The following is a 56402-nucleotide window of genomic DNA, read 5'->3' on the forward strand; positions in this document are numbered from 1 at the left end:
CAGGGAAAGACTGATCCATGAATACACCCCTTCGCCCCCTCGACGGCATCACCGTCGTCTCGCTCGAACACGCGGTGGCCGCGCCGTTCTGCACACGCCAGCTGGCCGACCTGGGCGCGCGCGTCATCAAGGTGGAGCGCCCCGGCAGCGGCGACTTCGCGCGCGGCTACGACCAGCGTGTGAAGGGCCAGTCCTCGCACTTCACCTGGCTCAACCGCAACAAGGAAAGCCTGGCGCTGGACGTGAAGCAGCCGCAGGCCAAGGCCGCGCTGCTGCAGCTCTTGAAGACCGCCGACGTGCTGGTGCAGAACCTGGCGCCCGGCGCGGCCGCGCGCATGGGGCTGTCGTACGAAGCCCTGAAGGCGCACAACCCCCAACTGATCGTGTGCGACATCAGCGGCTACGGCGCCGACGGCCCGTACCGCGACAAGAAGGCCTACGACCTGCTGATCCAGAGCGAGGCGGGGTTTCTGTCCGTCACCGGCACACCCGAGGTGCCCAGCAAGTCCGGCATCTCGGTAGCCGACATCGCTGCCGGCATGTATGCCTACACCAACATCCTGTCGGCCCTGCTGCTGCGCGGCAGGGCGGGCGAGGGCAGCCATATCGACGTGTCCATGCTCGAAGCCATGGGCGAATGGATGGGCTACCCGATGTACTACGCCTACGACGGCGCGCCGCCGCCACCGCGCACCGGCGCATCGCACGCCAGCATCTACCCCTACGGCCCGTTTGTGGCCGGCGACGGCAAGACCGTGATGCTGGGCCTGCAGAACGAGCGCGAGTGGAAAGCCTTTTGCGACACCGTGCTGCAGCACCCCGAGGTGGCCACCGACCCGCGCTTCTGTTCCAACGCCCAGCGCAACCAGCATCGCGAAGCCCTGCAGGCGCTGATCCTGCAGGTATTTGCCAACCTCACGGCCGCGCAGGTGGTCGAGCGCCTGGAGCTGGCCGGCATTGCCAACGCCCGCGTGAACGACATGGCCGACCTGTGGGCCCACCCGCAACTGGCCGCGCGCCAGCGCTGGCGCACCGTGGGCACGCCCGCGGGCGAGGTGCCCGCCCTGCTGCCGCCGGGCGTGAACAGCGCGTTCGATTACCGCATGGATGCCGTGCCCGCCGTGGGCCAGCACAACGCCGCCATCCTGGCCGCACTGGGCTGGAGCGCCGAGCAGATCGACGCGCTGCAGGTCCCGCAAGCCATTTGAATAAAAAACACAGCTGGCAGCGCTTATTCCACCTACCTTGGAGCCCCAAATGAAGCAAGAAACCCAAGCCACCATCCACCCCCTGGCGCAGTTTGCCGCCACCCTGCAATGGAGCGACGTGCCCGCGCCCGTGCAGCGCCGCGCCGAAGACCTGTGGGTGGACTGGTTCGGCTCGGTGCTGGCCGGCTGCAAGGCGCGGCCCGTGGCCAGCATCACGCGCTTTGCGCTGTCGCAGGGCCCGGCACAAGGCCCGGCCGAGGTGATCGGCCATGGCGGCGTTACCAGCAGCCCCATGATGGCCGCGCTGGCCAACGCCGCGGCCAGCCATGTGGCCGAGCAGGACGATGTGCACAACGGTTCGGTGTTCCACCCGGCGGCCGTGGTCTTTCCGCCCGCGCTGGCCGTGGCGCAGCAGATCGGCGCCAGCGGCGCGCAGCTGATGGCGGCCTGCGTGGCGGGTTACGAGGTCGGCATCCGCGTGGGCGAGTTCCTGGGCCGCAGCCACTACAAGATTTTTCATACCACGGCCACGGCCGGCACGCTGGCGGCGGCCGCCGCCGTGGGGCGACTGCTGGAGCTCACGCCCGCGCAGATGCAGCACGCCTTCGGCTCGGCCGGCACGCAGTCGGCGGGGCTGTGGGAATTCTTGCGCACCGCGGCCGACAGCAAGCAGCTGCACACCGCGCACGCCGCCTCTGCGGGGCTGATGGCCGCCTTCCTGGCCAAGGACGGCTTCACCGGCGCGCAGGACATCTTCACCGGGCCGCAGGGCCTGGCTGCGGGCATGTCCACCGACGCCAACCCGGCCAAGCTCACCGAGGGACTGGGCACCCGCTGGGCCACGGCCGAGACATCGTTCAAGTGGCATGCCTCGTGCCGCCACACGCACCCCGCCGCCGACGCGCTGCAGCAGGTGATGCGCGAGCATGGCCTGGCGCCCGCCGACATCGCGCAGGTCACCTGCCATGTGCACCAGGGTGCCATCGACGTACTCGGGCCGGTGGTCTCGCCCACCACGGTGCACCAGAGCAAGTTTTCCATGGGCACCGTGCTGGCATTGGCCGCGCGCTTTGGCCATGCGGGTTTGACCGAATTCGACGCGCAGTTCCTGGCACCGGATACTGTGGCCCTGCGCGAGAAGGTGCGCATGGAGCTGGACCCCGAGGTGGACGCTGCCTACCCGCAACGCTGGATTGGCAAGGTCACGGTGCAGACGACGGACGGCCGCCAGCTGGCCGGCCGCGTGGAAGAGCCCAAGGGCGATCCCGGCAACACCCTCTCGCGTGCAGAGCTCACTGCCAAGGCGCTGCGCCTGGCCGCCTATGGCGGCGCCGTTGGCGCACCCCAAGCCGATGCCGCGGTACAAAATCTTTGGAATGTAGCCGCCTGGCCGAAGGTCGGCGCCCTGCTTTGAATTGAAAGTTTGGAATGAGTGATTTTTCCGCCTGGATGGCGAACCGCCAGGACGAATATGTCCGGCAACTGGAACAATTGGTCAACATCGATTCGGGGAGTCACAACAAAACCGGCGTTACCAGGGTGCTGGACTGGGTGGCCAGTCATCTGTCCGCACAGGGCATCGCGGTGGAGCGCCATCTGGACGGCGATCGGCTGGTGTGTGTATCGGCCACGGTGAACCCCGGCGCGGCGCGCGAGCGCTCGGCGCTGCTGCTCGGGCATTGCGATACCGTTTTTCCCGACGATGAAACCCAGCGCCGCCCTTTTCGCATGGATGGCCCCGTGGCCTACGGCCCCGGCGTGGCCGACATGAAGGCGGGCGTACTGATGAACGCCTATCTACTCCAGGCATGGAAGGCCATGGGGAACCCGCAGATCACTCTCTCGGCGCTGTTCACCTGCGACGAGGAAATCGGTTCGCCCAAAAGCGGAGAAGTCATCGATCGCATCTGCCGCCAGCACAAGTACGCATTCAACGCCGAGCCGGGCCGGCCGAATGGCAATGTGGTCGTGGGCCGCAAGGGCGGCGTGTTCCTCGATGTCGAGGTGCAAGGCAAGGCCGCGCATGCGGGCGGGAATTTCTACGAGGGCATCAGCGCCATCTCGGCACTCGCCAAGAAGATCCAGAGCCTGGAGCAACTGACAAACAAGGATGAAGGCATCACCCTCAACGTGGGGCTGATCCGTGGCGGCCTGTCCGTGAACACCGTCGCACCCTCCGCAGTGGCCGGGGTGGATCTACGCATCCATACGATGGCGCAGCGCGAGAAATGCCTGAGCGAGGTGGCCACCATCTGCGGCCAAAGCCTGCAAGGCGAAACGGCATCGTGGAAGGTGCGGGGCGAATTCAAGCCCTTTGTACAAAACGAGGGGTCACGCCGGCTCGCCGAGAAATACCTGGAGATCTCCGTCGTGCAAGGCATTCCGGTCAAGGGAGAAATGACGGGCGGCTGCTCCGACTCCGGTATCGCGTCGGAATGCGGGTGCGACGTCATCTGTGCCGTGGGGCCTATCGGCGGCGGGTTCCACACGGAGAACGAATATGTGCGGCTCGATTCCGTCGTCGGCAAGGCCACCGTTCTTTTCAAGACTTTGCAATCTATTGGGGTGTAATTCATGCGATTTTTCAAATGGCTCATGGTGACCTGCGCCATCATCGTTTCTGCCAACGGACTTGCCCAGGAACGGATCCTGGTTCCATACCCTGCCGGCGGGCCCAGCGACGCCACGGCCCGGGTAGTGGCCAACTCCCTCACCAGCCAAGGAAAGACCTTTATCGTCGAGAACCTGGGCGGCGCCACGGGCCTGCTCGCGGTCAACAAGTTCCTTGCGAATCCCAAGGATCAGGTATTCCAGGGAACGCAGAACGAGCTGATCCTGCCGGTGCTGCTGAACAAGGCCGTGAAGTTCAAGTCCGAGGAATTCGTGCCGGTGCAATACGTCACGCAGACCTATCTGGTGCTGGCCATACGCAAGGGCCTGGATGTCAAGAATTTCGATGAGTTCTTCGCGTTGGCGAAAAGCCGCAAGGACAATCCGCTCTCCTACGGCACGGTGGGAGTGGGCTCGCTCTACCACGTGATGGGCGAATACCTCGCCAAGAAGAAAGGCGTTGCGCTCAACCACATCCCGTACAAGGGCGGCGCGCCCGCCATGCAGGATCTGATCGGGGGACAAATCGATTTTTCCATCATTCCCTACCAGACCACATTCGATGACATGGTGGCCAAGGGCATGTTCCAGATCATCGGCATCTTCTCGAACGACAAGCCACCCTCCCTGAGCAAGCTACAGGCCGCAAGCAGCGTTCAAGGGCTGTCGGACTTCAACTTCTCCAGCTATGCGGGTTATTTCCTCAAGAGGAATGCGTCCGGCGAGGACAAGCAGAAATACAACGCGTTATTCACATCCGTTCTGACGGATGACAGCGTAAAGAAGAGCCTGTCGGGCGACGGCCGACGCGTGCTGGCCCCCAGTTCGCTGAAGGCGGCGGACGCCATGTACATGGAGGAAATCGCGCGCTACAAGAAACTGCTGGAGACGGTGGGGCACATCAATCTCGAATGACCGGTGCTCGACGATAAATGACGCGTCCGTGGATTCGCAGCAAAAATTCCAGATTCAACGAGGAGACTTCATGACGGCTTTCCTGAAAAAAATTTCCCGCCGCGCCATTGCGGGCGCCTGCGCGGCACTCGCCCTGGGCCTGAGCGGCAACGCCCTGGCCAGCACCTGGCCAGAAAAGACCGTTACCCTGGTCGTGCCCTACAGCGCGGGTGGCCCCACCGACGTGGTGGCGCGCCTGCTGGCCGTGCCCATGGGCCAGTCGCTGGGCCAGACGGTGGTGGTGGAAAACACCGTGGGCGCGGGCGGCACGCTGGCGCCCGCGCGCATCGTCCGCTCCAAGCCCGACGGCTACACCATCCTGATCCACCACATGGGCATGGCCACGGCACCGGCGCTGTACAAGAAGCTGCCCTACGACCCGCTCAAGGACTTCGAGTACATCGGCCAGGTGCTGGATGTGCCCATGACGCTGCTGTCGCGCAAGGACTTTCCTGCGAACAACTTCCAGGAACTGCAGGACTACGTCAAGAAGAACCAGGACAAGGTATCGCTGGCCAACGCGGGCATTGGTGCCGTGTCGCAGCTGTGCGGCATGCTGCTCATGCACCAGCTGGGCGTGAAGCTGACCACCGTCCCCTACAAGGGTGCCGGTCCGGCCATGAACGACCTGATGGGCGGCCAGGTGGACCTGCTGTGCGACCAGACCACGCAGACCGCGCCCGTGATCCAGGATGGCAAGCGCGCCAAGGTCTTCGGCGTGACCACGCCCAAGCGCCTGTCGTCCATGCCCGGCATTCCCACGCTCGATGAGCAGGGCCTCAAGGGCTTTGACGTGAAGGTGTGGCACGGCATGTATGCCCCCAAGGGCACGCCCAAGGACGTGATGGACAAGCTCAACAAGGCATTGAACGTGGCCATCAAGGACGACAACGTGAAAAAGCGCATTGCCGAGCTGAGCTCTGACCTCGTCACGCCCGACAAGGCCACCCCCGAGGGCCTGCGCAAGCACCTGGAGGTCGAGGTGGTGCGCTGGGACAAGGTCATCAAGGCCGCGGGCGTGAGCGCCGAATAAGCCGCGCTCCGCTTCCGGTCTGCACACCGCAGGCTGGGGCCTTTTCCCTATGAACCCAAGGCACCGCATGATCGACCGGCTCGACCACCTTGTTCTGACCACCGCCCACGAGGCGGATTGCGTGCACTTTTACTGCACCGTGCTGGGCATGGCGCTGCAGACCTTTGGCGAAGGCCGCAAGGCCTTCGTGTGCAATGGCCAGAAGATCAATCTGCACATCCAGGGCCGCGAGTTCGAACCCAAGGCCCGGCACCCCATGCCGGGCGCGCTGGACCTGTGCTTCATCGCCTCGGAGCCTTTGGCGCAGGTGCAGCAGCGCCTGGCCGAACATGGCGTTGCCATCGAGTGCGGTCCGGTGCCGCGCACCGGCGCGCGTGGCCCCATTGTCTCGGTCTATGTGCGCGACCCGGACCACAACCTGATCGAAATCTCCCAATACACCTGACCGCCCCCTGCAATGACTGACTCCGTGCGCAATGCCTGCTCCTTTCTGTTCGTTCCCGCCACCCAGCCGGATCGGTTGCCCAAGGCCCTGGCCAGCGGTGCCGACATCGTGATTGCCGACTGGGAGGACGCCGTCGCTCCCGCGGACAAGGAGCGTGCACGCGCGGCCCTGCTGGAGGCCGTGGCCGCGCTGACCGCCGCGCAGCGCGCGCGCCTGCTGGTGCGCCTCAACAGCGATGGTTCGCCCTGGTTTGCCGCCGACCTGGCCGCACTGGCGCAGCTCGCGGCGCAGGGCCTGGCCGGTGCCGTGGTGCCCAAGGCCGAAAGCGCGCCCACCCTGCAGGCCGTGGCCCAGGCTGCCGGGCCGGGCGCCATGCTGGTGCCGCTGGTCGAAAGCGTGGCCGGCCTGGCCGCTGCCGACGCCCTGGCCACCGCGCCGCAGGTGGCTCGGCTGGCCTTCGGGCACCTGGACTTCCAGGTGGACGCAGGCATGGCCTGCGCCGAAGACGAGCAGGAACTGCTGCCCGTGCGCATGGCCCTGGTGTTCGCCGCGCGCCGCGCAGGGCTGGCCGCCCCCATCGACGGCGTGACGGTGGACACGCGCAACCCCGAGCGCATGGCCCGCGACAGCGAGCGCGCACGCCGCATGGGCTTTGGCGGCAAGCTGTGCATCCACCCGGCGCAGGTGGCGGTGCTGCATGCCGCCTTCGACCCCGACGAGGCCGCCGTGGCCCACGCGCTGCGCGTGCAGCAGGCGCTGCAGCAGGCCGGTGGCGGCGTCTGCGTGCTGGACGGCCGCATGGTCGATGCGCCGGTGCTGGCGCAGGCCCGGCACACCTTGCTGCGCCACGCGCGGGCGCAGCAGCGCCTTGCTACCGCCAGCTAACAACCTCTTATCGATCAGCTAACGATCAGCTAACGGCCCGCCAGCACCGGGCCTCCGTCCGGCAGCGCACCCGCGCCGTCACCGCGATGCACACAACGTCCTCAATCCTTAAGTGACTTCCTCGCGCACCACACCGCTTTGGATGATGCTGCTGGCACTGTTGTCGGGCTTTGCGCTCAGCCAGGCCTATCGCACCACCACTGCCATCCTCGCCCAGGGCCTGCAAGCAGATTTCGGCCTGCAGGCCTCATCGCTGGGGGCGTTTGCCGGGCTGTTTGGCTTGTCGTTCGGCGTTGCGCAGCTGCTGATGGGTATTGCGCTGGACCGCTACGGCCTGCGCCGCACGGTGCTGGCAGCCGCGCCCCTGGGAATTGCCGGTGCGGCCCTATCGGCCCTGGCGCCCAGCTATGGCTGGCTGATGGCCGGGCAGGTGCTGATCGGGGTGGGCTATTCGCCAGCCTTCGTGGCCTGCACGCTATTCATTGCGCGCCATTTCGCGGTCGACCGCTTTGCCTTCTTCTCGGGCCTGAGCATGGGCGTGGGCGGACTGGGGCTCCTGTTCACCGGCACGCCGCTGGCGTGGGTGGTGCAGCACTGGGGTTGGCGCATGGGCTTTGGCATTTTGGCGGGCTTGAGCGTGCTGTCGTGGCTGGTGATTCACTTCGTGGTGCACGAACCCGCACCTGCCGACGCCGTGCACCGCCCGGCATCCAGCTGGGGCGAGGCGCTGGTGGGCATGGGCCGGCTCTTTGCCGTACCGCACACCTGGGGCATCGTGGTTCTGGGCATGTCGTGTTACGCGGCTTTTTTGTCGCTGCGCGGCCTGTGGCTGGGGCCGCTGCTGATCAACCGCTACGGTTTTTCGCTGGTGGACAGCGGTAACGTGGCGCTGGTGCTGTCGCTGATCGCGCTATTCACACCGGCCGCGTTTGGCCGCATGGACCCGGGCGCACCCCGGCGCCGTGCCTGGGTTGGCCGCGCGTCGCTGCTGATGGCCGGCCTGTTTGCGGCGATGGCCCTGGTGCAAAACGCCAGCGTCACCGTGACGCTGATGATTGTGATGGGGCTGCTGTCGGGCTACAGCATCCTGCAGTACGCCGACGTGCGCTCTTCCTACCCTGCCGAGCTGACCGGACGCGCCCTGTCGCTCTACACCATGGCCATGTTCCTGGGCGTTGCCTTCATGCAATCGCTGACCGGTGCCGTCGCCGCCTGGGCCGCAAGCGCGGGGCTGGAGCCCTACCGCACCGTGCTGCTGACCATCGCCGCTTGGCTGGCGCTGGCCTCGCTGGCGTTCCGGTGGCTGCCCGCGTCGCCGCTGCTCAAGCAAGGTTGATAACGCCCGCCGCGCATACCGCGGGCGCATTCCGGTCAGCGTTGGCGCCACACGGCCCGTGCGCCGGAGTGGCCCAGGCTTTCCATGACCGACTGCGTGTGCGCGCCCGGCGCGCAGGCCTCACCTGGCGCATAGGCTGCGCCACCGAAGCGCGGCGCAGGAGCGGCCTGCAGCACACCCTGGCGTTCGGCGTACACGCCACGTGCCTGCATGTGTGGATGCCCTGCGGCCTCCACGGGGCTGAGCACGGCACCAAAGCAGGCGTCGGTGGGCTCCAGCAGGGCCTGCCAGTGCGCACGCGGCTGGGCCAGGAACAGGGCGGCCAGCCGCGCGCGGCGCGCGGGCCAGGCCGCCTTGTCCCACTGCGGACCGGTGAAATCCGGGTCGCCTGCCAGTCCCAGGACCTCCAGCAGCAAGGCATGGAACTGCGGCTCGATGGCGCCCACGGTGATGTGGTGGCCGTCGGCGCAGACGTAGGTGTCATAGAACGGCGCGCTGTCGTGGATGCTCTGGCCACGCACATCGGCCACCAGGCCGCTCTGGCGCGCGCTGAGCATCAGGTTGAGCATATGGGCTGCGCCGTCCACGATGGCGGCATCCACCACCGTGCCGCGGCCCGTGGCGCGCGCCTGCACGATGCCCGACAGCAGGCCCGTCATCAGGTACAGGGCGCCGCCGCCGATGTCGCCCAGCACGGCGAAGGGCGACACGGGCCGCGCGTCCGCCGGGCTGCAGCCCCACAGCGCGCCGCTGACGGCGGCGTAGTTGGTGTCGTGCCCGGCGCGCGGTGCCAGCGGCCCGCTCTGGCCCCAGCCGGTCATGCGCCCATACACCAGGCGGGGGTTGACCGCCAGGCACTCCTCGGGCCCCAGGCCCAGGCGCTCCATCACGCCGGGGCGCATGCCTTCGATGAGCGCATCGGCCTCGGCCACCAGCGCCAGCACCAGCTGGCGGCCTTCCTCGGTCTTGAGATCGGCGAACACCGAGCGCTTGCCACGGTTGAGCAGCGCGCCGGTGGTCTCGCGGCCCTTCGTCTCGCGCACCACGGAGATCACGTCTGCACCCAGGTCGGCGAGGTGCATCGCACAAAATGGCCCCGGCCCCAGGCCGCCAATCTCCAGCACGCGTACGTTGTCCAGTACCTTCACGGTGTCTCCTTGGTGGGTGTTGTGGGTTGCTTTGGACCGCATCAGGTCAGGCCCGATGTCCCGAGCACGCTCTCCACCGAGCGCACCAGCGTGCGCAGGCGCGGTCCCAGGTCTGTCTCCAGCCGGGTGTATATGGGGCTGAACACCGGCACCGAGACCGCGAACACCCAGAGTTCGCCGTCTTGCGGCTGCGACATGGGCACGGCGATGGATTCGATCTCGCGGTGCAGGTCGCCATGGCTGCGGCAAAAGCCGTGGCGGGCCAAGTCGTCGCGCGCGTCCGCCAGGCGTTGCTCCAGCCAGGCGGCGCGCTGCGGGTCTTTGTGCTGCAGGTCCTGCAGGTAGGCCTGGCGATCGTCCTCTGCCATGCCCAGCAGGTAGGCACGGCCCGTGGCCGTGCGCGAGAGCGATGTGGACACGCCGATTTCCTGGCGGAACACCGTGTTGCCCATGCCGTTGGCCAGCTCCACCAGGCACAGCTCGCGCCGGTGGCCCACGGCCAGCTGCACCTGCCCCTCGGTCAGGTCGGCCAGCGCCTGCATGTGCGGCCGGGCGAACTGGCGCAGGGCCATGCGCGTGAGCACGGGCGAGGCCAGCTGCAGCAGGCCCAGGCCCGGCACGTACTTGGACAGGCGCTCCGAGTAGCGCAGCAAACCCAGCTCGCACAGCGTGTCCGTCAGGCGAAACAGCGTGGGCTTGGGCAGGCCGGTCAGGTCCATCAGCTCCTTGGCGCTGAGTTCCTGGCATTTGTTGGAAAAGCACCGCAATATGGAAACGCCACGCACCAGGGCGTTGACCAGTTTGCCGTCCGGATCTGCGTTCACGTTCACATGGACCTCAAAAACTCAAAAAAACCAGAGATTTTCGCCTGTTTCAACATCAGGCCTGCGGCCACTGGAAGGGCATGGGTCGTTTTTCCAGGAAGCAACGCACAGCGTCCCGGTGCTCGGGCGTGCCCATGGCCAGGGCCTGGGCGTTGGCCTCCTGCTCCAGCAGCGAGGGCAGGTCGGTGGCGGCCAGCGCGAGCGAGCGCTTGATGAGGCTCAGCGCCACGGGCGATGCGCCCACGAAGCTGCGCGCAATCGCCTGGGCGCGGTCCTGCAGCGCGTCGGGCGCGGCCAGCTCGGTGGCAATGCCCAGCCGCAGCGCCTCCTCGGCCAAGACCTCGCGGCCCGACAGCATCAGCTCGCGCGCACGCTGCACGCCGACCACGCGCGGCAGGGTGTAAAACGCCGCGCAGTCCGGCACCACGCCGACGCGGATGAACGACATGGCAAAGCGCGCCCGGGTGCTGGCGATGATGAAGTCCGCCGCCAGCGCCAGGCTGAAGCCCGCGCCATAGGCCGCACCGTCCACGGCGGCGACCACCGGCTTGTCCAGCAGCATCAGGTCCTTGAGCCAATCGTGCAGGCTAGAGAGGCGCCGGCGCCAGCCGCCGTTGTCCAGCCCGCTGGCCGCGATGTTGCCCAGGTCGCCGCCCGAGCAGAAATGCGCGCCCGCGCCCGTCAGCACCAGGGCGCGGATGGCGGGGTCGGCCTGCACCTGGCGCACCACCTCGGCCATCTCCACGCGCATGGCGGGGTCGAAGGCGTTGCGCTTGTCGGGGTTGTTGAAGGTCAGCGTGGCCACGCCGTCCTGCACGTCGAAAACGATGCGTTCGTAGGTGCGGGTCATGCCGCGCTCCGGGGCGTGTAGGACGCGCGCATGTCGCGCCCGCCGCGCAGCGACGAGCCGCCATCCACGGGAATCACCGCACCCGTCACGTAGCCCGCCTGTGGTGACGACAGGAACAGCGCCATGTGGGCGATGTCGTCGAGCGTGCCCATGCGTTGCAGCGGCACGGTGGCCACGGCGTTGGCCAGCGCCTCGGGTGTGGGCGCGAGGCGCCGCATGCCCTCGGTATCGCCAATCGGGCCGGGGGCGATCGCGTTCACGCGCACGCCCACCTCGCCCCATTCCATGGCCAGCACGCGCGTCATCATGTCGATGCCGGCCTTGGCCGCGCAGGCATGCACCTGGTACATGGTGGGGTTGACGCCCTGGGGCGCCGAGATGTTGATGACGCTGGCGCCCGGTTTTTTGAGCATCGGGTAGGCCAGGCGCAGCACGTGGAAGGTGCCGTTCAGGTCGATGTCGATCACGGTCTTGAAACCGTTGGGCGACAGATCGGCCGCGGGCGCGATGAAGTTGCCCGCTGCGCCGGAGACCAGCACATCAATGTCGCCAAAGCGCTCATGCGCCTGGCGCAGCGCCGCCTCCACCGCGGCCGGGTCGCGCACGTCGGCGCTGATGCCCAGCGCCTGCGCGCCCAGGGCCGTGAGTCCTTCGGCGGCCTGCTGTACCTTGTCGGGCGAGCGGCTGATCACGGTGACATGGGCACCCGCGCGCGCAAACGCCTGGGCAATGCCCAGATTGATGCCGCTGGTGCCGCCGGCGACAAACACATGGCGGCCGGCAAAGGAGGGAGATTCAGACATGGGTGGCTTCTTTCTGCGCCGCCTCTTGCAGCGGGCGCCATGGATTTTTCGGTTGCGGGGACTGGGGTCAGGGATCAACGACGCCGCCCCGGCGCGGCGCCCTGAGGGGGTTTCAAAAAGGGGGGGCATGGCGCTAACCCACCTGCCGCGCCTGCCCGTCCCAAAAGCGGGCGCGCAGGGCTTTCTTGTCGATCTTGCCCAGGGGGGTCACGGGCAGCGCCTGCTCCAGCCACAGTTGCTTGGGCGTGTGCAGCGCGCCCTTGCGCTCATGCACGAAGTCCATCAGCGCCTGGGGCTCGGCGCTGGCGCCGGGCTTGAGCACCACCAGGGCCACGACCGCCTCGCCCCATTTGGCATCGGGCATGCCGATGACGGCGGATTGCGCCACGGCCGGATGCAGCGCCAGGCAGGCCTCGACCTCGCTGGAATACACATTGAAGCCGCCGGTGATGACCATGTCCTTGGCGCGGTCCACCAGGTATAGGTAGCCATCGGCGTCGCGGCGCGCCATGTCGCCGGTGTGCAGCCAGCCGCCGGCAAAGGCTTCTTCGGTGGCGTCGGAGCGGTTGCGGTAGCCCTCCATCACCAGCGGGCTGCGCACGCACAGCTCGCCCACCTCTCCAGCAGCCACCTCTCGGCCCTGCGCATTGAGCAGCCGCACCTGGTTGCCCGGCAAGGCCTGGCCGCAGGACTGCAGCCGCTCGGGGCGCCCCAGGTCGTGCGCATGCTTGCGCAGGTAGGCGATGGTCATGGGCGCCTCGGCCTGGCCGTAGAGCTGGCCAAAAATGGGCCCGAAGCGTTGCAGCGCCTCGGCCAGCCGCGCCGGCGCCATGGGCGAGGCGCCATACAGCACGTACTGCAGGCTGGAGCGGTCCCACTGGTCCAGACCAGGGTGGTCCAGCAGGCCATAGATTTGCGTGGGCACCAGAAAGGTGGCGGTGATGCGGTGCTGCTGCACGGCCTGCAGGAACGCGTCGGGCGAGTATTTGTCCAGCAGCACCAGCGTGCCGCCGCGCAGCAACGTGGGCAGCACCATGGCGCCACCGGCGTGCGATATCGGCGTGGCGATGAGAAAACGCAACGCCTCGGGCCATTCCCAGCAGGCCAGCTGCTGCAGCAGCATGGTCAGCGTGGTGCGGCTGCGGTGGACCACGCCCTTGGGCCGGCCCGTGGTGCCGCCGGTGTAGGTGATGCGGTAGATGTCATCGGGCTGTGCGGCGATGGGCAGCGCACCGCCATCAAAGGCCAGGCTGGCGGCGATGGCGTCCTCGCCCAGCGCCGAGGGGCCCAGGCCCAGCACCTGGGGCACGATGCCGCGCTCCTTGAGAGCCAGGCCGCGCTCCACATGCTGCGTGCCCACCACCAGCGCGCGGATGTCCGCATCCTGCAGCACGAAGACCTGGTCATCGAGCGCACTCAGGGGATGCAGCGAGGTCTGGCGCAGGCCCAGCCAGGCGCAGGCCATGATGACCACCAAGGCCTCGGGCTGGTTGCCGGCCAGCACCGCCAGGCCGTCCTGGTGCTGCAGCCCGCGCGCTTGCAGGTAGCGCGCCATGGCATGCACGCGCCGCTGCAGTTCGGCGCAGGTCCAGTGGCTGCCATCGGGCAGCACCAGGGCCACGCGTTCGGGGAAGGACTGCAGCGCCGTTTGAAAGACTTCGGCCACCGTGGCGCCGGTGTGCAATGCGCTCATGCTGTGTTCTGCCATCAAGCCGCCTGGTACAGCGTGACCACGCAGGCGCCGCCCAGGCCCAGGTTGTGCTGCAGCGCCAGACGCGCGCCCTCGACCTGGCGCTCGCCGGCCTGGCCGCGCAGCTGCCAGGTCAGTTCGGCGCATTGCGCCAGGCCGGTGGCGCCCAGCGGGTGGCCCTTGGACAGCAGGCCGCCCGAGGGGTTGGTGACCACGCGCCCGCCGTAGGTGTTGTCGCCGTCGAGGATGAATTTCTCGGCCCCGCCCTCGGGGGCCAGGCCCAGGGCTTCGTAGGTGATCAACTCGTTGGCCGTGAAGCAGTCGTGCAGTTCGACCACCTGCACGTCCTCGGGGCCGACGCCGGCGGTCTCATAGACCTGGCGGGCTGCCGCCGCCGACATGTCGTAGCCGACCACGCGGCGCATGTCGCCGCTGTCGAAGGTGCTGGCGGTGTCCGTGGTCATGGCCTGGGCGGCAATGGTGACGCGCCGGTCCAGTCCGTGTTTTTGGGCAAATTCGGCCGAGCACAGCACGGCCGCCGCCGCACCGCAGGTGGGCGGGCAGCATTGGTAGCGCGTGAGCGGACCGAACACCTGCGGCGAGGCCATGACCTCTTCGAGCGTCAGCGTCTGGCGGAACACCGCCAGCGGGTTGCGCGCCGCATGCTGGCGTGCCTTGACCGAGATGCGGCCGAAGGTGTCGGCACGGATGCCATGCTGCTTCATGTAGTCCAGCCCGGCCCCGCCGAAGAACTGCGCTGCGCGCGGCGCTGCCGGGTCCAGCCCCTGGTGGGCGACCATGGTGTCGGCAAAGCGTGCCATGGGCGAGGGACGGTCGTCCCAGGCGCCCTTGAGCGCGCCGGGCTGCATCTGCTCGAAGCCCAGCGCGACGGCGCATTCCACCATGCCGCTCTCTACCGCCTGGCGCGCCAGGTACAGCGCGCTGGAGCCGGTGGCGCAGTTGTTGTTGACATTGAACACCGGGATGCCGGTCAGGCCCACACCGTAGATCGCTGCCTGGCCCGCGGTGGAGTCCCCATAGACATAGCCGACATAGGCCTGCTGCACCTCCGCGTAATCAACGCCCGCATCCTGCAGCGCGAGCTGGGCGGCACGCGCACCCATCACGGGGTAGGGTTCGCTGGCACCGGGCTTGGTGAAGGGGATCATGCCGACACCGGCGACATGGACGGCACGCTGCATAGGGCGCATGGTGGGCTCCTGAAAATCAAGGGTTGTGGTCTGGGGCGAGGTGGGCAAGCTGTTCGCGCAGGCGGTTCTTCAAGATCTTGCCGGTGGGCGACAGCGGCAGCGCGTCCAGCACATGCACCACGCGCGGGCATTTGAAGCCCGACAGTTGCGTGCGGGCATGTTCGCGCAGCGCCTCGGGGGTGCAGGGCTGCTGCGGCCGCAGCACCACGGCGGCATGCACCGCCTCGCCCCATTGCGCATCCGGCACGCCGACCACGGCGCACAGGGCCACGGCGGGGTGGCGCATCAGCGCGGATTCGACCTCCAGCGAGTACACGTTCTCGCCGCCGCTGATGATCATGTCCTTGAGGCGATCGACCAGGTGCACGTGGCCAGCCTCGTCCATCCAGCCGCCGTCGCCGGTGTGCATCCAGCCGTCCTTGAGCACCTGGGCCGTGGCCTCGGGCTGGCGCCAGTAGCCCTGCATCACGCTGGGGCCGCGCACGCAGATTTCGCCCACGTCGCCCAGGGGCAGGGCCTGCCCGTCCGGCCCGGTGATGCGCAGCTCGCTGCCCCAGCTGGCGCGGCCCACGGAAGTCAGGTGCGCCAGGTGCGCGCCATGGTTGGCCAGGGTGTAGGGGCCGTTCAGGCTGGCGCTGGCGGCGGTTTCGGTCATGCCGTAGGCGGTGGCAAATTCGACCTGCGGCAACGCCTGCATGGCACGCAGCAGCAGCGCCTGGGGCATGGGCGCGGCCCCGTGGACGATGCGCTGCAGCGAGGGCAGGCGGGTGGCGTCAAACTCCGGTGCGTCCAGCAGCATCTGCAGCATGCTGGGCACCAGCATGATCTCGCTGACCCCATGCTCGGCAATCGCCTGCAGCACCTGCGCGGGGCGGAACTGGGTTTCGATCACGCAGGTGCTGCCCTGCACGATCTGCCCCACCAGCCGGCCCAGGCCCGCCACATGGAACAGCGGTGTGGCCAGCAGCGAGGTACCGGTGCCGGGCAGCTGCGCCAGCCGGGCCACGGTAGCCGACCACAGGTTGGCGTGCGAGAGCATCACGCCCTTGGGAAAGCCGGTGGTGCCACCGGTAAACAGCACGATGGCCAGCGCATCGCCGCCTTGGCGGCAGTCCTCCATCGGCCGGGCCGCGGCCAGCAGGGCCTCGGTGCTGGCGATGCCGGCATGGGCCGGGTCGGCGCCTGGCCCCAGCAGCAGCACCGGGGTGTGTTCGGGCAGCGCGGGCGCGCCGGGCAGCAGGGCGGCGTCGGCCAGCAGCAGCCGGGGCTGCACATCCTGGAGCGCGTGCTGCATCTCGGCGCGGTTCCAGCGGGTATTGAGCGGGCAGACCACGCCGCCAACCCACCAGATGGCGAGGAAGGCCTCGACGCAATAGTCGCTGTTGTGCGCCAGCAGCGCCACCCGTTCGCCCGGCTGTACGCCCTGGGCGCGCAGCACGCCGGCCAGGCGCGCCACGCGGTTCACCAGCGTGCGCCAGTCCTGGCGGCGCGTACCGCACAGGGTGGCGGTGCGCTGTGGATGCTGCTGCAGCGCGCGGTGCAGGCCTTGGGTCAGGTAGATGGGCATCGAGCGTCGCTCAGCTTGTCAGTCCAGGCGGATCGGCTTGGGCCCCAGCGCCGCCTGCGAGGCCGCTACCCAAGGCTCCCAGCGCTCCCAGGGCGCGGCGTCGGTTCAACGGATGGGGCATGGCGCTGTCTCCTGTCCTTGCTTTTGGTGCAAAACCATTTCCGACGCCTGTCTGCCGGCCGTCAATCGAGCTGCAGCTTCTGGTTGCGGATCAGCTCGCCCCAGTCCTGGCGGTCACGCTCCACCATCTGCGCGAACGGCTCGCTCGCCATGCCGCCGGGCCGGCCGCCGAGTTCGCGGTAACGCTTGACCACGGCCGGGTCCTGCAGCACGGCGATGAGGTTGTCGGTGAGCTTCTTGACGACGGCCAGCGGCGTCTTGGCGGGCACGAAGAAGCCCATCCAGCCCACCTTGTCGAAGTCCTTCATGCCCAGCTCGGTCATGGTGGGCACATCGGGCAGCTCGGGCTCGCGCGTGGCGCCGGTCACGGCCAGGGCGCGCAGCTTGCCGTCCTTGACATGGCCCAGCGAGCCCGTGAGGTTGTCGAACATGAATTGGGTCTCGCCCGCCACGATGGCCAGGGTGGCGGGCGCGGAGCCCTTGTAGGGTATGTGGACCACGTCCACCCCCGCGCTCTGGCGCAGCAGCTCGCCCATCAGGTGCGTGGTCTGGCCCACGCCCGCGGACGAGAAGGCGAGCTTGCCCGGCGCGCGCTTGGCGGCGGCGACGAGTTCTTTCAGGCTCTTGATGGGCGACTTTACCGGCACCACCAGCACGTTGGCGAACGAGATCATGTCGGTCAGCGCGATGAAATCCTCGGCCTTGTAGGGGAGCTTCTGGTAGGCGGTGTAGTTGATGGCGTTGGAGCCGGTGTTGCCCACCAGCACGGTGTAGCCGTCCGCAGGAGCGCGCGCCACGAGGCTGCTGCCCAGCGAGCCGCCCGCGCCGGGCTTGTTGTCCACCACGATGGGCTGGCCCAGCCGCTCGCTGAGCTTTTGCGCCATGAAGCGCACGGGCGTGTCGGTGGTTCCGCCCGCCGCACCGGGTACGACGAAGGTGATGGGGCGCGTGGGCCAGGCGGCATCGGCCCGTGCGGGCTGCGAGGCACTGAGGGCGGCCAGGCCCAGCAGGGCGCTGGCGCCTGCCAGGCGCAGCGCGTGGCGGCGATGGGGGAATGGCATGGTCTTGTCTCCTGGGGTTATCGCGGCACTGCGGCCGCTTTTTCGCTATTAATTAGCTAGCTATTTGCGCTGGATGGACGGGCTTCAACGCCTCTTTTTCCATCAAACGCCCTTCCAGACCGGCGCGCGCTTCTCGGCGAAGGCCGCGGCGCCCTCGCGCGCGTCCAGCGAGGCGAACACCGGCGCGGTGATGACGGCCTGGCGCTCGAACATCTCGGCCTGCGGCCAGTCGGCCGACTCCTGCGCCACGCGCTTGCTGGCGATCAGCGCCAGCGGGCCGTTGGCGGCTACGGCCTGCGCCAGTTCCAGGGCAGCGTCCAGCGCCTGGCCTTGCTCGACCAGGCGGTTGACCAGACCGTGGGCCTGGGCCCGCTCGGCGCTGAACATGTCGCCGGTGAGGATGCATTCCATGGCCACGTGGTAGGGCAGGCGCTTGGGCAGGCGCAGCAGCCCGCCGGCCGCGGCGGCCAGGCCGCGCTTGACCTCGGGCAGGCCGAACTTGGCCGTCTTGGCGGCAACGATCAGGTCGCAGGCCAGCACGGTTTCAAAGCCGCCGGCCAGGGCATAGCCCTCCACGGCGGCAATCAGCGGCTTGCGCGGCGGCTGTTGCGTGAGACCCAGGAACCCCCGGCCCGGCAGGCTGGGGCGCTTGCCCTGCAGAAAGCCCTTGAGGTCCATGCCCGCGCAGAACGTGCCGCCCGCGCCGGTGATGACGCCCACCTGCAGCGTCGGATTGCGATCCAGTTCGTCCAGCGCCGCCGCCATGGCCTCGGCCATCTCCAGCGTGGCGGCGTTGCGCGCCTCGGGATTGCTGAGCGTCATGACCAGCACGTTGCCGCGCACTTCAACCAGTACCGTGGATGCCATAAAAAAGTTCTTTCAGTTCTTGATCGCGTCGCATGGCCCACACTGCATGAAACCGGCGCGACTTGAGGTCAGGGCCGCCAAGCAAGGGCCGCCCCGCAGCGAGGGCTGCGTCCCCCCGCCCGCGTAGCGCAGCGAAGCGAGAGCGGGGGGAAGCGGCGCAGCCGCTCAGGGGGGGTGTCCTAATTACCTGGGCTGCATCCGAATGGCCCCATCCAGGCGAATCGTCTCGCCGTTCAGCATGGGGTTCTCCAGGATGTGCAGCGCGGTCATCGCGTACTCGCTGGGGTGGCCCAGGCGCGCGGGGTTGGGCACCGATGCGCCCAGCGACTGGCGCACGTTCTCGGGCAGCTTGGCCAGGATGGGCGTGTCGAACAGGCCGGGGGCGATGGTGCACACGCGGATGAACTTGGAGGCCAGGTCGCGCGCGGCCACGATGGTCATGCCGATCACGCCGGCCTTGGACGATGCGTAGGGAATCTGGCCGATCTGCCCCTCGTAGCCCGCCACCGAGGCGGTGAGCACGCACACGCCGCGCTCGCCGTCGATCGGCTCGTTCTTGGCCATGGCGACGGCCGCCAGGCGCAGCGTGTTGAAGCTGCCGATCTGGTTCACGCGGATGATGTTGGTGTACTTCTCCAGCGAACCGGGGCTGCCGTCCTTCTCGATCAGGCGCACCGGGCCGCCAATGCCCGCGCAGTGCACCAGCGCGCGGAAGTTGCCGAACGCCTCGGCCGCGGCGATGGCCTGGGCCATCTGGTCGGCGTCGGACACGTCGGCCTTCACGTAGCGCAGGCGGCCGGCGTACTTTTGTTCCATCGCAGCGCCGCGCTCGTCGTTCAGGTCCACGGCCACCACGTTCAGGCCGCGCTCCAGCAGTGCGACGGCCGAGGCTTCACCCAGGCCCGAGACGCCGCCGGTGACGAGGGCGGTCATTCCTTGTGTCAGTTTCATATTTCTTTCCCTTTTGGACTTTGGCACTTACGCATAAAGCGCTAGCAGCGATTGAATTGATAGTTAAAGGCGTTCAATGATCGTGGCGTTGGCCATGCCGCCGGCTTCGCACATGGACTGCAGGCCGTAGCGCTGACCGCTGTCTTCCAGGGCGTGCAGCATGGTGGTCATGAGGCGGATGCCCGAGGCGCCCAGCGGGTGGCCCAGGGCGATGGCGCCGCCGCGCGGGTTCAGGCGCTCGCCGTCGGCCTTCAGCTCTTTTTGCCAGGCCATGGGCACCGAGGCAAAGGCCTCGTTGATCTCGTAGTGCTGGATGTCGTCGAGCTTCATGCCGGCCTTCGCCAGCACGCGCTGCGTGGCGGGGATGGGGGCGGTGAGCATGTACAGCGGGTCGTCGCCCACCACGTCAAACGCCACGAAGCGCGCACGCGGGGTGAGGCCCAGCTGCAGCGCGCGCTCCTCGCTCATGATCAGCATGGCGCTGGCGCCGTCGGTCATCTGCGAGGCGTTGCCGGCCGTGGTGGCCCACTGGATCTGCGGGAAGCGCGCCGACAGCTCCTCGCTCTGGAACACGGCCTTGAGGCCGGCCAGCTTTTCCACCGTGGTGCCGGGGCGGATGGTTTCGTCGGCCATGGCGCGGCCGGCAGGCGTGTCGATGCCCACGATCTCGCGGGCAAAGCCACCGCCCGACTGCGCGGCATGGGCGCGCTGGTGCGAGCGTGCGGCGTAGGCGTCCAGCTCGGTGCGGCTGAGGCCCCACTTGGCGGCCACCAGGTCGGCCGACACGCCCTGGCCCACCAGGCCGGGTGCGAAGCGTGCATCGAAGCGCGGGCCGGTGGTGTTCTGCCCCATGCGCGAGCTGCCCATGGGCACGCGGCTCATCGATTCCACGCCGCAGGCGATCACGATGTCCTGCGTGCCGGCCATGATGGCCTGCGCCGCGAAGTGCACGGCCTGCTGGCTGGAGCCGCACTTGCGGTCGATGGTAGTGGAGGGTACGTGCGCCGGCAGGCCGGCGGCCAGCCAGGCCAGGCGCCCGGGCGTGCCTGCCTGCTCGCCCGCCTGGCTGACGCAGCCGCAGATCACGTCGTCCACCTGGCCGGGGTCGATCTTGTTGCGGGCAACCAGCTGCTCCAGTACCTGGGAGAGCAAGTCCACGGGATGCAGCTGGGCCAGTGCGCCATCGGGCTTGGCCCGGGCCATGGGGCTGCGAATGGCATCGACGATAACGGGATTTTTCATGCTCACTCCATGTGTTTATGAGACTGATGATCCATTAAAAATGATTTTGCACGGGTTAGTTTGTGCTGAAGACCGTGTTTACCCGGTATGGATTGCCCATGCGTCCTGAAAAAATTCACCAACAAATCGTTTTTGTGAGACAGGCATTTCGCTTTTCAGTGGATTTCTCCACCGCGACGGCCTGCCAAGGAGCAACAGGTGACAGACATGCAGGATTTTTTTGCCGCCGGGCCGCCCCAAGGCAAAAAGCGGCCCCCTCGGGGGGAAGCGACCCGCGCAGCGGTGGAGCGTGGGGGCTTTTTCAGCCGCGCGGCGACGGCTCCCGAGCGGGTGGTACTGGTCATGGCCGAAACCGGTGCACGCTACACCGCTGGCGAAGTGGCCCGCAGCGCCTTGCAGATGGCGCAGTGGCTCCATGCCCAGGGGCTGCAGGCAGGCGAGCGTTTCGCGGTGGTGCTGGAAAACCGCGTCGAGATCCTGGCCTTGGCCCTGGCCGCTAGGCAGGCGGGCCTGTATGCCGCCGTGCTCAGCACCCACCTGACGCCGGCCGAGGTGGCCTACATCGTGCAGGACTGCGGCGCGCGGCTGGTGGTGGTATCGCACAAGACCCTGCCCCAGCTCGCCGAACTGCAGGCCGCCCACCCCCTGCCTTGCTGGACGGTGGACGAAGCCACGCCGCAGGCGCCTTCGCTGCCGGCCGCGCTGCAGGCCCTGCAAGGCCCGCCGGCAGACTTTGCCGACCGCCCGCTGGGCCGCGACCTGCTGTATTCCTCGGGCACCACGGGCCGGCCCAAGGGCGTGCTCAAGCCACTGTGGCCCGCCGCGCTGCGCGGCCAGGTCGACCCCGAGGCGTTGGGAACCGCCCGCATCATGGGCATGGACGAGCACACCGTCTATCTGTCGCCCGCGCCGCTGTACCACGCCGCGCCGCTGCGCTACACGCTGCGCGTGCTCGAACTCGGCGGGCAGGCCGTGGTCATGGAGCGTTTTGACGCCGAGACCGCCCTGGCGCTGATCGAGCGCCATCGCGTTACCCACAGCCAGTGGGTGCCCACCATGTTCGGCCGCATGCTCAAGCTGCCCGAAGAGGTGCGCCGGCGCTACGACCTGTCCAGCCACCGCGTGGCCATCCATGCCGCCGCGCCCTGTCCGGTGGATGTGAAGCGCGCCATGCTCGACTGGTGGGGCGACATCCTGATGGAGTACTACGCGGGTTCCGAGGGCTGCGGCACCACCATGATCAATTCAAACGAGTGGCGCCAGCGCCCCGGCTCGGTGGGCCGGCCCACCACGGGGCAGCTGCACATCGTGGATGACGACGGCCGGGAGCTGCCGGCGGGCGAGATCGGCCAGGTGTACTTCTCCGGTGGCGGGCAGTTCAGCTACCTCAACGACCCCGAGAAAACCCGCCAGGCCATCAACGAGCGCGGCTGGATCACCTATGGCGACATCGGCCATGTGGATGCCGAGGGCTACCTTTACCTGAGCGACCGCCGGGCGGACCTGATCCTCTCGGGCGGCGTCAACTTGTACCCGCAGGAGATCGAGAACGCGCTGGCGCGCCACTGTGGAGTGCAGGAGGTGGCCGTGGTCGGCGTGCCCCATCCCGACTTTGGCGAGGTGCCGCTGGCAGCCGTGGTGCTGCGTCCGGGCGCCGAGGGCTCGCCCGCCACGGCCCGCGCCATCGCCGAGCAGGCCGCCGAGGTGCTGGCGCGCATGAAGCTGCCGCAGCGCGTGGTGTTTGTCGATGCCCTGCCGCGCCTGGAGACCGGCAAGCTGCTGCGCCGCCAGCTCAAGGAGCGCTTTCGCAATGAGCCGCAGGCGGGCTTTGCCCTGCGCGACTCCTGAAACCATGGCTGCAAGCGCTGGATAAAACTGCGCTAGAGCCGAATTCGACCATTATTTTTACCGTGAGACCGCGACCATGCAAGACCTGATCCAGCGCACCGTTTACCGTGAAGACCATGAACAGTTCCGTGACGCGGTGCGTCACTTCTTCGACAAGGAAATCGTGCCGCACCTGGCCGAGTGGGAGCGCAACGGCATCGTGCCCAAGGAAGTGTGGCGCAAGGCCGGACGCGAGGGCCTGCTCAACACCATGCTGCCCGAGCCCTACGGCAGCGGCGGCGACTTCGGCCATGCGGCGGTGCTGATCGAGGAAGTGGGCCGTACCAACGCCACGGCGCTGGGTTTCCCGCTGCACTCGGACATCGTTGCGCCCTACATCTACGCCTACGGCAACCAGGAGCAGCATGACCGCTGGCTGCCCAAGATGGCCGCCGGTGAAATGATCGGCGCCATCGCCATGACCGAGCCCGGCGCGGGCAGCGACTTGAAGTCGGTGCGCACCACCGCCAAGCGCGATGGCGACCACTACGTCCTCAACGGCGCCAAGACTTTCATCACCAACGGCATCAATTCCGGGATCGTGATCGTGGTCTGCAAGACCGCGCCCGAGCTGGGCGCCAAGGGCGTGTCGCTGATCGTGGTGGAGGAGGGCACGCCAGGCTTCAGCAAAGGCCGCAAGCTCGAAAAAATCGGCCTGATGGGGCAAGACACCTCCGAGCTGTTCTTTGACAACGTCAAGGTGCCCGTGGGCAACCTGCTGGGCGAAGAGAACATGGGCTTCAAGTACCTGATGCAGGAGCTGGCCCAGGAGCGCCTGGTGGTCGCGGTGCGCGCGGCCAGCAGCATCGAGTCCTTCCTGCAGAAAACCATAGCCTACACGCGCGAGCGCAAGGCCTTCGGCCAGACCGTGTTCGAGTTCCAGAACACGCGCTTCAAGCTGGCCGAGGCCAAGGCCCAGGCCACCATGCTGCGCACCTTCGTGGACGAATGCATGAAGCTGCACATGCGGCGCTTGCTGACGCCCGAGCGCGCCGCCATGGTCAAGCTCAATGCCACGGCGCTGCAGAACAAGCTGCTCGACGAGTTCCTGCAGCTGCACGGCGGCTACGGCTACATGACCGAGTACCAGGTGGGCCGCGCCTGGACCGACGCGCGCATTGGCCGCATCTATGGCGGCAGCGACGAGATCATGAAGGAAATCATCGCCCGCACTCTGTAGTTCCAGTGATTTCACACACCACATTCAAGGAGACAACACCATGGCATTCACCCGGCGCAAGACCCTGACCCAATGGCTGCCCCTGATCGCGCTGGCCGCCACCTGCGGCGTTGGCGGCGTACAGGCGCAGGACCCGTACCCGAGCAAACCCATTCGCGTCGTCGTGCCTTACCCGGCCGGCGGCGGCACCGACACCATTGCCCGCCTGATCGGCCTGCAGCTCTCCCAGCGATGGGGTCAGCCCGTGGTGGTGGAGAACAAGCCCGGCGCCAGCGGCATCCTGGGCAACGACATCGTGGCCAAGGCGCCCGGCGACGGCTACACCGTGCTGATGGGCATCACCGCCGTGGTGCAGATCCCGGCGCTGTACAAGAAGGTGCCCTACAAGCTCGGTGACCTGGCGCCGGTGTCGCAGATCGCCAAATCGGCCGACCTGCTGATGGTGCCGCGCAGCACGGGCGTGACCACGCTGCAGCAGTTCGTGGACAAGGCCAAGGCGGCACCCGGCACGCTGAACTTCGGCAGCTACGGCAACGCCACCTCGTCGCACATGAACGGCGAGCGCTTCAAACAGAAGGCCGGCATCGACATCGCCCACATCCCCTACCAGGGCTCGGGGCCGGAAGTGGCGGCCCTGCTGGGCGGGCAGCTGACGCTGGCCTTCGTCGATGCCACGGCGGCCTACCCGCACATCAGGTCGGACAAGGTCAACATCCTGGCCGTCACCGGCGCCCAGCGCCACCCCGCGCTGCCGCAGGTGCCTACCATGACCGAGTCCGGCTACCCCGGCCTGGAGGCCAATGGCTGGTTCGGCATGTTCGTGCCTGCTGCCACCCCCAAGGCCATCGTGGACAAGCTGGGTGTTGAGGTGGCGGCCATCGTCAAATCGCCCGAGCTGCACAAGCGCCTGACCGACATGGGGCTGATTGCCGTGGGCTCGCTGCCCGATGAGTTCAAGCCCGTGGTGGAAAAAGACGCAGCCCACTGGAAGGCCGTCGCCGAGTCGGCCAAGATTTCCATGGACTGACCCCTGCAGCGCCTCGGGCCTTGCCCGGGGTGCGCCACTGAAGTCAAAGCGTCCATCACCACATACCAAAGACAAGGAGACAAGACATGACACACGGCACCCACCAGACACGCTACAACCGCCGCCAGCTGCTGGCATTGGCCGCAGGCGCTGCGGCCGCCAGTCCGCTGACCGCACTGGCGCAAGCGCAAACCAGCTTTGCCACCCGCCCGGTGCGGGTGGTGGTGCCATTTGCCGCAGGCGGCGCCACCGATGTCATCACGCGGGTGCTGGGCGAGCGCATGGCGCAGCGCTTCGGCCAGGCCGTGGTGGTCGACAACAAACCCGGTGCGGCCGGGTTGATCGCGGGCGAGGCGGTGGTCAAGTCGGCGCCCGACGGCATGACGGCGCTGCTGGGCACCACCTCCACCATGCTGACCAACAAGTACCTCTACAAGAAGACGCCCTACGACCCGCTGGCCGAGCTGACCCCGCTGGTGCGCGTGTGCCTGGCGCCGATCGCGCTGGTGGTCACCGCCGACACGCCGGCGCAGAACCTGCAGGAGTTCATGGCCTGGATACGGACCCAGAAAGGCAAGCTGACCTATGGTTCCTACGGCATCGGTTCGCACGGCCAACTGGCCTGCACCACGCTCAGCGAGGTGGCCGGCGCCGACATGACGCACGTGGCCTACAAGGGTGAGGCGCCGATGGTGCAGGACCTGCTGGGCGGGCAGGTCAAGATCGGCATGGGCAGTCTGCTGTCGCTCAAGGCGCATATCGACAGTGGCAAGCTGCGCGCCCTGGCGGTGACCGGCCCGCGCCGCGTGCCCCTGCTGTCCGAGGTACCTACCTTCGCCGAGGCGGGCTACCCGCAGGATGCGCTGTCCATTGTGGGCTGGCTGGCCATTGCCGGCCCCAGGGGCATGCCGGCCGACGTAGCGCGCCAATGGGCTGCCGCCGCCAACTACGCCGTGGCCAGCCGCGAGGGCATGGCACGCATCATCGCCGCGGGCTTCGTGCCCGTGGACGACGACACCCCCGAGAAATTCGCCCGGTTGTGGGCGCAGGAGGCACCCATCTGGGGCCGCCTGCTGCAGGCCGCGGGCGTGCAGCCCAGCTAACCCGCACCACTGTCTGCCGCAGCCTACGCCCCACTGGGCGCGGGCTGGCGGGCAATCAGCTTGAAGCTGCCGGTGGCCAGCGCCACCAGGGTGCCATCCTCGGCGCGGACTTCGCCGCGCGCAAAGCTGATGGAACGCCCGCGCCGCTCGCAGCGCGCGGTTGCGATCAGGTCTCCGCTGCCCGCAGCGACGTAGTGCAGCGTCAGGTCGATGGTGGCCACGCCATAGGCGGCGGGATCGTGCGCACGCGCGGACGCGGCCAGGGCGCAATCCAGCAGGGTGGCGATGGCGCCGCCGTGGGCCTCGCCGCGGCTATTGGCCTGATCCGGCTGGAATCCCATGCGCACCTGGGCCATGTCGTTGCCGATGCGCTCGCCGCGCAGCGCCATGGCGCGTGCCATGGCCATGGGCAGGCCAAAGAACATGTCGGGGGCTTCGCTGGCGAAGGGGCTGGCGGGAATGTTGTCGTGGGCAGTGGACTGGTGTTGCATGGCGTGGATTGTCCGTTGTTCATGGTGGGCCCGCACGGCACGGCACGACCCTTGCGCGGGCGCGGGCAGCCGCGCAAGGGCCGTCCCGCCGCGCTGGCTGCGCGTCCCCCTGCCCGGCGAAGCCGAGAGCGGGGGGACGCCGCGTAGCGGCTCAGGGGGTCAATCCACCTTGGCGCCCGTGGACTTGACCACGGCGGCCCAGCGTGTGATTTCGCGCTCGATGTGTGCCTGCAGCGCCTCGGGCGTGGAGCCCACGGGCTCGTAGCCGCCGGCGGCCAGTTGCGCCTGCAGTGGGGGCTGGCGCAGGGCGGCGGCGATCTCGCGGCTCAGGCGCTGGGTGATCTCGGGCGGTGTGCCGGCCGGCGCGATCAGCGCGTACCAGCCCGTCACGTCGAAGCCGGCGATGCCCTGCTCCTGCACCGTCGCCACCTCGGGCGCCAGCGCCGAGCGCTGCTGGCTGGTGACGGCCAGCGCGTGCATGCGGCCGCCGCGGATGTGCGGCATGGAGGTGGAGATGCTGTCGAAGGTGAGGTCGATGTCGCCGGCCAGCATGGCGTTGACCACGCCGGCGCTGCCCTTGTAGGGCACATGCGTCATCTTCACCCCGGCGATGCTGCTGAAGTATTCCGCCGCGAGGTGCCCGGTGTTGCCGTTGCCGGCCGAGCCGAACGTGAGCTTGCCCGGTGTGGCCTTGGCGGCCTGGATCAGCTCCTGGATGTTTTTGGCGGGCAGCTTGGCGCTGGCCGCCACGACCATGGGCAGGTTGGCGACCAGCGACACGGGCGCGAAGTCCTTGCGCGTGTCGTAGGGCAGTTTCGGGTAGAGGCTGTCGTTGATGGCATGCGCGGCCAGCACCATGAGCACCGTGTAGCCGTCGGGCTTGGCGCGCGCCACGTATTGGGATGCCAGCGTGCCGCCGGCGCCCGGCTTGTATTCCAGTACCACCGTCTGCCCCAGCTGCTGCTGCAGCTGCACGGCCAGCGGCCGGCCCAGCAGGTCGGCGCTGCCGCCGGGCGGGTAGGGGATCACGAGCTGGATCGGCTTGGCGGGCCAGGCGTCCGCCGCATGGACAGCGGGGGCCAGCAGGGTGCTGGCGCCCAGGGCCAGGCTGGCAAGCACGGCGCGGCGCAGCCGCGAGGAGTGGGGCAAGGACATGGCGGTCTCCGGAGTGGGGTTGGAAAAATCAGTGGGTTGCCGGGGCGGTCTGCAGGTACTGCTCGCGCAACTCACGTTTGAGCACCTTGCCGATCTCGCTGCGCGGCAGGCGCTCGGCCAGCCGCAGGTCGGCCACGCGCTGGGTCTTGCCCACGCGGGTGTTGAGCCATTCGCGTAATTCTTCGGCGGCGGGCTGCATGCCGGGGCGCGCCACCACGTAGGCCACGGGGGTCTCGCCCCACTGCTCGGAAGGCACGCCCACCACGGCGCACTCGGCCACCGCAGGGTGCTGGCACAGGACGCCCTCGATGTCGCTGGGGTAGACGTTGAAGCCGCCCGTGATGATCATGTCCTTCTTGCGGTCGCCCAGCACGATGAAGCCGTCCGCGTCCAGCCGGCCCACGTCGCCGCTGCGGATGAAGCGCTGGCCCCCGGCGTCGAACCACTCGGCCTCGCGCGTCTTGCCCTCCAGGCGGTAGTAGCCGCTCATCATGCCCGCCGAGCGGCCCACGATCTCGCCCTGCTCGCCGGCGGGCAGCTCGCGCCCCTGTTCGTCGATGAAGCGGATGTCGGCGCCCTCGCCGGGGCGGCCCACGGTGTGCAGCTTGTGGGGAAAGTCATGGCAATGCAGCTCGCAGCGTACGCCGCCTTCGGTCAGGCCGTAGTACTCGATGAGCCGGCCCGGCCAGCGCCGCAGCACTTCGGCCTTGAGCGCGGCGCTGAACGGCGCGCTGGTGCAGAACTTGTGCTGCAACCGGCCCAGGTGGGTGCCGTCGAAGGCCGGGCAGGCCATCAGGCGCTGGTACTGCACGGGCACCAGCATGGTGTGCGTGGCGCCGTGCTGCTCGGCCAGCGCCAGGTAACGCGCGGCATCGAACTTGCGCATCAGCACCAGCGTGCCGCCCAGCGCCAGCGTGGGCAAGGCCGCCACCAGCGTGGTGTTGGAGTACAGCGGCGTGGCGCACAGCGAGACCGCATCGGGCCCGTAGCCATTGATGACGGCGCGCCGCACATGCGCCCAGCGCATGGCCCAGGACTGCACGATGCCCTTGGGCACGCCCGTGGTGCCCGAGGAATAGATCACGTTGAACGGCCAGTCGGGGGCGGGCGCTATCGGTGCCGGCGCCGCATCGCCGGCGGCCAGCCATTGCGACCAGGGCTCGCCCGCCTCGGGCGTGTCGTCCAGCGCCACGCAGCGCAGCGCGGCGCCCGCGCGCAGGGGCCATTGCGCGGCCACCTCGCGGTCGCGCAGCACCAGGTGCGCGCCGCAGTTGTCCAGCATGGCGCTCAGGTGCTCGGCCGTGGCCGAGGGCGCGAGCGGTGCCACGGCCACGCCCGCGCGCAGCGCGCCCAGGTAGGCCAGCACATATTCGACCGAGGTGCCGGCGCAGATGGCCACCACATCGCCCGGCTTCAGGCCGTCGCGCTGCAGGCTGCGCGCCACGCGGTGCATGCCGCCGCACAGCGCGGCATAGTCCAGGCGCTGATCTTCCAGGACCAGGGCGGTGTGGCCGGGGCGGTGCGCAGCCTGGCGCTCTATCAGTTCGGGCAGCGAACCAAAGGGCTGGGCCAACAGGTGTTCGATGTCTGCGTGCATGGTCATGGTCATTCGAGCGAGAGGCCAGCGGCCTTGACGATTTGCGCCCAGCTCTTGCGCTCCTGAGCGATGAAGGTGTCGTACTCGGCCGGTGTCTCGCCGCCGGGCACGCCGCCCAGATCGGCAAAGCGCTGGCGCACCTCGGGCGTCTGCATGGCCTTGCGTGCCGATTGCTGCAGGCGCTCGACCAGTGCGTCGGGTGTGCCGGCCGGCGCCAGCAGGCCGAACCAGGCCGTGACCTGCATGGGCACGCCGGCCTCGGTCATGGTGGGCACGTCGGGCAGCTGCGCCGAGCGCGTGCCGCTGGTGATGGCCAGCGCGCGGAACTTGCCCGACTTGATGTGCGGCATGGAACTAGGCAGGTTGTCGATCATGAAATCCACCTGCTGCCCCAGCAGCGCCGTCACGGCAGGCGCCGCGCCGGGGAAGGGCACCAGGGTCACGTCAATGCCCGCCTTCTGGCGGAACATTTCCGAGGACATGTGCGGCGACTGGCCCACGCCCGAGGTGGACACGTTCAGCCGGCGCGTCTTCGCCAGGCTGACCAGCTCCTTCACGCTGCGCACGGGCGAGTCGGCATGGACCACCAGGATGTTGGGCACCGAGATCACGTTGGTGATGCCGCGCAGGTCGCTTTCCTTGTAGCTGAGCTGCTTGTAGAGGCTGAAATTGATGGCAACGGGACCGATGTTGCCCATCAGCAGCGTGTAGCCGTCGGGCTTGGCGCGCGCCACCTGCGCCGTGCCGATGCTGCCGCCGCCACCGCCCTTGTTCTCGACGACGATGGAGGTGCCCAGGTCCTTGCCCATCTTCTCGGCCAGCACGCGCGCCGCGATGTCGGTGGTGCCACCGGCTGCGGCCGGCACGACCATGGTGATGGGGCGTTCGGGCCAGTCGGCCCAGGCGGCCAGAGGCAGGGTGGCCAGGGCGGCCAGCATGCAGCGTCGAAAAATCATGGGGACTCCTTGGGGGGGGCCTTGGCCTCGGCGAGGCCTGTGGCGCAGGAGTTCAACGATAGCCATGCCCGCCGCGATCCGCACCTAGGGTTTGGGAGCGAATGGCTTTGCCATTGGCAAAGCCCCGCTTTCGCACGCGCAAAGCAACGGTCCGGTGCAGGCAGAAAAAAAGGGCGGCCCGCAAGGGACCGCCCTTCCTGGCAAGCGCCGCAATCTTCAGGGGTACAGCCCGCGCATCTCGCGCGCATGAAGGATGCGCGTGCAGGCGACGATGAAGGTGGCGGTGCGCAGGCTCACCTTGTGCTCCTGCGCCACCTGCCAGATGCCGGCGAAGGCATCTTTCATGATGCGTACCAGGCGTGCGTTGATTTCGTCCTCGCTCCAGAAGAAGCTGGAAAAGTCCTGTACCCATTCGAAATAGCTCACCGTCACGCCGCCGGCGTTGGCGATCACGTCGGGCAGCACCAGCACGCCCTTGTCGTGGAGGATGTCGTCGGCCTCGGGGGTGGTGGGGCCGTTGGCGCCTTCGATCACCAGGCGCGCCTGGATCTTGCCGGCGTTGGTGGCGGTGATCTGGGTTTCCAGCGCCGCCGGGATCAGGATGTCGCAGTTCACGCCCCAGAATGCATCGTTGTCGAGCCGGTCCGCGCCGGCGAAGCCGCCCACGCCGCCGGTTTCCTTCACATGCGCCAGCAGGGCGGGTACGTCCAGGCCCCCGTCGTGGTAGATGCTGCCGGTATGGTCCTGCACGGCCACCACGCGCGCGCCGGCCTCGGCAAACAGCCTGGCGGCCGTGCCGCCCACGTTGCCAAACCCCTGCACGGCCAGCCGCGCGCCCTCGATCTTCAGGCCGATGTGGTGCGCCGCCTCCACGCCCACGGTGTACACGCCGCGGCCGGTGGCCTCATTGCGCCCAAGCGAGCCACCCAGGTCCACGGGTTTGCCGGTGACCACGCCAGTGGCGGTTTCGCCGACGTTCATCGAATACGTGTCCATCATCCACGCCATGATCTGGCCGTTGGTGTTCACGTCGGGCGCGGGAATGTCTTTGGACGGGCCGATGATGATACCGATCTCGCTCGTGTAGCGGCGCGTGAGGCGTTCGAGCTCACCCATCGAAAGTTTCCTGGGATCGACCCGGATGCCACCCTTGGCGCCCCCGTAGGGCACGTTCACCGCTGCGTTCTTGACCGACATCCAGGCCGACAGCGCCATCACCTCCGACAGGGTCACGTCCTGGTGAAAGCGTACGCCGCCCTTGCCCGGGCCGCGGCTGGTGTTGTGCTGCACGCGGTAACCCTCGAAGTGGGCGATGGCGCCGTTGTCCATTTCAATCGGCACGTCCACGATCAGGATGCGCTTGGGGCGCTTGAGCGTCTCCACCCAGCGCGCCAGGCTGCCCAGGTAGGGGGTGACGCGGTCCACTTGCTGCAGGTAGTTGCCCCAGGGGCCGAGGTGGCTGGCGTCGAGGTACGACGGCAGGGTGTGTGCGGTGGCAATGCTGCCGGGCGTTCCGGTGGTCGTTCCGGTGGTATTCGACATGGCGGGTTCCTTGTGGGATCAGTTCAAGGGGGTGAAGCTTATGCCTGCGGCGCCGGGCTGTCCAAGGCCGGTGTGTCACGGGGTTATGCGCCGTTTGCATAATGTTCCCCATGCCCGGTGCGGTCTTTTTTGGCGCACTTCAAAGGAGCTGAAAACGCTTAACAGACGGGAAATACAGCCATGAATGGCATGAAAATCAGTCATTCCACCGTGAAATGCTCCAGCCCCGGGTCGCCCGGCGGATAGCGCAGGTCCAGGTTCTGCAGCACCTCGCGCAGCACGGTGGCGATCATCAGGTTGCGGTGCGTCTTGGAGTTGGCGGGCACGATGGTCCAGGGCGCCCAGGGGGTGTGCGTGGCCGCCAGCAGTGTTTCGTAGGCTTTCTGGTAGTCGGCCCACTGCTTGCGCACGGCGATGTCGCCCATGTCGAATTTCCAGTGCTTGGTGGGATCGTCCAGGCGCTCCTGCAGTCGCTCGCGCTGTTCCTCGAAGCCGATGTGCAGCATGAACTTCACAATGACCGTGCCGGTCTCGCTGAGCATGCGTTCGAAGTCGTTGATGTGGGCCAGGCGCTGGCGCTGCTGCTCGGGCGTGATCCAGCCGTTGACCACTGGCACCAGCACGTCTTCGTAATGGCTGCGGTTGAACACCGTCAGCTCGCCGGCGCCCGGCACCCGCTGGTGGATGCGCCACAGGTAGTCGTGGGCGCGCTCGGGCTCGGTGGGCGCCTTCCAGCCCACGGCATGCACACCCAGGGCGCTCATGCTGCCGAACACGCCGCGCACGGTGCCGTCCTTGCCCGAGGCGTCGGTGCCCTGCAGCAGCACCAGCAGCTTGTAGCGCCGGTCGGCATACAGCAGGTCTTGCAGCGTGTCGAGTTCGATCGCCAGGGCCTGCACATCTTCCTTGGCCTGCGCCTTCTCGCCGTTCATGAACGGCGTGGCGTCGGGGTCGAAATCCTTCAGCGAGACCGGTTTGGGGCCGGAGCCATTGGCCGGCTTGGGTTGCCAGGCGGCCCAGCGCTTGGCCAGGGCCTTGTCGTTGCTTTGAAAGGGGGATTTGCTCATGGTCGTTTTTCGGTGGGTAGGGCGGCCAGCTTGGCGCAATGCGCCGGGCCGGTCAATGCACACTTGCGGCACACATGGGCATTGAATGCTATGCAATGAATAGCTTCTGGCGCTTGCTGGATAAGCGTCGTAATCTTTTTTGGTCGTCAATCAGGCCTGTCCACCCGATGCACCCTGCTGCGCGATCAGCTGCACAAAGCGCCGCGCGCCCAGGCCCAGCGGGCGCTCTTTGGACCAGACCACGTCCACCCATAGCGCCACGCCGTTGCTGAGGTTTTCAAACGGCATCTCCACCAGCGAGCCGGCCGCGATGCGCGGCTGCACCAGCGCGCGCGGCTGCCAGCCCCAGCCCAGGCCCGCCTCGATCAGGCCCAGGGCGGCCAGGTGGCTGTCGGTGCGCCAGTGGTGGCGGGCAAACACGAAGCGTGGGTCGGTCTGCGCCAGGTCGCGGCTGGCCACCACGATCTGGCGCGTGGTGGTGAGGTGTTCCTCGCGCAGCTGGGCCCGCTCGGGCGCCTCGCCGCGGGCAGCTGCGGTCGCCCGCGCAGCCACCAGCACGGGGTGCTGGGGCGCCATCACGGCCACCAGGGTTTCGCTGCCCACCTCCTGGAAACCCTCGCGCCCGTCGATGCTGGGGCGCTCGAACACCAGCGCCAGTTGTGCCCGCCCGCTGTGCAGCAGGGCTAGCGCGTCGCCCTGGGGCGCGGCCAGCACCTCCACCTGCAGCAGCGGGTATTGCTGCGCCAGCGCGGCCAGCGGCGCCGTCCAGCGCGCTGCCAGCAGCTCGGGGGCGATGGCCAGGGTGAGGCGCTCCTCCAGGCCCTGTGTGAGCGCCAATGCCTGGGCATTGAGCTGCCGCAGCTGCGCGGCCAGCAGCCGCGCCTGCGGCTCCAGCGCCCGGGCCGCCGCTGTGGGGCGGGGCTCGCGCCCGCTGCGGTCGAACAGTTGCACGTCGAGCTCGGCCTCCAGGTGGGCGATGGTCATGCTCACGGCCGAGGGCACCCGCGACAGCGCCCGCGCGGCGGCCGAAAACGAGCCTCGGTCGAGCACCGCCAGAAACACCTGCACGCTGTCGGAAGAAAAGGCCATGGCCTGCCAATCTGTCAATAAATCTGAAATAAGCTGACTTTATATATCAGTGATTCGTACATAAAGTGCCGCCATGACCGTGCATGCACCCGTGACCCTGTCCGTTTCCTCGTCCCCCGCCGCCCCCGGCCTGCAGGGCGTGCGCCGCCGCGTGCTGTATGTGACTTTGTACGAGCTCATCGCCATTGCCGTGGCAACCTGGGGGCTGGCAGTGCTCACGGGCCAGAGTGCTGCGCACTCCAGCGTGGCATCGGTGGCCGCCTCGGCGGTGGCGGTGGTCTGGAACCTGCTGTTCAACTGGGCCTTCGAGCGCTGGGAATCGCGCCAGGCCGTGCGCGGGCGCAGCGTGCGCCGCCGCATTGCCCATGCCATCGGCTTCGAGGGCGGTCTGGTGTTCACGCTGGTGCCGCTGTTTGCCTGGTGGTTCAACGTGAGCCTGTGGCAGGCCTTCGTGATGGACCTGGCGCTCATCGTTTTCTTTCTTTGCTACACCTTTGTCTTCAACTGGGGGTTCGACCGGGTGTTCGGGCTGCCGGCATCGGCGCAGCCTGCGGCCATCTGAGCGCCGGGGCGTTCGCCCTTAAAATCCAGCCTCGCCCAAGGAGCGTTGCAGCGGCTGCCACCACCGGTGGGGCCGTCAGGCTTGGGCGCCGCATGCACCGCATGCCCCATCGCAACGACGCTCACCTGTTTTTCTGCTGTTCCTGCACAGGTGAGTCGCATGTCTGAAATTTCCGTTCCCCCCATGAAGCTGTCCGGCCTGGAGCCTGTCTCCATCGGCGAGGGCACGCTGTTCGTCAACATCGGCGAGCGCACCAACGTCACGGGCTCCAAGGCGTTTGCCCGCATGATCCTGAATGGCCAGTACGAAGAGGCCCTGGCCGTGGCGCGCCAGCAGGTGGAAAACGGCGCCCAGGTCATCGACATCAACATGGACGAGGCCATGCTCGACAGCAAGGCGGCCATGGTGCGCTTTCTGCAGCTGATCGCGTCCGAGCCCGACATCGCGCGCGTGCCCATCATGGTGGACAGCTCCAAGTGGGAGGTGATCGAGGCCGGGTTGCGCTGCATCCAGGGCAAGGGCATCGTGAACTCGATCAGCATGAAAGAGGGCGTGGAGAAGTTCAAGCACGAGGCCCGGCTCGTCAAGCGCTACGGCGCCGCTGCCGTGGTCATGGCCTTCGACGAGCAGGGCCAGGCCGACACCTACGCGCGCAAGATCGAGATCTGCGAGCGCGCCTACCGCATCCTGGTGGACGAGGTGGGCTTTGCGCCCGAAGACATCATTTTTGACCCCAACATCTTCGCCGTGGCCACCGGCATCGAGGAACACAACAACTACGCGGTCGATTTCATCGAGGCCACGCGCTGGATCAAGCAGCACCTGCCCGGCGCCAAGGTGTCGGGCGGCGTGTCCAACGTGAGCTTCAGCTTCCGCGGCAACGACCCGGTGCGCGAAGCCATCCACACCGTGTTCCTGTACCACGCGATCCAGGCCGGCATGGACATGGGCATCGTCAACGCGGGCATGGTGGGCGTCTATGACGATCTGGAACCCACGCTGCGCGAGCGCGTGGAGGACGTGGTGCTCAACCGCCGCCCGGATGCCGGCGAACGCCTGGTCGAGGTTGCCGAAACCGCCAAGAGCGGCGCCAAGGACGAGAGCAAGAAGCTCGAATGGCGCGGCACGCCCGAGCATCCGAAGACCGTGGGCGAGCGCCTGAGCCACGCGCTGGTGCATGGCATCACCGACTTCATCACCGAAGACACCGAAGAAGCCTACCAGCAGATCCTGGCCAGGGGCGGCCGCCCGCTGCATGTGATCGAAGGGCCGCTGATGGACGGCATGAACATCGTGGGCGATCTGTTCGGCGCGGGCAAGATGTTCCTGCCCCAGGTGGTGAAAAGCGCGCGCGTGATGAAGCTCGCGGTGGCCCACCTCATCCCCTACATCGAGGAAGAAAAGCGCCAGGACGAGGCTGCGGGCCGCGACGTGCGCAGCAAGGGCAAGATCGTCATCGCCACGGTGAAGGGCGATGTGCACGACATCGGCAAGAACATCGTCACCGTGGTGCTGCAGTGCAACAACTTCGAGGTGGTGAACATGGGCGTGATGGTGCCCTGCCACGAGATTCTGGCGCGCGCCAAGGTCGAGGGCGCCGACATCGTGGGCCTGTCGGGCCTGATCACGCCCAGCCTCGAAGAAATGCAGTACGTGGCCGGCGAGATGCAGAAGGACGAGCATTTCCGCATCAAGAAAATTCCGCTGCTGATCGGCGGCGCCACCTGCTCGCGCGTGCACACGGCCGTCAAGATCGCGCCGCACTACGAGGGCCCCGTGGTCTATGTGCCCGACGCCTCGCGCAGCGTGAGCGTGGCGCAAAGCCTGCTCGGTGACGGCGTCGAGAGCTATGTGCAGGAAGTCAACGCCGACTACGACAAGGTGCGCACCCAGCACGCCAACAAGAAGCAGGTGCCGCTGTGGCCCCTGGCCAAGGCCCGCGCCAACAAGACGCCGATCGACTGGCAGGCCTACCAGCCCGCCGTGCCGCGCGCCCTCGGCCGCCGGGTGTTCCAGAACTTCGACCTGGCCGAACTGGCGAAATACATCGACTGGGGCCCGTTCTTCCAGACCTGGGACCTGGCCGGCCCGTACCCCGCCATCCTGACCGACGAGGTGGTGGGCGTGGAGGCCACGCGCGTGTTTGCCGACGGCCAGGCCATGCTCAAGAAGATCATCGAAGGCCGCTGGCTCACCGCCAGTGGCGTGATGGCCCTGCTGCCCGCCAACAGCGTGAACGATGACGACATCGAGTTCTACACCGACGACACCCGCACCGAAGTCGCCATGACCTGGTACGGCCTGCGCCAGCAGACCGAAAAGCATGTGATCGACGGCGTGACCCGGCCCAGCCGCTGCCTGGCCGACTTCGTGGCGCCCAAGAGCAGCGGCATTGCCGACTATGCGGGCCTGTTCGCGGTGACGGCGGGCCTGGGAATCGAGAAGAAGGAAAAGGCCTTCATCGACGCGCTGGACGACTACTCGGCCATCCTGTTCAAGAGCCTGGCCGACCGCCTGGCCGAGGCCTTTGCCGAATGCCTGCACCAGCGCGTGCGCACCGACCTGTGGGGCTATGCCAGCGATGAGGCGTTGAGCAACGAGGACATGATTGCCGAGAAGTACCACGGCATCCGCCCCGCGCCCGGTTACCCCGCCTGCCCCGACCACAGCGCCAAGACCGCCCTGTTCCGGCAGCTGCAGTGCGAGGACATCGGCATGGACCTCACCGAAAGCCTGGCCATGACGCCCGCCGCCAGCGTGAGCGGCTTCTACATCGGCCACCCCGATGCCGTGTATTTCAACGTGGGCAGGATCGGCGAAGACCAGCTGCACGACATGGCCGAGCGCCGGGGCATGGACGAGGCGGTGCTGGCCAAGCTGCTGGCGCCCAATCTGTGATGCTCTGGCGCTGAAATAAAGCGCGGAAAGCGCTCGCCGATACAGTGCAAGTGTCCTCGCCTGAGAACCGAAGACCTTGCGTGCGGGGGGGGGGCTTTGGGTTGTCCGCAGGGCTGGGTTTTGAAGGACAGTGCGGGCATACCGGTTCGATGCACCCCGGCGGACGCCCCGGCACCTGGGGCGTGTAGCGAATTGTGTCGAATATTTTGACAATCCGGGCCGTGAAGCAACGTAAGTTGTTGATTTTTCTGAGTGGCATGGTGTGTGCTTTTGTAAGTCGAGGTCGCAGTTTTCAGCGACTACTTACAGAGGGGGTCACACCATGGAATTCAAAACCGCAGCAGCTATCGTCGCAGGCATGCTCCTATCTGCAACCGCTCATGCGGTGCCGATTGTCAACACCAACGTGCGTCCTGTGGCCCTCGGGGCGACTGCGGCGGGCGAGCAATCGCTGCAAACTGTCTTGGATAACGTGTTTGGCGCCGGCGCAGTAAGCGCGGCCAACGACCAGAGCGCGGCAGGCCTGTGGGGCTCTGCCACCAGTTCGGCCACCATGATCCCCACACTGATCATCGAACAGACCAGTGGCGCCAGCAGCCAAAAATTCGGTATGTGGTTTGGTACCGATACCAGCAACATTTACACCGTTGACCTGTTCTTTGGCGGTGCGGTGGGTGGTTCAACCACCCTGCAGCAAAGTGCCGTGGGTATCGGGATCGGCAACGGCCAGATGATCATTTCCGCTGGCCCCACCTTCCAGAGCCAGTGTGGTACACAGGTCAATTGCGGCCTGTTTTCTAACGCACTGATCAATCCCACCAGTTTCGGCTTCTATTTCGCGACGGGTGCTGGAAAAACCGCCTATTCCATTGACAGCATGAACCTGGGCGGAGCCACCGATTTTCTGGCGTTCCAGGGTGGCACGTCGACCAACTGGATTTTTGCGTTTGAAGATGGCACCGACAATGACTTCCAGGACATGGCGGTGAAAGTGGAGTCGATCACGGTGCCCGAGCCCGGCTCCCTGGCCCTGCTGGGTCTGGCCCTGGCGGGTGCGGTGGCAGTATCGCGCCGCAAGAGCAAGCAAGACTGAGGGCCCGGGGTCGCCGCAGTACGCCGATCATGCACAGGGGGCTTCGGCCCCTTTTTTGTGTCCTGCTGGCGGCGCTCCAGCGAGAGGCTACGCTGTCGGTGGCTGTCAGCCCCGGCCAGGCCATCCTCGTGTCTTGGCGCCTCCGCACAGGGCAGGGTGGGCGCCGCCAATCTTCCATCAGGCCTGCGCAGCCGGGGGCGCAGCGGCGGCGCCTTGCGCCATCTCCAGCTGCATCATCACCCTGTTGACCAGGGTGCTCACCGAGGGGCGCCCCGTCTCGATCACGTAGTGCGCGGTTTCGCGGTACAGGGGGTCGCGCTGGGCATAGAGTTCGCGCAACTTCTCCAGGGGGTTGCCACCCTGCAGCAGCGGGCGTGTCTTGTCGTGCTTCACGCGCTTGTAGATTTCTTCGGGCGATGCACGCAAATACAGCACGTTGCCAAACTGGCGCAGCACCTCGCGGTTTTCGGGGCGCAGCACGGCGCCGCCGCCGGTGGACAGCACCAGGCCGCCGGGCAGCTGCGCCACCTCGGCCAGCAGCTGTGATTCGAGGTCGCGAAATCGCGCTTCGCCCTCCACCTCGAAGAAGTGGCGGATGGTGGTACCGATGGTCCGCTCCAGCCGGTGATCCAGGTCGATGAAGGGCACCCCGGCCCGGTGGGCCAGCTGCCGGCCGACGGTGGATTTGCCCGAGCCGGGCATGCCGACCAGTGCGCAGCGAATCTGCATAAATGGTGTCCTGTCTTCGTGCCTGTCCAAAGGCAGGCAGAGTGTAAGGCTGTGGGAGCCGGACTACCCAGGCTGCACCATCTGTCCGATGGGCAAGCGGGCTGCGCCTGGGTAGCCTTGCCTGCATGAATGGCCTGTACCTTTACCGGCCCGTACGGGCGGCGGCGCGCAGGGGCGTCCGCGTGCTGCGGCCGCTGCGGCGGGCGGTGTGGTTGTGGATGGACGCCGACGGCGCCCGCATGAGCGCGGCCATGTCGTTCTACGGCATCCTGAGCCTGGCGCCGCTGCTGGTGCTGCTGGTGGCCCTGCTCGGCTGGTGGCTGGACCGCGACAGCCTGCAGCAGGGCCTGATTGCGCAGATCGGCACCCTTGTGGGCGAGCAGGGGGCAACGGTCATACACCAGGCCCTGGCCAGTGCCCAGGAGCCCGCGCAAGGGCTGCTGGCCTCGCTGCTGGGTTTTTTCGTGCTGTTGTTTGGCGCCACCGGGGTGTTTGGCGAGCTGCAGTCTGCGCTGCAGCGGCTGTGGACCCACGGGCGTGGTGCGGTGCAGCCCCTGCCGTGGTGGCACGGTGCTTCGCTGCGCCTGCGTGGCGTGGCGTATGTGCTGGCGTTCGGCTTTTTGCTGCTGGTGTCCCTGGTGATCTCGACCCTGCTGAACCTGTTGGCCGGCTGGGCCGGCCACTGGCTGCCGATAGCGCCGCTGTTGCGGGTGCTCAACGAAGCCGCCGCGTTTGGCGTCTGCGCGGCCCTTTTTGTGGGCTTGATGCGCATGAGCGCCGGCCCCAAGCCCCGGCTGCGGTTTCTGTGGCTGGGCGCGGTGATGGGCGCATCGCTGTTCACGGCGGGGCGGCATGTGCTGGCGGTTTACCTGTCCACCGCGGCGGTGGTTTCCGCCTACGGGGCGGCGGGTTCGCTGGTGGTGCTGCTGATGTGGATCTATTTTGCGTCGGCGGTGCTGCTGTTGTCTGCCGGCTGCGCGCGCGCCTGTGAAGAGGCGCTGGGCCCCGCCGCGCGGCCATGAGAAATTGCTGAAGGCTCTTACCCCCGCTTACATGGGAGGCATCCAATCCTGCCGGTGCAGTGTGTAACTTCAGGGCAGGTCTGCGAGTGCTGTCGCAGAGGCTGTATTCGATCTGTTGAGAAAGGCAAAAACATGCAACCCACCCCCTCCGCTGCTCCCCAGGCCCCTTTGGCCGCAACCCCCGGTGGCGTGCCCCTGAAATGGCTGTGGGCCGCCATTGCCGCGCTGGGCCTGTGCGTGCTGGCGCTGGGCGCAACGCTGGTGGCGCAGCAGCGCCCGGACGCGGTGGCCGAAGGCGCAGCCCGGATGGCGCCTGCGGCGCGCACGCCAGACAACGAAATCATTGAGGAAAAAAGACCTGTAGCGCTTGACCAGAAAGCGCCAATAGCCCATGAATATGTAGCAAATCAGGGGCCCGCAACACCCACCGGGCAACGCGCTGCGGCCCGTGCCTACCCGCAGGCTCCCCAACCCGCGCGGTATGACGAAACCCCTGTGCGCCAGGAGGCCGCCCGGGCGCCGTTGTGCACGGTGTGCGGACGCATCGAATCCGTGCAGGCGGTGCAGCAGGCCGCTCCCGCCACCGGCCTGGGCGCGGTCGCCGGTGGTGTGCTCGGCGGCGTGCTGGGCAACCAGGTGGGCAAGGGCTCCGGCCGCACGGCCGCCACGGTGCTGGGCGCCGTGGGTGGTGGCTACGTGGGCCACACGGTAGAACAGCGCACGCGCACCCAGACGGTGTACGAGGTGCGCGTGCGCATGGACGATGGCTCGGTGCGCCGCTTCACGCGCTCGCAGCCCGTGCCCGAAGGCGCGCCCGTGCGTTTGCAAGGCAAGGGATTCGAGCTGGTCTGACAGCTGGTCTGACGCCTGATTCCCTTTCCACGCCATCCGTGTCGTTGTTGCTTCGCCTTGCCGTGCTGCAGCACTGTCTGCGGCTTCGCGCCTGGACACGAATGGCTTGGCAACGGAATGACCAGGCGCTGGGCGCCCGGCCAGTGCTGCCTGCCAGCCGGCAGCGGGCTTATTTCTCGACGAAGGCGCGCTCGATCACGAAGTCGCCGGGCTTGGTGGTGTTGCCTTCCTCGAAATCGCGGTGCTCCAGGATGTGCTTGAGCGAAGCCAGCATTTCGGGGCTGCCGCAGAGCATCACGCGGTCTTCCAGCGGGTTCAGCGCCGGGATGTCGAGGTCGGTGAACAGCTTGCCGCTTTCGATCAGATCGTTGATGCGGCCCTGGTTGCGAAACGGCTCGCGCGTCACCGTGGGGTAGTACTTGAGCTGCTTGCTCACCAGCTCGCCCAGGAACTCGTGCTGGGGCAGCTCCTGGGTGATGTAGTCGTGGTAGGCCAGCTCGGACACCTGGCGCACGCCGTGCACCAGGACCACCTCTTCGAACTTCTCATAGGTTTCCGGGTCGCGGATCACGCTCATGAACGGCGCCAGGCCCGTGCCGGTGGACAGCATGTACAGGCGCTTGGCCGGCAGCAGGTAGTCGATCAGCAGGGTGCCAGTGGGCTTCTTGCCGACCACGATGGTGTCGCCCACCTGGATGTGCTGCAGGCGCGAGGTCAGCGGGCCGTCGGGCACCTTGATGCTCAAGAACTCCAGGTGCTCTTCGTAGTTGGCGCTGACGATGCTGTAGGCGCGCAGCAGTGGCTTGTCGTTCACCTTCAGGCCGATCATGGTGAAGTGCCCATTGGAAAAGCGCAGCGCCGGGTCGCGGGTGGTGGTGAAGCTGAAAAGCCGGTCGGTCCAGTGGTGAACGGTCAGAACGCGTTCTTCGAGAAATGCACTCATGGTTTTCTTGCAGGAATGAAAAAACAAGGCCCCGACGGGGGGCGGTCTCAGCCTGTCAGGGCGGTGGCGGTGCTGGCGTGGCGAGGCCTGGCGGGCACCCCGGACTGGCGGGCAAACCCGTGCATTGTCCGGCAAATGGGAGGGGCGGTACATTTTGAGTCTTCGACCGTCATGATGTTGGACAAAGGAACCTCCCCATGCGCAGCTTCTCCGTCGCCCGTCGGGCCCTGTTGGTGGCCGGGCTGGCATGTACCGCCGGTGCGGTGCATGCCCAGGGCGCGATCCGGATTGGTGAAATCAACAGCTACAAGGCCCAGCCCGCCTTCCTGGCCCCTTACAAGAAGGGGATGGAGCTGGCCGTGGCCGAGATCAACGGCGCGGGCGGCATCCAGGGCCGCAAGCTGGAGCTGGTGGTGCGCGACGACAACGGCAACCCCGGCGACGCCGTGCGGGCCGCCGACGAGCTGCTGGCGCGCGAAAAGGTGGATGTGCTCATGGGCAGCTTCCTGTCGCATGTGGGGCTGGCCCTGACCGACTTTGCGCGGCAGAAAAAGGTCTTTTTTCTGGCGGCCGAGCCGCTGACCGACAAGATCGTCTGGGAAAACGGCAACCGCTACACCTTCCGCCTGCGCGCTTCCACCTACATGCAGGTGGCCATGCTCGTGCCCGAGGCCGCGGCGCTGAAGAAGAAGCGCTGGGCCATCGTCTATCCCAACTATGAATACGGCCAGTCGGCGGCGGCCACCTTCAAGAAGCTGCTCAAGGCCGCCCAGCCCGATGTGGAGTTTGTCGCCGAGCAGGCGCCGCCCCTGGGCAAGGTGGATGCGGGCAGCGTGGTGCAGGCCCTGGCCGATGCCAAGCCCGACGCCATCTTCAATGTGCTGTTCGCCGCCGACCTGGCCCGCCTGGTGCGCGAAGGCAACACCCGCGGCCTGTTCAAGGGGCGCGAGGTGGTGAGCCTGCTGACCGGCGAGCCCGAATACCTGGACCCGCTCAAGGGCGAGGCGCCGGTGGGCTGGGTCGTCACCGGCTATCCCTGGTATGCCATCCAGACACCGGAGCACCAGGCGTTCCTCAAGGCCTACAAGGAACGCTTCAACGACCACCCCCGCCTGGGCTCGGTGGTGGGCTACACGGCCATCCAGTCGCTGGCCGCAGGCTTGCGCAAGGCCGGTGGCAGCGACACCGAAAAGCTGATCGCCGCCTTCAAGGGGCTGGAGGTGGCGTCGCCGTTCGGCACCATCCGCTACCGGCCCGAAGACCACCAGTCCACCATGGGCACCTTCGTGGGCCGTACGCGCCTGCAAAACGGCACGGGCGTGATGGCGGACTTCCGCTACCTCGACGGGGCGCGCTTTCAGCCATCGGCCGACGAGGTCCGGAAACTGCGCGCAGCCAACTGACATGCACGAGGCCATGCTCCTGCACCGCCTGGATTTGTGCGCATGAGTTTTTCCGGCCTGCTGGTGCAGTTGCTCAACGGGCTGGCCTCGGCCTCGTCACTGTTTCTGGTGGCGGCGGGGCTGTCGCTGATCTTCGGGGTCATGCGCATCGTCAATTTCGCCCACGGCTCGTTCTTCATGCTGGGCATCTACCTGGCCTATTCGCTGGTGGAACGCCTGGGCGCCACGATCGGTTTCTGGCCGGCCCTGCTGCTGGCACCGCTGGCCACGGCGGCCCTGGGGGCGCTGGTGGAGGTGCTGCTGCTGCGCCGCATCTACCGCGCGCCCGAGCTGTTTCAGCTGCTGGCCACCTTCGCGCTGGTGCTGGTGATCAAGGATGCCGTGCTGTGGGCCTGGGGCCCGGAAGAGCTTTTCGGGCCGCGCGCGCCGGGGCTGGAAGGGGCGGTGGACATTCTCGGGCGGCAGTTTCCCACCTACGACCTGTTCCTGATGGCCGTGGGTCCGCTGGTGCTGGGCCTGCTGTGGCTGGGCCTGCACCGCACGCGCTGGGGCACGCTGGTGCGCGCGGCCACGCAGGACCGCGGCATGGTAGGCGCCCTGGGCGTCAACCAGGCCTGGCTGTTCACGGGGGTGTTTGCGCTGGGTGCCTTGCTGGCGGGCCTGGCGGGTGCGTTGCAGCTGCCGCGCGAGCCCGCCCAGCTCGACATGGACCTGAACACCATCGGCGCGGCCTTCGTGGTCGTGGTGGTCGGCGGCATGGGCTCGATCCCCGGCGCGTTCGTGGCGGCGCTGCTGATTGCCGAGCTCAAGGCGGTGTGCGTGTGGGCCGGGCTGGTGGAGGTGGGAGGCATCAGCCTGTCGCTGTCCAAGATGACGCTGGTGGTGGAGTTCCTGGTCATGGCCGTGGTGCTGGTGTGGCGGCCCTGGGGGCTGCTGGGACGGCCGCAGCCGCCGGTGCGCGCGGCGGGCATGGCCGAGGCGCCGCTGCACCCTGCCAGCCGGGGCGTGCAATGGGCTGGCTGGGCCCTGCTGGCCGCGCTGGCCATGGTGCCGCTGCTGGCCGGGGCCTGGCCCTATGCGCCGGTGCTGCTGGTGGACCTGCTGGTGGCGGTGCTCTTTGCCTCCAGCCTGCATTTCCTCATGGGGCCGGCGGGCATGCACTCGTTCGGCCATGCCGCCTACTTCGGGCTGGGGGCCTATGCGGCGGCGCTGCTGGTGCAATCGGCCGCGGTACCCATGGAACTGGCCCTGCTGCTGGCACCGCTGGCGGCGGGCGGGGGGGCGCTGGTCTATGGCTGGTTCTGCGTGCGGCTGTCGGGCGTTTACCTCACCATGCTCACGCTGGCGTTTGCGCAGATCACCTGGGCGCTGTGCTACCAGTGGGACGCCGTCACCGGCGGCAGCAACGGTCTTGCCGGCGTGTGGCCCGCACCTTGGCTGGCCAGCCAGCAGGCCTATTACCTGCTGACGCTGGCCCTGGTGGCGGCGGGTGTGCTGCTGCTGCGGCGCGTGCTGTTGGCGCCGTTTGGCTATGCGCTGCGCGCGCTGCGCGACTCGGCCCTGCGGGCGGACGCCATCGGCATGGATGGGCGGCGCCTGCAGTGGACCGCGTTTGTGCTGGCCGGCGTGCTGGCCGGCCTGGCCGGGGCCTTGTATGTATTTTCCAAGGGCAGCATTTCGCCCGAGAGCCTGTCGGTGGGCAAGTCGGTGGACGGCCTGGTGATGGTGCTGCTGGGCGGCGTGCAGACGCTGGCGGGCCCCTGGGTGGGCGCGGCCACCTTCACCTGGCTGCACGACACGGTGGCACGCAACACCGACTACTGGCGCGCCGTGCTGGGCGGCACCATGCTGGCGCTGGTGCTGCTGTTCCCTCAGGGGCTGGCGGGCTTTGCCCGGCAGCTGGCCCTGCGCTGGCAGGCCCGCCGCAGGAGCGTGCCATGAGCCCAGCGTCCCCGCTGCTGCAGGTGACCGGCCTGCGCAAGGCCTTTGGCGGCGTGCAGGCGGTCGATGGCGTGGATTTCACGCTGGCGCCCGGCGAGATGCTGGCGCTGATCGGCCCCAACGGCGCGGGCAAGTCCACCACCTTCAACATGGTGGGCGGCCAGTTGCGGCCCGATGCGGGCAGCATCCGGCTGGCGGGCGTGGACATTGCCGGCCTGCCGCCGCGCGCCATCTGGCGCCAGGGCGTGGGGCGCACCTTCCAGATCGCCGAAACCTTTGCCTCGCTCACCGTGGTGGAAAACGTGCAGATGGCCCTGCTGTCGGCCGACCGGCGCCTGTTCTCGTTCTGGCCCCGCGCGCAGGACCACCGGCGTGACGATGCGCTGGCCCTGCTGGCGCAGGTGGGCATGGCGGCCCAGGCCCCGCGCCCCTGCAGCACGCTGGCCTATGGCGACGTCAAACGGGTGGAACTGGCCATGGCGCTGGCCCATGGGCCCCGGCTGCTGCTGATGGATGAACCCACGGCCGGCATGGGGCCGGCCGAGCGCCTGGCGCTGATGGCCCTCACGCGGCAGCTCGCGCGCGAGCGGGCGATGGGCGTGCTGTTCACCGAGCACAGCATGGATGTGGTGTTTGCCCACGCCGACCGCGTGATGGTGCTGGCGCGCGGGCGCCTGCTGGCCGAGGGCCCGCCGCAGGCCATTCGCGACAACGCCCGCGTGCAGGAGGTGTACCTGGGCAGTGGCAGCATGTTCGGCCAGGCAGCGGTCGCCGGGGGGCAGGCATGACGGCCGCTGCGCTTTCACCCTTGCTGGAGGTGCAGGGCCTGGACGCCTGGTATGGCGCCGCGCAGGTGCTGTTTGGCGTCGATCTGCAGGTGGGGCGCGGCGAGGTCGTGGCGCTGATGGGCCGCAATGGCGCCGGCAAGTCCACCACGCTCAAGTCCATCGTGGGGCTGGAAGTGCGCCGACACGTTCACCCTGGGGGCCGGCTGCGTTTTCTGGGGCGCGACATCGCGCGCAGCGCGCCCTACCAGGTGGCGCGCATGGGGCTCGGCTATGTGCCCGAAGACCGGCGCATCTTCACCGACCTGAGCGTGCTCGACAACCTCGAAGTAGGGCGCCAGGGCGCGCGCCACTGGCCCGACGGCAGCGCCGCGCCGCACTGGACGCCCGAGCGCCTGTTCGCGCTGTTTCCCAACCTGGGCGCAATGCCCCGCCGGCCCGGCGGGCGCATGAGCGGCGGCGAGCAGCAGATGCTCACCGTGGCGCGCACCCTGATGGGCCAGCCCCTGCTGGTGCTGCTCGATGAGCCGTCCGAAGGCGTGGCGCCGCTGATCGTCGAGCAGATGGCCCACACCATCCGCCAGCTCAAGGCCCAGGGCGTGAGCGTGCTGCTGTCCGAGCAGAACCTGCACTTTGCCGAAGCGGTGGCCGACCGCGCCTATGTGCTGGAAAAGGGCCAGATCCGCCACCACAGCAGCATGGCGGCGCTGGTGGCCGACCAGGCGGTGCGGCGGCAGTATCTGGGTGTGTGAGTTTTTATAACAATGCAGTGAGGGCGTTGCTGCAAGGAATCAGCCCACGGGCCCGCGCAGCACGCGCCGGTATTGCACGGCCTCGGCCACATGCGCCACCTGGGTGCTGGCGGTGCCCGCCAGGTCGGCAATGGTGCGCGCCACCTTCAGCGTGCGGTGCGTGCTGCGGGCCGACCAGCCCAGGCGCGCCGCTGCGGTCTGCAGAAACTGCGCGGCGGCGGGCTCCAGCGCGGTGTGGGTGTCGATTTCCTGACCCTGCAGCGCCTGGTTGGTTTTGCCCTGGCGGGTGATGGCGGCCTGGCGGGCGCGGGCCACGCGCTCGCGCACGGCGGCGCTGGCCTCCCCCGGCGGCGCGTCCAGCAGATCGCTGGCGGGCAGGGCGGGCACTTCCACATGCAGGTCGATGCGGTCGAGCAGCGGGCCGCTGAGCTTGCCCTGGTAGCGTGCCACCTGGTCGGGCGTGCAGCGGCAGGCACGCTGCGCCGACCCCAGAAAACCGCAGGGGCACGGGTTCATGGCCGCCACCAATTGAAAGCTGGCCGGAAATTCTGCGCGCCGTGCCGCCCGCGCAATGGTGACGCGCCCGGTTTCCAGCGGCTCGCGCAGGGCCTCCAGGGCGGAGCGGGGAAATTCCGGCATCTCATCCAGAAACAGCACCCCATGGTGGGCCAGCGATATTTCTCCGGGCTGGGGCGGCGAACCCCTGTCGATTACAATAATTTATGAGACTTATTCTGTGCGTTTCCCTAAAGCTGACGCCTTGATACACTATTGGCTGATGAGACTGGCTACACAATTTTCTATGACTGATCGCGAAATTACAATAATTGATGTGACTGAATCAGAAAAGGGTGTGCGCAAGATTCCGAGGAGCTATCGCTCCGTGACGGGGCGAGCCCAAGCATCGGGCGAAACCGTGCCGTATGAAAGCACTCTTGAGCGCGACTTCGCCTACTTGGCAGACTTTGATAGCGAGGTCGACACGATCATCAGCCAGCCGTTGTGCATTCGGTATCGAGTTGGTAACGGTCGGCTGCGCCGGTACACAGTTGACTTTCTTCTGAAATTCCGTTCTGAGGACGGGCGCGGAAGGCGCCGTCCGGGGTTGTATGAGATCAAGTACCGTGAAGAGTTGAGGGATCGCTGGAGTGAACTGGAGTTTGGGTTCAGGGCAGCGAGGCAGTTGTGTCGCTCCCGAGGTTGGAGCTTCCGGGTCGTGACTGAGCGACAGATTCGAGGCCCCTACCTCGATAACGTCACTTTTCTTCGTGGCTTTCGCACCTACGACGACAAAGCCGGCTTGGGCCTTCGATTGCTGGAAACGCTGGAGGAGCTGCAGGTCACGACTCCAGGAGTTCTGCTCGCAGCTGCATTCCAGGACTTTGAGAACCGCGCAATGGCTGTGGGGGTGATGTGGCGTCTCCTCACCATGGGATACATAGGTGTCAACCTAGCTTTTCCGCTCAACATGGCGTCAGAAATCTGGTTCGAGGAGGTACTCATAGATGACTCAGATACCAACTGAGACCGTCACAGCATTCGATGTGAGACCCGGTGCCGCGGTTGCCTACAAAAACGAGTTGCATCGTGTATGCGCCGTGCTGTCACTCGATCGGGTGATCGTTCAGCACGCGCAGAATGGTCGTACAGAAAGTGTCCTGCTGGACCATTTGAGACATCCCAACACTGTTCTCGAGTCTTCAGCCGCGAAGGCTGAGCCGCTGCCGGCGCTCGCTGCATTCTCCAAAGCAGAGCAGGACTTGGCAAAAAAGCGCTTGGAGCAGCTTAACGAGCTGATAGGCAAGGACTCGCGAACGCGCGATGACGTGGCACGCGTCGCTGCGACGATGGCTCTGAGCATCGCCTCGGTCTATCGGCTCATCAAAGACTACGAACATGCGGGCTCCCTTGTAGGGCTTATCCCAGGGCAACGAGGTCCGAAGGGCCCGCGCCTACCCGAGCGGGTAGAAGAGATGATCCGAGACATCATCAACGAGTTCTATCTTCAGGACCAGAAGCTCAAAGTAGTGGATGTGTTTCAGGAGCTTGATGAGAGATGCAAGGCTGAAAAGATCAAGCTGCCGCATATAAATTCAGTGCGGAACCGGATCAAAAAGATACCGGCTAAAGAGGTTCACAGAGCAAGAGGTTTCTCGCAGGAGGCCGACAAGTTCACGCCCACGCCCGGCGAGTTTCCCCCCACCAGGAATGTTCTCGGTGTCGTGCAGATCGACCATGTCCATTTGGACATGACTGTCGTCTATTCGGATACGCGTGAACCCTGGGGACGACCCTGGCTGACGCTGGTCATCGACGTCTATACCCGCATGATCGTGGGCTTCTACTTGAGCATGTCGACGCCCAACTCGACGTCAGCCGGCATGGCGCTTGCGATGGGCATGTTGTCCAAAAAGGATTACCTTGCGGAGCTAGATCTGAGCGGTTCCTGGCCAGTTCAGGGCAAGATCCACAAGGTGCACTGTGACAACGCCAAAGAGTTTCGTGGCGCGGTTCTAGAGCATGCTTGCCATGAGCAGCGCATTGACACTGAGTTTCGCCGTGTCAAAACTCCTCGCTATGGGGGCCACATAGAACGGATGATCGGTAACGTCAACATGATGCTTCAGAAGAAGCCTGGAACGACGTTTTCGAATCCGCAAAAGCGAGGCGACTATGACTCCAAAAAGAAGTCTGCCTACACACTGCGTGAACTGGAAGTCGAGATCGCCGACTGGATCGTCAACCATTACCACGTGAGCAAGCATGGCGCGTTGAGGAAGCCTCCGATCAAAGCTTGGGAAGAAGCAATCCTCGGTACGAGCAAAACCCCAGCCTGCGGATTTCCCCAACTAATCACTGATCCGGAAAAACTGATCTTCGATTTCCTGCCGCAGGATACGCGGGTCGTAAGCCCCACAGGGATCCGTATCAACAAGGCCGACTACTTCTCAGAAGTTTTGATTCCCTGGATCAACTACGTCGATCTAAAAACAGGCAAAAAAAAGAAGTTCGTTATCAAGGAGCACCCGAGGCACCGTGATGCGATCTGGTTTCTCGATCCGCAAACAAGGCAGTACTACAGGATTCCTCAGTTCCCTCTTCAGCCTGATACCGACTACGAGAACCAGCTGACTGGCGAGGAGTTCTCTGCTCTGAGGTCGCGCGATGACGCAGCAGGCAAGGCGATGGAAGACACGGAAGCCAAGGCCGGCTATCGCCAGCGCTCCAAGAAACGTGAGGCCGCTTCGGTTGCTACCACCACTGCGGCCAGAAAGGCTGCCCGGTCAGGCAAATCGAGCCAGGCGGGTAAAAAGACTACCAAGCCAAAGCTGCCCGATCGCTCGCAGATCGAGGATCGCATGCTGGGTGGGGTCAACCCTGCGCCCGACCCTTCGGAAATGTTCTCTGGATTCTCCGACGCGCCGGTCCTTCCTTTTAGTACGCGTAGCTAATGGATTTTGCGCATCTTCATTCCGACGCTCAGGCGGTGCTGCAGTCCTCCCTGGAGGATCGCCTCCACTTTGTGCGCAAAGATCGATTCATTGAGTATCCGGCCGCTGAGGCCATCTTGCGAGATCTTGCGGATGTGGTGACCTATCCTCGTGTCCAGCGACCACCGTGCCGAGCAGTGATTGCAGACAGCGACAACGGGAAGACCTCGTTGACCAGCGAGCTTATAAATCGCAATCCGGTGGTTCTGGATGCGACTGGAAACCCCATCACCAAGGTGTTGTGGGCAGAGTGTCCGCCGGCGCCCGATGAGGGCCGCCTGTTCAGCGCGATCCTTACCGCCTTGGACATTCCGCACAGACCCGATGCCGCGCCGGAGCGATTGGAGGCGGTCGTCTCGCAGGAGTTGATCGCCCACCAGACAACTACCCTGGTGATTGATGAGCTGCACGCGATGCTCAATGGAACTGCGCGCAATCAGCGATTGTTCATGGCGGCGCTAAAGCGGCTCTCCAACACGCGCAATATTTCTGTAGTCTGCAGCGGCACCCAGGAGGTAACGCGAGCGCTTGCCACTGATCCCCAGTTCATGACCCGGTTTCAGAAGCTTGCCTTGCCCAGGTGGCAGGCCAATGCGGATTTCCAGCGCTTGCTGGCAAGCTTTGAGATGTACATTCCGTTGCCCAAGCCATCTGGTTTAAGCCAAGGCAAGCTGGTCCAGCTGATCTATACGAAGTCTGCTCGCACCATTGGATCTGTGCGTGCGATCGTGCGGGCAGCCGCAGAGATGGCCCTGCGCGAAGGTGAGAGTCGGATTACCTACGTCCTGCTAGACAAAGCGATAGACGAGCTCGTCAAGCGCCTTCTCAATGGAGGGCGCACCGATGGTGCAATCTAATTCGCTGCTAGCGCCTCACCCGGACGAGTTGTTGGGATCGCTGCTGGCCAGGCGTGCCTGGGCTGCCGCGCACAACCCAGCATCTTTCGTGAAATCCATGGATTTGACACGGGACGTCTGGTCGCGTGATATTGATCGCAGTGTCAATGCGACGTTCTTGGAGAAGTTTGCAGAAGGTCTGTGCATCGGGCGCGCCCAGTTGGACGCCATGACAGTCAACAGCTTTCTTGCACAGTGCGGTGTCCCGGTACAAGCCATCGGCTTCGAGCCTTGGATCACTTATGTCGGCCTTGTTCAGTGGGCGCGCAAGCGCTACGGTCAGATGTATTGCTGCAGGTGTCTAGGCGCCCCGGATCGATATCTCCGCAGGGATTGGCGTATCGCCACGAATTGGTTTTGTCCAGAGCACTCACTACTTCTGCAGGACTGCTGTCCCGAGTGCAGGAAGCCGTTCACACCTTATAGCAATGATGAGCTGGTGTTGGCGCGCTGTGGGCGGTGTGCTGCCAGTCTCTGCGGACGCGAGTCGCTCTCTGTCTCAGGGTGCGATCTGGAGTTGCACGGTCATCTTGAGAGAATTTGGAATGATGCTTTTGCAGGAAAACCCGGGCCGCTCTGCGCCCTGTATCGGCATCTGAGCGAAGTCACCGCACGTGATCCGCGATTCGCCCGTGCAGGTGAGCATTGGAGTTACTGGCGAACTTGGGAGCGCGCTGAGCTCTTGCGCAGCCAGGAGGGCCGCATCATGCGCTTGGCATGTCACCCTTCACGGGGTGCCTTGGTATGGTGCGGATACAACCGAGCCCGCGACGTGCGTGAGAAACCCAAACGGTCGACCTCGATGCCAACCGACCCTCAGGTGCGCGCCCAGTTGCTTCTTGATTTGGCACGCAAGGTGCGCTGGCCGCGTCGCTCGCGAGCGCGCGTATCTCAATAACTATGAATGACAGCGAATATCTGGGCACGAAGCTTGCCAGAGGAAGGTGTGGAGAGTGCGAGCGTGGGATGCAAAAGGCGCACCGCGTGCATCTGGGCGTCAGCTATTGTTCGAACTGCTATCCACGGATTTTCCCTATCCGCACTTGTCACATATGTGGCGGCACAGCGCGCAGCCATCGCGCTGAAGAGCGGCCTGTCTGCCGCAGTTGCAAGCTGAAGGATCAGACGTGCCTTCGCTGCGCAAAACCTACGCCTCGCGCGGCACTGCGTGTCGGCGATCAAGCCGCATGTGCCGTGTGCGCAAGGTACTTCCGATCGGCCAAACCCTGCCAAGTGTGCGAGAAGCCCACGCAGCGCCTTACCCGGGTCAGTGGGATGGAAGCGCTCGGCCGCATGTGTGATCAGTGTGTCCGTGATCAGACCTGTGCGACGTGCAAGCAGTGCTCAAAACACCGCACCGTGTTTCTTATGCTGCTGTCACGCGAGCCATTGTGCAAGGCATGTGCCGAGAACCTGGACGCGACTCACGCCTGTCCTGACTGCGGGGTCACTGTGGGTGGAACGGGCACTGCACGCTGCTTTGCTTGCGGCATCAAACGTGCCAATTGGGTGAAGGCGCAAGCTGCAATTGATTTGATGAGCGATCAACAGGCGCAGCAATTGACACTGTCCTTCGTGGGATGGGCCAACGGCAGTGGCCGGGAGAGCAAGGTGGCTGCGGGCTTCGCTCGCTATGCACAGGCTCTGATGCGTATCGACAACGCCGTTTCAGTGACTGGCGGCGACATCGACGACAAATTCCTGCAGAAGCTGTTCACGACAGAGGAAATCCGGTCGATGGGCATTCTGGCGCAGTACATGAACGAAACTGGGTTGTTGACTGCCAACAACCACGAGCGGCTTCAAACGTCTCTCGAGCGGCTGATCGAGCGTCAATTGCTGGAGGTCGCAGGGAAGTCTTGGGAGTCGGATGTGCGGGGGTTTTATCGCTTCATGCAGGCCAAAGAAAAGCCGCTGTCGCTGCGGAGCATCAAGGTCTATCTGCACGTGGCAATACAGCTTCTGCAACACAGCCAGGTCAGCCGTGCCGCCTACCTGTCCGACACCGCACTGGAGCAGTACCTGAGAAAGTCTCCAGGATCGACGGCCTCGGCCAGCGCATTCGTCTCCTACCTTCGCGCAACTGGTTTAGTCTCGTTGCGTCTTCAGATTCAGAAGAAGGCAGGCCAGCTACCGACAGCGGCGCATCGCGCCAGGGAGGTACGCAGGATTCAGGACCGTCTTGAGCACGTAATACGCCGCCATGAACGGTTGCCGCTGATTGCGAAGCTTGTCTCCATCCTGTTTGGAGCCCGGCTTGAACATGTGCTTCAGTTGCGCATGGACCAGTTGGCGCTCTCTGCGTCAGGAGCAAAGGTGTTCTTGAAGGATGAGTGGGTCGACGCCCCGCAGGAGGTCGCCGCACTGATGCGTGAAATGGCAGCGAGGCCATCATCGGCACAGGAATCCGGTGAGAGTTGGGTGTTTCCCGGACGTATGGCTTCGGATCATTTGAGCACTGCGGCAGTGCAGTACCACCTGGACAAACTCAATGCATGAGTCTCAGGACCGAGGTATACCCGCGAGCTCCTCCATCTTGTCCAGCACGAGCGAAGGCTTGACCATTCCGTCCTGGTAGCGGTGATTGATGGTGCACGTAGCGAAGGCGTCGTCGTTGAGGGCGAGATTTTTAGTTTTCCAGACACCTTTGCCAAGAACCACTTGCTTGAGGAGAGTGTCCAAGGTGGCGGCAGGCAGAGAAGCGTTAGCTTGCATTCGCAAGAGAAGTGCCCGATGGTGCTTTTCGCCCCTGGATTCGGTTTCCAGCCAATAGAACCGTTGTCCATCTGATCGGGTCAATTCGACGACCCAGCACATCCGGGGGCGCTCGTCGACAAAAGCCCAGGATCGGTCTGTCCCGCCTATGTTGGCTGGCATTGCACAGTAGGTGGCTGACGGGGTCTCCACTGAGTTCACAAGTCCATAGTGCGCAAACGAGAGCAAGTGCTTTTTCTGAACCATCAACTCAAAGCACTCTGCCAGCGCGCGAAACCGGTCTTCAATCCGAACTTGGTCTTCGCTGCTGAGCGAGCCTGGTGGTACCTCTCCCTGTCCGCTGCGCTTTCCGGTTCCCACCCTGTTCTTGCGCGGCGTTCGTTTGCGCTTGGGCTTGTCTGGGTCGTACGGTAGGGTTTTGATGGAAATGACCCGGCGACCTAAAGGCTCCAATTCACTCCACGTGTCCTGGATGCCTATGTGGAGCGCTCTTCCAATGGGCCGCACGTCCTGTGGCCTGGAAATGACCGGTGGATCATCTTCATCTGGCTGTGAATGTGGCGATGGCTCGACTGGGCCCGTGGGAGCCTCCGGTTCAGATTTCGGAATGATCTGCTGCGTCAGGCGAGTGATGGGGTATGCAAGCTTGGGGAACTGCGCATCGTGGATCCAAAGTACAAGCACTCCTCCGCCGGGGAGCGGCTCACCCATGAATGAAACCCGCATTTCCTGGTCCTTCCATGGTGGCCAGGCTTCGATCCATGGAGAGTCATCCCTTCGTCTAACAGCATTGAGAATCCTGACGTATATCTGGGCGGCTTGGGTGAGCGCGTGAGGAGACGTCTGAAAAAGTGCTATCGCACGGCATGCCACATTGCTCAAGCTCACCAGAGGCTCTATTTCGAAATCGCCTTCCTCCGTAACCCGTGTGGTTTCCAGGTTGACCAAGTTGCCAACTTCGCTGGCCCAGGCGCCACTCACGAGGGCGTTGGCTAATTCAGTGGTGACCCCAAAGAAACGACGGAAGATTTCGTGGCAGGGGATGTAAATGTGTAACCCCAATGCAGTTTGTCCGTAGAGGACCGGCATACCAGCCACACTGATTCTCCGCCCTGCAGCGTCAGTTCCTGTCAGAGGCCAGTCTTTGGAACCGAGGGATAAGTCCGTCGACAGACCCAGGGCACCTACCGTAGTCAGCTGCCATGTTTGCTGGGGCAGGTCAGCGTCTCGCACTTGTACCCAGTTTTGAAGGTCGTCCGGCTGAAGTGTCCGATCGCGCCAGAAGGAACCTAGGATCAGGCTGGGGATTGAGCCGGCAGCCTCGTCGATCACCAGAAATTTGATCGAACCGTCATCCCGGCGCGCGTAGATGGCGTCTCCAGTCGCCAACTCTTCCATCTCTGCGAGATACACCATTACACGCCGTGTTTTCTCGGGCGTCGGGGATGGGTATTTCCGGCCCGTGGCGATCAAGCGGTACAGGCGCCCATCAACAGGGAAGCGATCAAAACTTGCAGAACTCACGCGGTCAGAGAGCCCTTTGCGGGCGGTTAGGTTGCAAGACAGCCACGCTGGCTAGCCGTATGGTTATATCTATCAATTTTTCACGCCAAGAGTTTATGCGACTGGCGGGGAGACCTGATCCACTAGATCTCGCTTCACTGCTAATGAGGATGCATGGAGCAGCCTCGATGCGGATCCATTGACGCAGCACCTGCAACAAACCCTGCAATGCGCGGGAACACTCGGCAGCAGCGCCCAGCCGCGGCACCTGATTTCCACTGACTAAAAGACGAAGCATTTTTGGGGCGTCTGAATTTCTGTTTTCGAGGCGGGTTTTTGAGTTGACACCATCGCCATTTTTGGCGATGCTCCCGCCATGAGATACGACGGCGGTAAAGGGGTTGCATACCCACACATCATCAATCTGATGCCTCCTCACTTGAGGTACATCGAATCGCACCTGGGTGGTGGGGCTGTCATGCGACATAAAAGACCCGCCCCTATTCAGATCGGCCTGGAGATCGATAGCTGCGTGATTCGGTCTTATGGGCATGCGTTCAACGCGCTGTGCGAACTTGTCAACGCTGACGCATTAGATTGGTTGGCTCAAGTAGAGCTTGACCAGGATACGTTGATTTATGTCGACCCTCCATACCACCCGTCCACGCGACGTCGCTCTCGGGTGTACAGGCATGACTACACGGAGCAGGACCATGAAAAGCTGCTGACTTTGCTCAACAACGTCCCAGCCAAAGTCATGATCTCTGGGTACGACTGCGCCCTTTACCAGACTGTTGGCGCCGATTCAAAATTGAGCCACCGTGCCGATTGAATTTTGAGCCAGGGCTAATGGCCAACCTGTGAAGGTCGGCTGTGGATAAGTGTAGTGCCTTGGGTCGGTTTTGGTCTCCTTGGTGA

48 protein-coding genes, 1 pseudogene and 1 riboswitch are annotated in these 56402 nt (G+C 66.1%); of the genes and pseudogenes, 27 read left to right on the plus strand and 22 right to left on the minus strand.

All coding sequences use genetic code 11. The features are described from left to right. Positions 1-17: 17 nt before the first annotated feature. From AC1Q5S_RS05180 to AC1Q5S_RS05215, 8 genes are all read left to right on the plus strand, one after another. Complete coding sequence (locus AC1Q5S_RS05180) at positions 18-1208, plus strand: CaiB/BaiF CoA transferase family protein (RefSeq protein WP_422203418.1); 1191 nt, start codon at positions 18-20, stop codon at positions 1206-1208. A gap of 49 nt (positions 1209-1257) precedes the next feature. Continuing rightward, positions 1258-2622, plus strand: a complete 1365-nt coding sequence (locus tag AC1Q5S_RS05185; protein WP_287876659.1) for an MmgE/PrpD family protein — start codon at positions 1258-1260, stop codon at positions 2620-2622. 14 nt (positions 2623-2636) lie between these two features. Then, the gene (locus AC1Q5S_RS05190; protein ID WP_303832734.1) at positions 2637-3779 is read left to right on the plus strand and encodes a M20 family metallopeptidase; all 1143 of its coding nucleotides are present in this window, start codon (positions 2637-2639) and stop codon (positions 3777-3779) included. A gap of 3 nt (positions 3780-3782) precedes the next feature. Beyond that, entirely contained in the window at positions 3783-4733 is a 951-nt protein-coding gene (locus AC1Q5S_RS05195; protein ID WP_492238445.1) for a tripartite tricarboxylate transporter substrate binding protein, read from the plus strand. A 70-nt stretch (positions 4734-4803) separates the two neighbouring features. Continuing rightward, a complete protein-coding gene (locus AC1Q5S_RS05200; RefSeq protein ID WP_303832733.1) occupies positions 4804-5805 on the plus strand; it encodes a tripartite tricarboxylate transporter substrate binding protein BugD in 1002 nt (333 codons plus the stop codon). A gap of 67 nt (positions 5806-5872) precedes the next feature. Then, the gene (locus AC1Q5S_RS05205) at positions 5873-6250 is read left to right on the plus strand and encodes a VOC family protein (RefSeq protein ID WP_026434881.1); all 378 of its coding nucleotides are present in this window, start codon (positions 5873-5875) and stop codon (positions 6248-6250) included. A gap of 12 nt (positions 6251-6262) precedes the next feature. After that, positions 6263-7135 carry an HpcH/HpaI aldolase/citrate lyase family protein gene (locus AC1Q5S_RS05210; RefSeq protein ID WP_303832731.1) on the plus strand — a complete coding sequence of 291 codons (873 nt, stop codon included), beginning with the start codon at positions 6263-6265 and terminating at the stop codon, positions 7133-7135. A gap of 142 nt (positions 7136-7277) precedes the next feature. Then, positions 7278-8471, plus strand: coding sequence for an MFS transporter (locus AC1Q5S_RS05215; protein ID WP_348682825.1), 1194 nt, complete (start codon positions 7278-7280; stop codon positions 8469-8471). Positions 8472-8506: 35 nt separating this feature from the next. On the opposite strand, the gene AC1Q5S_RS05220 is transcribed toward AC1Q5S_RS05215, so the two are convergent. The 11 genes from AC1Q5S_RS05220 to AC1Q5S_RS05270 form a co-directional block, all read right to left on the minus strand. After that, positions 8507-9619 (minus strand): CaiB/BaiF CoA transferase family protein, encoded by a 1113-nt coding sequence (locus AC1Q5S_RS05220; protein WP_492238446.1) that lies wholly within the window; start codon positions 9617-9619, stop codon positions 8507-8509. Positions 9620-9660: 41 nt separating this feature from the next. After that, positions 9661-10449: an IclR family transcriptional regulator gene (locus AC1Q5S_RS05225; protein ID WP_422204539.1), complete on the minus strand. Its 789-nt coding sequence runs from the start codon at positions 10447-10449 to the stop codon at positions 9661-9663. Positions 10450-10498: 49 nt separating this feature from the next. Further along, positions 10499-11293: an enoyl-CoA hydratase/isomerase family protein gene (locus AC1Q5S_RS05230; RefSeq protein ID WP_303832724.1), complete on the minus strand. Its 795-nt coding sequence runs from the start codon at positions 11291-11293 to the stop codon at positions 10499-10501. Continuing rightward, positions 11290-12096, minus strand: a complete 807-nt coding sequence (locus AC1Q5S_RS05235; protein ID WP_303832722.1) for an SDR family oxidoreductase — start codon at positions 12094-12096, stop codon at positions 11290-11292. Before AC1Q5S_RS05235 ends, AC1Q5S_RS05230 begins: the two co-directional genes overlap by 4 nt. Positions 12097-12229: 133 nt before the next feature. Next, a complete protein-coding gene (locus AC1Q5S_RS05240) occupies positions 12230-13789 on the minus strand; it encodes an AMP-binding protein (RefSeq protein ID WP_492238447.1) in 1560 nt (519 codons plus the stop codon). Positions 13790-13803: 14 nt separating this feature from the next. Beyond that, positions 13804-14988: a lipid-transfer protein gene (locus AC1Q5S_RS05245; protein ID WP_303832815.1), complete on the minus strand. Its 1185-nt coding sequence runs from the start codon at positions 14986-14988 to the stop codon at positions 13804-13806. A 25-nt stretch (positions 14989-15013) separates the two neighbouring features. Next, a complete protein-coding gene (locus AC1Q5S_RS05250) occupies positions 15014-16564 on the minus strand; it encodes a class I adenylate-forming enzyme family protein (protein WP_303832718.1) in 1551 nt (516 codons plus the stop codon). Positions 16565-16746: 182 nt separating this feature from the next. Then, positions 16747-17745: a Bug family tripartite tricarboxylate transporter substrate binding protein gene (locus tag AC1Q5S_RS05255; RefSeq protein ID WP_303832716.1), complete on the minus strand. Its 999-nt coding sequence runs from the start codon at positions 17743-17745 to the stop codon at positions 16747-16749. A gap of 102 nt (positions 17746-17847) precedes the next feature. Beyond that, positions 17848-18612, minus strand: coding sequence for a crotonase/enoyl-CoA hydratase family protein (locus tag AC1Q5S_RS05260; RefSeq protein WP_303832714.1), 765 nt, complete (start codon positions 18610-18612; stop codon positions 17848-17850). A gap of 183 nt (positions 18613-18795) precedes the next feature. Next, complete coding sequence (locus AC1Q5S_RS05265; RefSeq protein WP_303832713.1) at positions 18796-19563, minus strand: SDR family NAD(P)-dependent oxidoreductase; 768 nt, start codon at positions 19561-19563, stop codon at positions 18796-18798. 63 nt (positions 19564-19626) lie between these two features. Next, positions 19627-20805 (minus strand): thiolase family protein, encoded by a 1179-nt coding sequence (locus tag AC1Q5S_RS05270; protein ID WP_303832712.1) that lies wholly within the window; start codon positions 20803-20805, stop codon positions 19627-19629. A gap of 207 nt (positions 20806-21012) precedes the next feature. Here AC1Q5S_RS05270 and AC1Q5S_RS05275 point away from each other — a divergent pair, with 207 nt between their 5' ends. The 4 genes from AC1Q5S_RS05275 (at position 21013) to AC1Q5S_RS05290 (ending at position 26002) form a co-directional block, all read left to right on the plus strand. After that, on the plus strand, positions 21013-22653 hold the full coding sequence (locus AC1Q5S_RS05275) for an AMP-binding protein (protein ID WP_492238448.1): 1641 nt from the start codon (positions 21013-21015) through the stop codon (positions 22651-22653). A gap of 76 nt (positions 22654-22729) precedes the next feature. Next, entirely contained in the window at positions 22730-23872 is a 1143-nt protein-coding gene (locus AC1Q5S_RS05280) for an acyl-CoA dehydrogenase family protein (protein ID WP_303832710.1), read from the plus strand. A 40-nt stretch (positions 23873-23912) separates the two neighbouring features. Further along, positions 23913-24899, plus strand: a complete 987-nt coding sequence (locus AC1Q5S_RS05285; RefSeq protein WP_303832707.1) for a Bug family tripartite tricarboxylate transporter substrate binding protein — start codon at positions 23913-23915, stop codon at positions 24897-24899. Positions 24900-24985: 86 nt separating this feature from the next. Then, positions 24986-26002: a Bug family tripartite tricarboxylate transporter substrate binding protein gene (locus AC1Q5S_RS05290; protein WP_422204529.1), complete on the plus strand. Its 1017-nt coding sequence runs from the start codon at positions 24986-24988 to the stop codon at positions 26000-26002. A gap of 23 nt (positions 26003-26025) precedes the next feature. Here the strand turns inward: AC1Q5S_RS05290 and AC1Q5S_RS05295 are convergent, their stop codons facing one another. From AC1Q5S_RS05295 to AC1Q5S_RS05325, 7 genes are all read right to left on the minus strand, one after another. Further along, positions 26026-26493 (minus strand): PaaI family thioesterase, encoded by a 468-nt coding sequence (locus AC1Q5S_RS05295; protein ID WP_303832705.1) that lies wholly within the window; start codon positions 26491-26493, stop codon positions 26026-26028. Between the two features lie 159 nt (positions 26494-26652). Continuing rightward, entirely contained in the window at positions 26653-27648 is a 996-nt protein-coding gene (locus AC1Q5S_RS05300) for a Bug family tripartite tricarboxylate transporter substrate binding protein (RefSeq protein ID WP_422204527.1), read from the minus strand. A 28-nt stretch (positions 27649-27676) separates the two neighbouring features. Continuing rightward, positions 27677-29245, minus strand: a complete 1569-nt coding sequence (locus AC1Q5S_RS05305; protein ID WP_492238458.1) for a class I adenylate-forming enzyme family protein — start codon at positions 29243-29245, stop codon at positions 27677-27679. An 8-nt stretch (positions 29246-29253) separates the two neighbouring features. Beyond that, the gene (locus AC1Q5S_RS05310; RefSeq protein WP_303832702.1) at positions 29254-30201 is read right to left on the minus strand and encodes a Bug family tripartite tricarboxylate transporter substrate binding protein; all 948 of its coding nucleotides are present in this window, start codon (positions 30199-30201) and stop codon (positions 29254-29256) included. A gap of 216 nt (positions 30202-30417) precedes the next feature. Further along, positions 30418-31743: a Glu/Leu/Phe/Val family dehydrogenase gene (locus tag AC1Q5S_RS05315; protein ID WP_303832700.1), complete on the minus strand. Its 1326-nt coding sequence runs from the start codon at positions 31741-31743 to the stop codon at positions 30418-30420. Positions 31744-31943: 200 nt separating this feature from the next. Next, entirely contained in the window at positions 31944-32810 is an 867-nt protein-coding gene (locus AC1Q5S_RS05320) for a PPK2 family polyphosphate kinase (protein WP_492238449.1), read from the minus strand. Positions 32811-32960: 150 nt separating this feature from the next. Further along, positions 32961-33899: a LysR family transcriptional regulator gene (locus AC1Q5S_RS05325; protein ID WP_492238450.1), complete on the minus strand. Its 939-nt coding sequence runs from the start codon at positions 33897-33899 to the stop codon at positions 32961-32963. Between the two features lie 130 nt (positions 33900-34029). Here AC1Q5S_RS05325 and AC1Q5S_RS05330 point away from each other — a divergent pair, with 130 nt between their 5' ends. From AC1Q5S_RS05330 to AC1Q5S_RS05340, 3 genes are all read left to right on the plus strand, one after another. Next, a complete protein-coding gene (locus AC1Q5S_RS05330; protein WP_303832810.1) occupies positions 34030-34461 on the plus strand; it encodes a PACE efflux transporter in 432 nt (143 codons plus the stop codon). A gap of 31 nt (positions 34462-34492) precedes the next feature. Then, a riboswitch (S-adenosyl-L-homocysteine riboswitch) is annotated at positions 34493-34591 on the plus strand. Beyond that, positions 34570-37359: a methionine synthase gene (gene metH / locus AC1Q5S_RS05335; protein WP_492238459.1), complete on the plus strand. Its 2790-nt coding sequence runs from the start codon at positions 34570-34572 to the stop codon at positions 37357-37359. (Overlaps the previous riboswitch by 22 nt.) A gap of 322 nt (positions 37360-37681) precedes the next feature. Then, positions 37682-38452 carry a PEP-CTERM sorting domain-containing protein gene (locus tag AC1Q5S_RS05340; protein WP_303837805.1) on the plus strand — a complete coding sequence of 257 codons (771 nt, stop codon included), beginning with the start codon at positions 37682-37684 and terminating at the stop codon, positions 38450-38452. Positions 38453-38629: 177 nt separating this feature from the next. Here the strand turns inward: AC1Q5S_RS05340 and AC1Q5S_RS05345 are convergent, their stop codons facing one another. Further along, positions 38630-39181: a shikimate kinase gene (locus AC1Q5S_RS05345; RefSeq protein WP_492238451.1), complete on the minus strand. Its 552-nt coding sequence runs from the start codon at positions 39179-39181 to the stop codon at positions 38630-38632. Between the two features lie 125 nt (positions 39182-39306). On the opposite strand from AC1Q5S_RS05345, the gene AC1Q5S_RS05350 reads away from it, so the two are divergent. Both AC1Q5S_RS05350 and AC1Q5S_RS05355 read left to right on the plus strand, forming a co-directional pair. Then, positions 39307-40203, plus strand: coding sequence for a YihY/virulence factor BrkB family protein (locus AC1Q5S_RS05350; protein ID WP_303832827.1), 897 nt, complete (start codon positions 39307-39309; stop codon positions 40201-40203). A gap of 132 nt (positions 40204-40335) precedes the next feature. Continuing rightward, positions 40336-41055, plus strand: a complete 720-nt coding sequence (locus AC1Q5S_RS05355) for an outer membrane lipoprotein (RefSeq protein WP_492238452.1) — start codon at positions 40336-40338, stop codon at positions 41053-41055. A gap of 169 nt (positions 41056-41224) precedes the next feature. Here AC1Q5S_RS05355 and AC1Q5S_RS05360 read toward each other — a convergent pair whose 3' ends face one another. Further along, positions 41225-41998, minus strand: a complete 774-nt coding sequence (locus AC1Q5S_RS05360) for a ferredoxin--NADP reductase (RefSeq protein WP_303832847.1) — start codon at positions 41996-41998, stop codon at positions 41225-41227. A gap of 197 nt (positions 41999-42195) precedes the next feature. Between AC1Q5S_RS05360 and AC1Q5S_RS05365 the strand changes: the two genes are divergently transcribed. Genes AC1Q5S_RS05365 through AC1Q5S_RS05380 form a run of 4 tightly spaced genes read left to right on the plus strand, consistent with a single transcriptional unit; the run spans position 42196 to position 46879 of the window. Next, positions 42196-43401 (plus strand): ABC transporter substrate-binding protein, encoded by a 1206-nt coding sequence (locus AC1Q5S_RS05365; RefSeq protein ID WP_422291353.1) that lies wholly within the window; start codon positions 42196-42198, stop codon positions 43399-43401. 42 nt (positions 43402-43443) lie between these two features. Beyond that, positions 43444-45342 (plus strand): ABC transporter permease, encoded by a 1899-nt coding sequence (locus tag AC1Q5S_RS05370; protein WP_492238453.1) that lies wholly within the window; start codon positions 43444-43446, stop codon positions 45340-45342. Then, positions 45339-46130: an ABC transporter ATP-binding protein gene (locus tag AC1Q5S_RS05375; RefSeq protein WP_492238454.1), complete on the plus strand. Its 792-nt coding sequence runs from the start codon at positions 45339-45341 to the stop codon at positions 46128-46130. Before AC1Q5S_RS05370 ends, AC1Q5S_RS05375 begins: the two co-directional genes overlap by 4 nt. Beyond that, the gene (locus AC1Q5S_RS05380) at positions 46127-46879 is read left to right on the plus strand and encodes an ABC transporter ATP-binding protein (RefSeq protein ID WP_303832853.1); all 753 of its coding nucleotides are present in this window, start codon (positions 46127-46129) and stop codon (positions 46877-46879) included. The genes AC1Q5S_RS05375 and AC1Q5S_RS05380 overlap by 4 nt, the downstream gene beginning before the upstream one ends. A 39-nt stretch (positions 46880-46918) precedes the next feature. Here the strand turns inward: AC1Q5S_RS05380 and AC1Q5S_RS05385 are convergent. After that, positions 46919-47584: pseudogene (locus AC1Q5S_RS05385) on the minus strand (ATP-binding protein); the annotation flags it as partial. Between the two features lie 97 nt (positions 47585-47681). Here AC1Q5S_RS05385 and AC1Q5S_RS05390 point away from each other — a divergent pair. The 5 genes from AC1Q5S_RS05390 (at position 47682) to AC1Q5S_RS05410 (ending at position 53765) form a co-directional block, all read left to right on the plus strand. Then, the gene (locus tag AC1Q5S_RS05390; protein WP_066784501.1) at positions 47682-48404 is read left to right on the plus strand and encodes a TnsA endonuclease N-terminal domain-containing protein; all 723 of its coding nucleotides are present in this window, start codon (positions 47682-47684) and stop codon (positions 48402-48404) included. Continuing rightward, positions 48385-50331 (plus strand): TnsB C-terminal domain-containing protein, encoded by a 1947-nt coding sequence (locus tag AC1Q5S_RS05395; protein WP_082759032.1) that lies wholly within the window; start codon positions 48385-48387, stop codon positions 50329-50331. The genes AC1Q5S_RS05390 and AC1Q5S_RS05395 overlap by 20 nt, the downstream gene beginning before the upstream one ends. Continuing rightward, complete coding sequence (locus tag AC1Q5S_RS05400; RefSeq protein WP_067513362.1) at positions 50331-51227, plus strand: TniB family NTP-binding protein; 897 nt, start codon at positions 50331-50333, stop codon at positions 51225-51227. The genes AC1Q5S_RS05395 and AC1Q5S_RS05400 overlap by 1 nt, the downstream gene beginning before the upstream one ends. After that, on the plus strand, positions 51214-52164 hold the full coding sequence (locus tag AC1Q5S_RS05405) for a TniQ family protein (protein WP_159433769.1): 951 nt from the start codon (positions 51214-51216) through the stop codon (positions 52162-52164). The genes AC1Q5S_RS05400 and AC1Q5S_RS05405 overlap by 14 nt, the downstream gene beginning before the upstream one ends. A 470-nt stretch (positions 52165-52634) precedes the next feature. Then, on the plus strand, positions 52635-53765 hold the full coding sequence (locus AC1Q5S_RS05410; RefSeq protein WP_139285332.1) for a site-specific integrase: 1131 nt from the start codon (positions 52635-52637) through the stop codon (positions 53763-53765). A gap of 3 nt (positions 53766-53768) precedes the next feature. Here AC1Q5S_RS05410 and AC1Q5S_RS05415 read toward each other — a convergent pair whose 3' ends face one another. Next, positions 53769-55505: a hypothetical protein gene (locus AC1Q5S_RS05415; RefSeq protein ID WP_139285333.1), complete on the minus strand. Its 1737-nt coding sequence runs from the start codon at positions 55503-55505 to the stop codon at positions 53769-53771. Positions 55506-55860: 355 nt separating this feature from the next. On the opposite strand from AC1Q5S_RS05415, the gene AC1Q5S_RS05420 reads away from it, so the two are divergent. Further along, positions 55861-56316 carry a DNA adenine methylase gene (locus AC1Q5S_RS05420; RefSeq protein ID WP_287876573.1) on the plus strand — a complete coding sequence of 152 codons (456 nt, stop codon included), beginning with the start codon at positions 55861-55863 and terminating at the stop codon, positions 56314-56316. Positions 56317-56402 lie beyond the last annotated feature (86 nt).

This window comes from Acidovorax sp. GW835-FHT14B10 (assembly GCF_058793725.1).

Excerpts from the sequence above, each read along its gene's own strand:
- AC1Q5S_RS05180 (WP_422203418.1), top strand. The coding sequence starts at position 18 with ATGAATACACCCCTTCGCCCCCTCGACGGCATCACCGTCGTCTCGCTC.
- AC1Q5S_RS05185 (WP_287876659.1), top strand. The coding sequence starts at position 1,258 with ATGAAGCAAGAAACCCAAGCCACCATCCACCCCCTGGCGCAGTTTGCC.
- AC1Q5S_RS05190 (WP_303832734.1), top strand. The coding sequence starts at position 2,637 with ATGAGTGATTTTTCCGCCTGGATGGCGAACCGCCAGGACGAATATGTC.
- AC1Q5S_RS05195 (WP_492238445.1), top strand. The coding sequence starts at position 3,783 with ATGCGATTTTTCAAATGGCTCATGGTGACCTGCGCCATCATCGTTTCT.
- AC1Q5S_RS05200 (WP_303832733.1), top strand. The coding sequence starts at position 4,804 with ATGACGGCTTTCCTGAAAAAAATTTCCCGCCGCGCCATTGCGGGCGCC.
- AC1Q5S_RS05205 (WP_026434881.1), top strand. The coding sequence starts at position 5,873 with ATGATCGACCGGCTCGACCACCTTGTTCTGACCACCGCCCACGAGGCG.
- AC1Q5S_RS05210 (WP_303832731.1), top strand. The coding sequence starts at position 6,263 with ATGACTGACTCCGTGCGCAATGCCTGCTCCTTTCTGTTCGTTCCCGCC.
- AC1Q5S_RS05215 (WP_348682825.1), top strand. The coding sequence starts at position 7,278 with ATGATGCTGCTGGCACTGTTGTCGGGCTTTGCGCTCAGCCAGGCCTAT.
- AC1Q5S_RS05230 (WP_303832724.1), bottom strand. The coding sequence starts at position 11,293 with ATGACCCGCACCTACGAACGCATCGTTTTCGACGTGCAGGACGGCGTG.
- AC1Q5S_RS05235 (WP_303832722.1), bottom strand. The coding sequence starts at position 12,096 with ATGTCTGAATCTCCCTCCTTTGCCGGCCGCCATGTGTTTGTCGCCGGC.
- AC1Q5S_RS05240 (WP_492238447.1), bottom strand. The coding sequence starts at position 13,789 with ATGAGCGCATTGCACACCGGCGCCACGGTGGCCGAAGTCTTTCAAACG.
- AC1Q5S_RS05245 (WP_303832815.1), bottom strand. The coding sequence starts at position 14,988 with ATGCAGCGTGCCGTCCATGTCGCCGGTGTCGGCATGATCCCCTTCACC.
- AC1Q5S_RS05250 (WP_303832718.1), bottom strand. The coding sequence starts at position 16,564 with ATGCCCATCTACCTGACCCAAGGCCTGCACCGCGCGCTGCAGCAGCAT.
- AC1Q5S_RS05255 (WP_303832716.1), bottom strand. The coding sequence starts at position 17,745 with ATGCCATTCCCCCATCGCCGCCACGCGCTGCGCCTGGCAGGCGCCAGC.
- AC1Q5S_RS05260 (WP_303832714.1), bottom strand. The coding sequence starts at position 18,612 with ATGGCATCCACGGTACTGGTTGAAGTGCGCGGCAACGTGCTGGTCATG.
- AC1Q5S_RS05265 (WP_303832713.1), bottom strand. The coding sequence starts at position 19,563 with ATGAAACTGACACAAGGAATGACCGCCCTCGTCACCGGCGGCGTCTCG.
- AC1Q5S_RS05270 (WP_303832712.1), bottom strand. The coding sequence starts at position 20,805 with ATGAAAAATCCCGTTATCGTCGATGCCATTCGCAGCCCCATGGCCCGG.
- AC1Q5S_RS05275 (WP_492238448.1), top strand. The coding sequence starts at position 21,013 with ATGCAGGATTTTTTTGCCGCCGGGCCGCCCCAAGGCAAAAAGCGGCCC.
- AC1Q5S_RS05280 (WP_303832710.1), top strand. The coding sequence starts at position 22,730 with ATGCAAGACCTGATCCAGCGCACCGTTTACCGTGAAGACCATGAACAG.
- AC1Q5S_RS05285 (WP_303832707.1), top strand. The coding sequence starts at position 23,913 with ATGGCATTCACCCGGCGCAAGACCCTGACCCAATGGCTGCCCCTGATC.
- AC1Q5S_RS05290 (WP_422204529.1), top strand. The coding sequence starts at position 24,986 with ATGACACACGGCACCCACCAGACACGCTACAACCGCCGCCAGCTGCTG.
- AC1Q5S_RS05295 (WP_303832705.1), bottom strand. The coding sequence starts at position 26,493 with ATGCAACACCAGTCCACTGCCCACGACAACATTCCCGCCAGCCCCTTC.
- AC1Q5S_RS05300 (WP_422204527.1), bottom strand. The coding sequence starts at position 27,648 with ATGTCCTTGCCCCACTCCTCGCGGCTGCGCCGCGCCGTGCTTGCCAGC.
- AC1Q5S_RS05305 (WP_492238458.1), bottom strand. The coding sequence starts at position 29,245 with ATGCACGCAGACATCGAACACCTGTTGGCCCAGCCCTTTGGTTCGCTG.
- AC1Q5S_RS05310 (WP_303832702.1), bottom strand. The coding sequence starts at position 30,201 with ATGATTTTTCGACGCTGCATGCTGGCCGCCCTGGCCACCCTGCCTCTG.
- AC1Q5S_RS05315 (WP_303832700.1), bottom strand. The coding sequence starts at position 31,743 with ATGTCGAATACCACCGGAACGACCACCGGAACGCCCGGCAGCATTGCC.
- AC1Q5S_RS05320 (WP_492238449.1), bottom strand. The coding sequence starts at position 32,810 with ATGAGCAAATCCCCCTTTCAAAGCAACGACAAGGCCCTGGCCAAGCGC.
- AC1Q5S_RS05325 (WP_492238450.1), bottom strand. The coding sequence starts at position 33,899 with ATGGCCTTTTCTTCCGACAGCGTGCAGGTGTTTCTGGCGGTGCTCGAC.
- AC1Q5S_RS05340 (WP_303837805.1), top strand. The coding sequence starts at position 37,682 with ATGGAATTCAAAACCGCAGCAGCTATCGTCGCAGGCATGCTCCTATCT.
- AC1Q5S_RS05345 (WP_492238451.1), bottom strand. The coding sequence starts at position 39,181 with ATGCAGATTCGCTGCGCACTGGTCGGCATGCCCGGCTCGGGCAAATCC.
- AC1Q5S_RS05350 (WP_303832827.1), top strand. The coding sequence starts at position 39,307 with ATGAATGGCCTGTACCTTTACCGGCCCGTACGGGCGGCGGCGCGCAGG.
- AC1Q5S_RS05355 (WP_492238452.1), top strand. The coding sequence starts at position 40,336 with ATGCAACCCACCCCCTCCGCTGCTCCCCAGGCCCCTTTGGCCGCAACC.
- AC1Q5S_RS05360 (WP_303832847.1), bottom strand. The coding sequence starts at position 41,998 with ATGAGTGCATTTCTCGAAGAACGCGTTCTGACCGTTCACCACTGGACC.
- AC1Q5S_RS05365 (WP_422291353.1), top strand. The coding sequence starts at position 42,196 with ATGCGCAGCTTCTCCGTCGCCCGTCGGGCCCTGTTGGTGGCCGGGCTG.
- AC1Q5S_RS05370 (WP_492238453.1), top strand. The coding sequence starts at position 43,444 with ATGAGTTTTTCCGGCCTGCTGGTGCAGTTGCTCAACGGGCTGGCCTCG.
- AC1Q5S_RS05375 (WP_492238454.1), top strand. The coding sequence starts at position 45,339 with ATGAGCCCAGCGTCCCCGCTGCTGCAGGTGACCGGCCTGCGCAAGGCC.
- AC1Q5S_RS05380 (WP_303832853.1), top strand. The coding sequence starts at position 46,127 with ATGACGGCCGCTGCGCTTTCACCCTTGCTGGAGGTGCAGGGCCTGGAC.
- AC1Q5S_RS05390 (WP_066784501.1), top strand. The coding sequence starts at position 47,682 with ATGACTGATCGCGAAATTACAATAATTGATGTGACTGAATCAGAAAAG.
- AC1Q5S_RS05395 (WP_082759032.1), top strand. The coding sequence starts at position 48,385 with ATGACTCAGATACCAACTGAGACCGTCACAGCATTCGATGTGAGACCC.
- AC1Q5S_RS05400 (WP_067513362.1), top strand. The coding sequence starts at position 50,331 with ATGGATTTTGCGCATCTTCATTCCGACGCTCAGGCGGTGCTGCAGTCC.
- AC1Q5S_RS05405 (WP_159433769.1), top strand. The coding sequence starts at position 51,214 with ATGGTGCAATCTAATTCGCTGCTAGCGCCTCACCCGGACGAGTTGTTG.
- AC1Q5S_RS05410 (WP_139285332.1), top strand. The coding sequence starts at position 52,635 with ATGCTGCTGTCACGCGAGCCATTGTGCAAGGCATGTGCCGAGAACCTG.
- AC1Q5S_RS05420 (WP_287876573.1), top strand. The coding sequence starts at position 55,861 with ATGAGATACGACGGCGGTAAAGGGGTTGCATACCCACACATCATCAAT.